The following is a 57,671-nucleotide window of genomic DNA, read 5'->3' as shown; positions in this document are numbered from 1 at the left end:
ATCAGGTCCCAGCGTGAATTACCGTTCTGCCACTCACGCCCGTAAGGGTCAATGAAGTTGCGGTAAAACATCTGGCGGGTGACTTCATCATCAAAACGAATCGAGTTGTAACCCACCACACAGGTGCGCGGCTGACTCATCAGGGCATGGATTTCCCCGGCAAACTCTGCCTCCGGCATGCCTTCACGGCGGGCATGCTGCGGGGTGATGCCTGTGATCAGCAGTGCCATCGGGTGCGGCAGGTAATCGTCCGCCGGCTGGCAGTAAAACATCTGCGGTTCACCGATCTCGTTGAAATCGGCATCGGTGCGAATGGCGGCAAACTGGCAGGGGCGATCCCGCCGGGTATCCGCACCAAAGGTTTCGTAGTCGTGCCAGAGAAAGGTCAGCTCATCAGTCTTGCGATTCATTCCAGTGCCATGTGTCAGTGCCCGCCACCTTGCACACCACCGGACAGGGCGGTGTTCGGAAAGGTCACGTTGATTTCGAGAACCGACATCATATCATGGCGATCCAGTTGTACCCGGACCTGATCTGACTGAATGCTGACATAACGCTTCACCACCTCCAGCAGATCCTGCTGCAGCCGTGGCAGAAACTCCGGCTGACTGCGCAGGCTGCGCTCATGCGCCAGAATAATCTTCAAACGCTCGCGGGCTTCTCCCGCTGAGGCGCGCTGTTCACGTTGGAACAAATCCAGCAGTTTCATCACCGACCTCCCTTGAATACCCGGCTGAACAGGCCCTGCTTGCGATACTCGGTGAAACGCAGCGGGCGTTCTTCACCCAGCAGACGCGCCACCGCATCACGATAGGCCTGACTGGCATCACAGGTTTCATCATGAATCACCGGAATGCCCTTGTTGGATGCGGTCAGCACCGCTTCTGACTCGGGAATCACACCCATCAGCGGCACCGCCAGAATTTCCTGCACGTCTTCCAGCGACAGCATTTCACCCTGATGCACCCGCTCCGGGCTGTAACGGGTGATCAACAGGTGCTCGGTGATCTTGCGACCTTCTTTGGCTGCCAGGGTTTTGGCATGCAACAGACCAATGATGCGATCCGTGTCCCGCACCGAAGAAACCTCCGGGTTGGTCACCAGCACCGCTTCATCAGCAAAATACATCGCCAGTTGTGCGCCCCGCTCAATACCGGCCGGGGAATCACACAGGATGTAATCAAAATCCCGGCTCAGCTCTGCAATCACCTGCTGCACGCCTTCCAGCGTCAGGGCATCCTTGTCGCGGGTCTGTGAAGCCGGCAGCATGTAAAGTTCATCCGCGCGCTTGTCACGGATCAGCGCCTGCTGCAGGCTGGCTTCGCCCTGGATCACATTGACCAGGTCGTACACCACCCGCCGTTCACAACCCAGAATCAAATCCAGATTACGCAGACCCACATCAAAATCGATCATCACCGTGCGATGGCCACGCAGCGCCAGCCCGCTTCCCAGAGAGGCACAACTGGTGGTTTTTCCCACACCACCCTTGCCTGAAGTGACCACAATCACTTTTGCCAAGTGTTACTCCTTTATATATCCGATCAGAAACTGCTGAACACCAACTGTTCTTGTTCCAGCGCGATGCACCCGGCTACCCCCCGGTGCAGCCAGTCAGCAGCCTGACTGGTCTGATAATGCCCGGCAATGGCCACCAGCTCGGCATCCAGTTGCTGAGTGAAAATCCGTGCCTGGCGATCACCGTGAATACCCGCCAGCACCCGACCACGCAACGCACCGTAAACATGCACATGACCACTGGCCAGCACTTCGGCACCGGGATTCACTGATCCCATTATGACCAGATCACCGGTTTCACAAAGCAGCTGCTGGCCACCGCGCACCGTGCCCTGATGTATCTTCGTGCGCGGCACTTCTTCCTGATTCGCGGCCGGGGCTGAACGCTCACTGCCATTAAGTGCCACCAGCCCCAGTTCACGGGCCTGCTGCTGCAGTTCGGGTACATCGGTACGCACGGCCACCAGCTGCACCTGCAACTCACGACAGGCTTCCACCCAGGGTTGCAGCGAATCACTCACCGTGACCTGCGCCAGATCCAGCACCACCGGTGCCGTCTGCAGCAGTGCTCCACCCTGACTGATGCGCTCCGCCAGTCCGGCACGAAAACGGGCAGGCTGTGTCACCGCCGGTTGCAACAAGGTGGCCGGCAAAAAGGTGCCCTTGATGCGCAGTGGCACCGAGACCAGATTCAGCCTGTCATTTGCCGGTGGGTGCATACCCCCCTCCTGCTTAAAAATGTTTCACACAAAGATAGCGGAAAATTACAAAGCCGGATACAGGCAAAACCCACATCAGCGTGCCAGTGGCAGCAGTTCCGTCAGGTGTCGCTGGCCTTTTAATGCCGCCAGTTCATCTGCCTCCATCCAGTCTGCCGCATCACGCCCGGCCAGCTGTGCCAGTTGCTGCAGCAGGTGCGCCCAGCTGCAACGGTTGGCCAGCAACAGACCATGCACATCCAGCGTGCCGCCCCGGTTGATGTAACCCAGCGCGGCTGTTTTATCCACACCCAGATCCAGCGAACGCAGATGCCCCAGCAACACTTCCGGGCGGGTATGAGTCAGGAACACTCGCGCCTGAATGCCTGCCGGGAACAGGGCTTCACGCTCTGCTGCAGTGGCCACCCAGTCCGCTTCATGGCCATCACGCGGAATACGGAAACGTCCCGGCTCCTGCAGGTACACCAATGAGGCTTTTTCACCACGCTCATCCAGACGCTGCCAGGCGCGCATCGCCTGCTGCAACTGATAAGCACCCACCGCCACCAGTTGCAAGGGTGCGGCAGGGTCACCGGCCACACACAGCGCACCCTGTTCAGCCAGTTGTGTGCTCTGCTCCGGGCTCAGCACACTCGGCAGTGCCCGCTTGGGAATGATCAGGTTGGCAATCTGCCCCGTATGGCGATACACCTCCAGCAGGGCTGCCGCTGCCGAGTTGGCATCCGCCGGGAAGATCACCCGCGACACATCACTCATTTCACCCAGCAGCGCTTCTGCCAGGGTGGAATCCTGATGCGACTGTTCGTTCTTGCCGTTTTCCCAGAGGTGAGAACTGGAAATCACCGGCACCGAACGCCAGCCCGGTTGTTCACCGGCTTCGATCTGGTGGCGGGAAAAGATGATTTCCTGACGCAGGGCACCCAGCATCTTCACTGAAAAGGCCTCGTAGGACACCGCCAGATTCAGCCCGCCCTTGTTGGCCAGCACCGCACTGATCACTGCTTCTTCATTCAGCGCCGTGATCACCGCACCGTCCAGGGCTTCGTCCTGGGAAAACTCCGGCTGCGCCACCCGGTGCTTGAGCTTGGCCAGGGTCAGGCTCATGTTGTTGCTGGACATTTCATCAGGGTTGCCGACCCGCACACGCAAATCAGGATTGGCCTTGATCAGTGCACAGAAGGCCACATCCACCGCCGACATCGGCGAGTGCAGGCGCTGATCTGCTGCAATCCAGGGGGCTTGCGGCATCACCGGGTCCGCCACACGGCGCGAAGCCAGTGCATGATCCCGCTCCAGCGGCCGCTGCTGGGTTTCATGCTGGCGGAACAGGCTCGCCGCCTGACGCAGGGTTTCCGGTGCTTGCCACAGGCGCGCAGCACCTTCATTAAACAGACGCAGGGATTCAGCATCCTTTGCCGGATTACCCGGCAGCGGTGTGCCGTGTGCGCGGTTGGTGCCGGCACCGGGGAAACCATAACCCTTCGGTGCTTCGGCAATCAGGTAAGGCAGGCGGGCCGGATAATGGCGCTGACCGGAGCGGATTTCTTCCACCTCATCCTGCAGCCACTGCTCACCCATCAGAATGCCCCAGGCAAAAGCCGCCGGATCACGGCCATCAATCACACTGGGTTCAAAACCATGGTGCTTCAGGTGGGCCGCAAACCAGTCTGCCCCGCCTTCCATCATCAGGGTGGAGCGCTGATCGATGCGCCGCCCGTTAGCTATCATCACCGGCACCACCCAGCCGGTGTCTTCGGCACGCCACCAGAGGGGTGCCCAGTCACTGCCGCGCTGCTCTTCAAACGCACCATCCGACAAAAACGCCACCAGTCGCTCACCGGCTTCACTGGCGTGTACATACTGCAACGCGGTGAAGCCCAGATAACCACCCTCGCTCACCGCACCGGCGGTATTCACGTTGGCATGACTGCCCAGCGGTGAGGCCGGACGACCATCCTGCCCCAGCGCATAAGAATAAAAATCCTGCACAAAACGGCTCAACACCTCTGAAGACCACTCCGGGTAAGCCTCGGCATGGCGCTGTTTCTGGTTACCCAGCAGCAGGTTGACGCTATCTATGGCCGCCACGCAATGCCCCTGCTCCATCAGCCAGCTGCGGGTATTGCCACTGAGCAGGTTGGCCAGCAGGTAACCCACATAAGCGGGCACCATGTTCAGCGAACCTCCGGTATGCCCCTGGGGATCGGCTTTAAAATCCGCCGCATCCAGCGGGCGACCATCCACATCCACACGCTTGGCGTAGGTGGCATGCACCACCAGCCACATGGCAGCATTGGCCAGGTGATCCGCAGCGGTCAGCATCTGAAGCAGCGCCTTGCGTGACTGGCCTTGCGCTTCCAGTTCATCCAGCAGGCGGGCCATGCGAACCTGGGTGAGATCCTGATGCAGGATCACCCCTTGTCCCTGCGCCCAGGCAGCAAAATCCGCATCCTGCTCACGCAGTCTGCGGGCCTGTTGTTCAAGATGGGGCAGCTCACTGGCTGCTACAGGGAAATGGGCAGTCATAAAAACTCCTTGGCATACTGCAGGTTATTACTGCGCGAGACCGGGGTTCATCTGTTAGAATGAACGGCTGACCCGGTGTCAGGACAGTTTTTTTATCTTCATGAAGTCTAAGCGTCCTGACGCAGCTTTGCACCCGTCGATAGCGATTGTTTTATTTCATTTTTTTGCAGCAAGGGCCGTCTTACGTCATGAATGCGCTGTTCATCCGAATTGCACCGTTTCTCTTCAAGCCATCACTGGAACACGAAAACCGCAGCATCCGGTTGCTGGCAGTTGAACGGCTGGATTTTGATGATCCCCAACAGCAGGATTACTTCATCAACTGGCTGCAGCAGGAAGACGATGCCCGCCTGATGCTGGAGGCCCTGCCGCGCTTTCCGGATCGATCACGCCTGATTCAGCTACTCAACAGCCTGCAGGATGACAGCCACCTGTCGCGCACCCTGAGCCAGTTTCTGGCCGGCCAGCTCAGTGCACCTGATGCTGCCGATCAGCCACTGCTGAGCAGCATCCGCCACCCTTCACTGCTGCTGGAGCTGATCCGCAGCGCTGAAACCCTGGAACTGCGCCTGCAACTGCTGGAGCAACTGGACGCCGAAGAACACCACTGGCTGGAGATTGCCCTCAGCAACAGTCTGGCCCGTGTGCGTCAGCAGGCTGCCGAACGCATCACCAGTGAAAGCGCACTGGAAAAACTGATGCGTGAAGCCCAGGGCGACAAACGGGTTCAGCGCCTGGCACGTGAACGTCTGGCTGCCCTGCGTGCCGCACAACAGGCTGCTGCCGAAGCGGAAACCCAGCGCAACCAGCTACTGGAACAACTGGCGCGCCTGACCGAAGGCCGCGATGACCAGTTGTTTGCCGCCCGCCTGGAACACCTGCAACAACAATGGCAAAACCTGCAGCAGGATGCCAGCGTGCAGCAACAGCAACACTTTGCCCGATTGAACCAGCAGGCTGAAACCCGCGCTGAACAACTGCGTCAGGAAGAACAGCAACGCCTGCAACAGCTTCAGGCCCAGCAGGCCGCCCGCAACAGCCAACTGCAACTGCTGGAACAACTGCAGCAACTGGAACAACAACTGCTCAACAAACCGCAAGGTGAACAGCAACCACTGAGCAGCAACGAACTGCAACAGCAACTGCATCACCTGCAGCAAAGCTGGCAAGCCGCCTACGCAGTGATCAAGGCCGAAGCCCAGACACAAAAACACTTTCAGCAACTGCATCAGCAGCTGAGTGAATGCTGCAATGCCCTGACCCAGTGGCAAAACCTGCAACCGGCATTACAACAACTGCTGGATGCCGAACAACCCGACATCAAAAGCCTGCAACAACTGCTGGCTTCACTGCGCTGGCCTGCCACGCTGGACACGCCGGAACTGCTACAACAGGCACGCCGCTGCCTGAAACAAACCCAGACCACCAGCAGCCCGCAAACCACGCCCCGCACTCAGCCGGACACCCGCCAGTTGCAGCAGGAACTGGAACGCCTGGAACAACTGCTGGATGAAGGCAACAGCCGTCAGGCCGTGAAACTGCACCAGCAACTGCAGGCCCTGGCTGACAGCCTGCCGACTCACCACGCACTGGTGAACCGCTTCAAATCCCTGACGGCACGTGTGGCAGAACTGCGCGACTGGCAGGGTTTTGTGGCTGCACCCAAACGTGAAACCCTGTGTGAACAGATGGAAGCCCTGGCCGCTGATCAGGACATGGCCCCCCAGGCCAAGGCGGATCGCATTCAGGCACTGCAACAGGAATGGCGTGAACTGGGTTCAGCCGCAGCCAGCAAGGCCCTGTGGGGGCGCTTCAAGCAGGCTGCTGATCTGGCTTATGAACCCTGCCGCACCTGGTTTGCCGAACAATCCCAGGTGCGTGAACACAACCAGCAGCAGCGCGGCATCATCTGTGATGAACTGGAACAACTGGCCAGCAGCAACAGCCACCTGAATCTGGATGAAACCGCACTGGACCAGTTACTCACCGGCATTCATGACGAGTGGCACCGCTTTTCACCGGTCAACCGGGTGGAAGGCAAACGCCTGGCAGATCGTTTCCAGCAGGCACTGACACCCCTGCGCGATCAACTGCACCAGTTGCGTCAGCAGCACGCCGAACACAAACGTGAACTGATCCGCCAGGCCGAAGCCCTGCTGACCACGGAAGACCTGCAGGCCGCCATCGAACAGAGCAAACAACTGCAACAACAGTGGCGTGAAATCGGCAGTGCACCGGGCAGTCTGGAACACCAGCTGTGGAAAAGCTTCCGCAGCCACTGTGATGCGCTGTTCCAGCTGCGTGATGAACAACGCCGCAACCAGCAACAGCAGCGTAACCAGCGCTTCACCACGGCACTGGAACAACTGGCGGCCGCCCGTGAAGCCATGCAACAGGGTCAGCTGCAGGAAGCCCGCCGCCTGTTCCGTCAGGCTGCCGGATTACGCCAGGTGCCCAAACGTGAGCAGAACAGCTGGGAAGCCGAACTGACCGCCTTTGCGATGGAACTGGACCAACTGCAACTGGCCGAACAGCGCCAGGCCTCCAGCGCAGAACTGCAGGCACTGCTGGCACAACTGCCGGAACAGGGCGAACCTGAAGATCAACAGGCTGCACAACGCCTGCTGCTGCAACTGGACTTGCTCACCGGCTACCCGATTGCCGCTGAAGAACAGGCTGCCAAGCTGCAACTGCAGGTTGAACTGATGAATGCCGGGCTGGGTCAGCAACAGGATCACAACCCCCACCAGCAGATTTGCCAACTGATCCAGCACTGGCAACAGCTGGGTGGCAGCCGCAGCGGTGCCGGTGGAACACGCCTGCAACAATCCGTGGCCCACTACTGCAGCCACTGACAGCCATAAAAAAAACCGGCGCAACCTTTCGGGCTGCGCCGGTTTTTTCATGCTTCAACCATCAGGCGTGGATAAACTGACCACCATTGGCAGAAATGTTGGCACCGGTGATGAAGCTGGATGCCTCATCCGCCAGGAACACCACAATCCGCGCAATGTCTTCCGGCTCACCAAAACGCCCCACCGGGATCTGTGCACGAATCGAATCACGAATCTTCTCTTCAATCTTCATGATCATGTCCGTGGCAATGTAACCCGGTGAAATGGTATTCACGGTGATGCCCTTGCGTGCCGTTTCCTGCGCCAGTGCCATGGTGAAACCATGCATACCGGCCTTGGCCGCTGAATAGTTGGTCTGGCCCATCTGCCCCTTCTCACCATTAATGGAAGAGATATTAACAATGCGACCATACTGCTGTTCCAGCATGCCATCCAGACAGGCGCGTGAAGTGTTGAACACGCTGTCCAGATTGGTGCTGACCACCGCATGCCACTGCTCGGGCGTCATCTTCTTCAGCATGCCGTCACGAGTGATACCGGCATTATTCACCAGCACCGACACCGGGCCGAACTGCTGCTGAATCTCCTGGTAACTCTTGGTGACCGATTCAAAATCGGTGACATCCGCATAACTGATGCCAATCTCATAACCGGCGGCCTTCTGCTCCTGCTGCCAGGCGCTGGCCTTCTCCGGATTCGAATAACCAGCCACCACCTGATACCCGGCATCAGCCAGTGAACGGCAAATGGCTGTACCAATGCCACCGGTGCCCCCGGTGACCCAGGCTACACGTTTCTGCATAGCAAACTCCCTCTGTTGATTTTTCCCTTCATACCCGGAACAGGAAATGAAAGGAACCTGAAACCCGAACCGCATTTATTGTTTTATTACGGCCCTGCAAAACATTCTGAATGTCGATGTTTTTGTTTTTATGACACCCTCTCCTTACAAACTACACCCTTACCCACTTTTTGCATAGTGGCATTAGTATCATGTTGACAAAGGCAAAAAAGGCCCTATAATGGTGGCCTTCTGATGCGGGGTGGAGCAGCCTGGTAGCTCGTCGGGCTCATAACCCGAAGGTCGTCGGTTCAAATCCGGCCCCCGCTACCAAGATAAATAGAGGCAGATCAATGACTTAGTTGATCTGCCTTTTTTATTGCCTGAGTGAAAGTCAGAGCCTGCAGTGAAAACAGAAGAAAAACATAAAGCACTATAGAGGGCCGGCCGGCCGCTAACACGGGGCAAGCTCTTTAATCGTCTGAAGCTCTTTGCTAGAAATCATCTGGAAGCTCTTTTCCTGAGCTAATTGAATCTAAAATATTTTCCGTCAAATACGCCATCCCCATTGAATAGAGTACAAACTGGCTCAAATCTTCTTCATAATCCCATTCTCTATAAGATTCCATTAAATCCAAATCACAGTACTCTAATAAAACATCCAATTTAGCCAACACCATTTCGTATTTTTCATGTAGTGCTGGATTGGCTGAAAGAGGAAGAATGCTATATTCAATTCTATTCTTTTCTTGTCTCAACGAAGACAGCGTTTGCTCTAAAAATGGGCGAACTTTTGAAAATTCAGCCCGATAACGATCAAGCCAGCCACCAGTTAACCAAGCTTCACTCCATATTTCACGCCAATCATCGCTAGTGACACGCTTTGCCAGCTGATAGATCACCCACCTGAAAGCATCAGATTCACTAATTATTTTATTTGCCGGAGGGGAACCAAATGTACATTCGAAGTCACTGTACGTACCGTCTGCCTTCTTGAGCAAGGCATCATATTCATCCTCACTCAGGTAGCCCATCCCATCCCTAACGATAGAAAACATCGAATGGTGTACTTGCCTGGTCCATTTGCCCTGTAAAACACTATGACTTGCCAGCATCCTGCTTCCGTTTACCAGGACATGTCGCAAGGGCCTGGGATTTTTGCCACCTTTAGAACGGTCGTCTTTTGACTCGATTTCTCTCGGCCAGTCCGCCCTCAAGTCGTAAGAGATCTTCGATAAATCTCTGGTGGACTTTGAAATATCATCAATTGAACTTGAAAGCACTACTGCAGCAGCATGATGGTGGGTAGCCAATATGTTTTTCTCAGCCAATGCATTGGCTTTTCGGCTGACAGTCAAGGCAACAATTGCAGCAACCGCCGCTGCAATTGCAGCTATTGCAGACATCACCGAAGGGATAAAATCCAGAAATTCAACTTGACTCACTAATCACCATTAAAAATTTTGTTGCAGTACACTGAACCTGAAGCTAACGGGGCATGTAAAGCAACCCACTTTTTAAACCGGATAGATACTGGCCAATCGATGAATATCTAGTGCCCCAGACCGACCTGCAAGGAGCAACCTGGTCTGGCAGTGGTGAACCACCACATTAAGAGAGCCTCAATAGGTGTTCGGTATTTCTATCCACCTACCCAAGATATTTACAGCGAGCATACTGGGCAGTTCGATTGACAAAGCTGTGGAGCTGAGACTCTATTTCTTCGATCTTATCAAACTCAATGAATGCTGTTGCAGCAAGAATTTTATCGATTTCACCTATCAACTCATGATCTAGGTAAGGAGCCGATGTAATTCGAACTCTTACCATATTCGATCTTTCCTCCCCAATCGTTTTTAGTTGCTGCTGTGTCCCTGATTTTGTCGGATCTAATTCAGCTCCGTATTTTTTCAAAAAACCAAGACCACCTACCGCACCTATCATCTTAGATACTACCAACAACAACTCATCTACAGCCTCTAAGCCATGCAGACGCACAAGCTCAGCACGCTTTGCTGTCTCTTCAGCAGAGAGGACAAGAGCACGCGAAATGCGTGTGGTTGCGAGATTCCAGATCAACGTGGCCACAGAAATTGTGGCTGCTATTACGGCCACATAGACCTCAGCCATGACCGCTTCCTCCTTGTATTCCGAACGTTTGACTTAAGTGGCTGGCCGTAGGTCAGTCCATTTGGAGCAAGTGCTAGATATTACTTGCTATGAGAACATGCTGGTGAGTTTTTGGTTCTCGTGGAAGTAGATGTTAAAGCCGTAGGTCGAATGAGCACCAGGAACCAGTTTCACCAGAGCAGACGCCGCTGCGTGCGCCATATTTCTTGGAGATAACTTCCCTTTCCTCTTGCTCTTGTTGGCGATGTAAAGCTCGGCCAATTTTGAGAAGAAGATCATGTCGATTGCGCACCCGTCAATCAGTCAACGGAGTCTCGATAACCCGCAAACCATTCGAGCCCGGTGTTTGTGTTCTCAAGAAAGAACTTCGCAGCTCCTGCATTCCCAGTTAGGCATGTCCCAAGAACCCCCCCTGATCTGAGAGAACCTGTTCGCTGATGCCAAAATATTTCTGAACTCTGCCCGACTGATTGCATTTGCAGCATTTGGGCCAATCTTATTTGCGTCACCGTGCGTTGCCAGATAGAGGACTTCTGTTTGTCCATCATTTCCGCGCATGTTCAAAATGGTAGAAAGCGAAGAACGATCTGCAAACATATCGTAGTAAAGCAATTCGGATTGTTGTATTGAATCGAGGCGACAGCTTCAAAGAGCGGTCGAACACTGTGATTTCCTTTTGACCACCAACGCGACTCAACGACAGAAAATGGACATGTAGACAAGTGATTTCTCCTGAGTATTGACTTCTAGCCGACGCGGACAGCGGTGGACTTGCAGTGCAACAGAAAGGACATTCGCCGCCGCAAGCGTCGAATTGCCGAACTTTGTTATTGACACCACCACCCAATATAACAACTGCCGCCCCCACTGGCTGAGCCAATGACCGATAAAGGCATAAAACTGGACAGCGACTCCTGATTTTTGACTGTGTTACCCGCAGCAGCTCAACCGCTTGATGCTGGCAAGCATCTAAAACAAAGCCTGATACTGCGGCAGCAATCTGAATACTTTACCAAATCACTGGCCTGAACCGATGCAACCAAACCTCGTAATAACCTTTATCTGTATTTCAGCAACAGATTCTAATTACGTTATCCGCCATATCGGAAAACTTTGAATCAAGTAACTGAATCTGTTCAATTTGATTGTGTGCCCACTTACGACGATCTTGCAGGCTGACGACTTGATCATAGTGCTCGAGTCGGCCAAGTGGAACGTTTAGCCAAAGACTATTTTGTGCGAGTACGTTTGCATCCTCAATATCACCTATCCTCATGTGTGGGCTATCTATATTTGCCACCGGATCATAATTTTTAATTTTTCTCTTAAGTTGATCGCATAGATCCCGAGCTACTGCGTTAGTAATTTTGTCATGCATGGTCTCATCAGCTTGGATCATTTCTTTTTCTCCTTGGGGCGTGCCTGCATCTATCTCCTGACGCGTCCGCCTTTTCCTAGCAGTATCAAACCCATTGAATATCCAGCCCGCAAAAACAGGTTTCCCTAATCCATCAAACTCACTGAAGTGCGGATTCGAATCCCTGAAGCGATCCAATCCGCTTTCCCAATCTTTGACAAAATTTGGAACCATTTGCCCGATTAGGCCTAAGCAGTAAACACTAAAATTGTCGGAAGTACATGGAACAAGATAATAATCGCTAGAATAAAATGCAGCCCTTACTAATGACCCGAATGAAGGCGGTAGATCAATTAAAATATAATCATATTCTTGACCATTCTGCTCCTCTGCCATTTGTATTATTTTTCGTATCGCAATATATCTACTCAAGCCGGTACCAGAAAGCAGATCGGAGCCGACATTTAGAGAATCAGCATAAACGTTTAGCCAAAAATCGCCAGCCACAATGTCAACGTTTTTCGATGTATTATGCCCCTTATGTAAAAATATTTCTTCCCCCCCTGTATTCTGAAGAAATCTCTGAAGAAATGATCTCACTGTTGTTCCATATGGTACATTTTGAGTCGGCAACTGCTTTACAAACTTATTCTCGCCAAGGATTGCAATGGAAAGGTTGCATTGCGGATCGAAGTCCAAGAGTAGGATTTTCTTACCTTTTCGCCCTAAAGAATCGGCTAGATTCCAAGTAATAGTCGACTTCCCAACTCCACCTTTGTTATTAAAAATCGAGATCACTTTTTTCATTTTTGCACGCCCTATAAATTAGACATCTAATCAAAGATTTATATAGCGAACTTGTAGAAAAACCTCTGTTCAGCCAGATTTCTCTATCAACAGATCGCTCTGTATTACACATTTTTGATTGCCGGTATTTGTCGGCAACCCTTGACTGGTTCTGTATTTATGGCCTTTTCAAGCTTTGGCATCTGCAAGCCAGAGTTTATACTACTGACAAAGTGAGCAATGGTGGTTAAGTGCACAACCGAGTAACATGACATTGCTTTGAAGATGATGTTGGCATCGCAGCACCCTGGATTCGCGGTTGGAGGTGATGCCTTTGGGGTAGGCAGATGCGATGATCTTTAAAGGATGGCGGATCATATGCTGGGCGACTCTCAGCATCGTTTTTGTAGGGCTGGTGAAAAGCAGAGAGCTTGCGCTTTTCAGAGGTCAGGTAATCTAGGGCAAATTCGTATGTACCAGACGGATCTGATCCAAGTAGTTAATCACCTCCATCAACATCTGATTGTAGTCGTAGTGCTTGAACTGGGCAATTCCAAGGCCTCCTTTGCCTGAAAAAAATCGATCAAAATATATAGTCTCGGTGATTTCTCTGCAGCTGAACACTAAAATCAAATGCGCGTGACCGTCACTAGATTTTACTTGCCAGATTACTTTATTGAGTCAAACCAAGAATCCAAGTTTCTTTTTATTATCCTAAGACTATCGATAATCAGCATTACAGAAAGCAAAGCACTCCAAGAGCATATTATTGCAGTAAACCAGTGACCATACAAACCCAATGTCATTTGCAAAATAGCAGTAAAGAAACTTGCAATTATTGCATAATAAAGCAAGTCACTTAGCTCTTTCAAAGGGCCATACAACTCTAATGTGTCATCGTGTTTTTTCTGACCCCTCCAATTCTCTCTGTATTGCTCGTTGTCGTAAACATTTTCCTTCATATTAACTATAATAAATGTTTTTAACGATAGAAGAAAGCCTCCCAGCGCTAAAAAACCAGCAAATAGATGCCCTCTAATGTTTTTAGAATAAAACTCTCCAAATTCTGCAACACCATAACAAAATATTTTTTTGTTATGCATCTGATCACAAATAAAAAAAATAGCGAGCGCATAAAAAGCTGCCGCAATCATAATCGAAGAAATCACGATAACTACAATTCTTTTAATCATTTTATTTCAGATTTAAATATGTGCTCATAATCTTCCGACTCACATATATCAATCAGCTCATTAATGTATTCAGCATCTTGAAACTCATTTACATCAAGTGAATTTAACTTATTTGCAACATCATCATAATCTTCTTGACCAAAGCAGTCGGGCATATTAAATATCTGGATTGCCGAATCGATACCCTCAGCATCTTCAACAAAAACTTTACCACGCTTAGGAGAAAACCGGTTTAATGCGCTAGAGATTGCCGTAGCTAAAGTCGCTGAAGAGTAACCCCTTGAAAAAATGACCTTTTCTTTTTTCTTTGTCACGTAAGATGAAAGGGGAGTAGCAGCAATTATCTCAGGGGTCAAATAAGCATACTCATATTCAAATGCTTTAACTTTTTTAAACTCTTTAAGTATTACCTCAATGTCTTCTTTTCGATACAAGGCATGAAAATCCAATTTTGACTTATACTTCTTTCTTACCCTCTTTTCTTCAGAATAATCAACTACCCCTTGATTTAAGATTTTTATTTTCTCGATTTCTTTTGAAATCCTACCATCCCTGATCATTCTATAACTATGTTTAAGGTACTCACCAAAGACCATAAGTGAACACGACTGAAAGTAATGTTGATAAAGCCCAATATTATTCTCCTTGTTAACAACAAAGAAATTGAAGTCCATCAACTTATTCTCACCTTTAAGGTTTTCAACCTTTATCTTAAACCCATCCTCCGATGAAATCAGCTTGCAGAATTTTTTCTGGTCTTTAATAGTTATAATCAAACCCTTATAATACTTATCATCATCATCATTCAAATAAATCTTTCTTTCAATAGGCTTAAGATTGCTGCTCTCCCCGCTACTTTTACAAATCTCAGCCATAAGATCCTTCACTGTTATTACGCTGCTTGAAGCTTCTAGTGAAAAACCTAAATATTTTACGTCCATTCATCCTTCCATAATAGAAAATTTTATCTTTAATGAGTATCAGTGTAGCAGAGTACATGACAAGCAAACCTAATACTCTCAGCACACGCGGATTCGTAGAGAAGCTGTCCACCAAAATGGAGCAAGCATACATTATTAATATTCTGCTTTATTATTACTGCTATAGCAGATTGGAAAGATATATTCTTTAGAGTCTTCGCCTTAATTTACAACATCACCACCAACATCTGCGTCCCGTCACAATCTTTAGTTTCGCATTTTTCAGCCTCCCCTCTCTTTTATTCCAAAAAAAATTCAACCACCCAGTATACTCATGTAATTTTTTTCAGTAGCGCCACTTTAATTTCTTTGATATACACATACTAACTCCCTCTTTAATGATTGCGCATGCAGTTTTTGTCCGTATGCTTGATACTATTTTAGCCCTATTCGAACAGCCTACTGTTTTTTCTTTATTTATTCGCTACAGCGATGTATATATAAAAAGATTTATGGGTTTAACAGGCTCATACTTGGTGATTTTTGCCACGCTACCGCCCCAGGAAATGGAAATGTTTTTTCGCATCCTGCAGGTGGGTGTGTCCTTGCCTTGGTGTTTTTTAACAAAGATGCCTGCTGTGTACAACTCCGGCAGGTCATCCTTTTGTCTTGTGTGGGTTTAGTCAGGCATTTTGATTCTGTGCCAGCACCGCACGGTTTCGACCATTCTGTTTGGCTTGATACAGGGCGCGATCAGCGGCTTTCAGGAGTCCTTCAGGGGTCAGTGCCTTACCGGGCCAGCTGGCCACACCAATGGAGATGGTCACTTGTCCGATGCTTGCGCCCTGGTAAACCATGTTGCGCCCAGCCAGTTTTCTGACCAGTTCTTCAGCCCGCTTGAGGGCGGTGGTTTCTGTTGCACCGGGCATGATGATCACGAACTCTTCACCGCCGTAGCGGCAGGGCAAGTCAGTCTCCCGAAAGTGTTCCAGCAGGGCTGTAGCGAGGCTGCGCAGTACAAAGTCACCGGTATCATGCCCATACTGGTCGTTAAAGCGCTTGAAGTGGTCGATATCACACACCAGCACACTCAGGGGTGTTTTCTGGCGCTTGGCCAGGGTGATTTCCCGGCTCAGCGCATCATCCATGAAACGGCGGTTTTTCAAGCCGGTTAAACCATCTTCATAAGACAGGCGCTTCAGATCCTGACGCAGCTTGATGGTGCTCAGGCTCATCGACAGGCGTTCGCTGGTGTTCATGAAAAAAGCTGCAAGCGCTTCCAGTTGCTGCTCATCCTGTAAGGGTGCATCCGGCTCCAGGTGCAGGTAAGCCGGTGTTTGTTGCCCCTGATGCAGGTCTTCAACCTGCAGTGGCCAGCACCAGGTTTCGGGTTTGTTTGCAGCGCTGCGTCGGGTTCTGCATTCCAGGCGCACCTGATGAGGACGAAACATCTGGGGCAGCTTGTACTCAATAAAGTCCAGCGCCTGTTCCAGGCTATTGCAGGCATTCATTTGTTTCAGCAGCTCTTCTGCCTGCTGGTGGAACTGGTTGAGCTGGTTCAGCTGGAGTGAACGCTGTCGTTCCAGTTGTGCATAAACCTGCAGGGATTGGGTGCGCTCCTGAATGCGTTCTTCCAGGCTGGCATTCAGCTGCTGATACTGCAGGCTCAGCTGTTCAGCCTGTTCTCTGGATTCCTGAATGCGCAGCTCGGCCTGTTTCAGGTCTTTGATGTTACGTGCAACCCCGGCCAGAAAGTGCACCGAGCCATCGTCTTCCACCAGCGGAACAAGCAAGGTGTGCCAATAATCATCACCAAAGCCGGGCTCTTCGTAGTTCAGCGGCTCGCGGGTGGTGATGCACTGGGTATAACGCCGGTGGATATCCCGATACAGATTATCGGGCAAAAGCTCATCCAGGGGTTTGCTTAAATCAAACCCAGGGGGAAAGGCACGCTCCTGCTCAGGGTTGTAGTCTGCCAGGTAAAAACGCTCATCCCGCACCTGAATGATGAACATCGAATCAGGCGAGTGCTGCCAGAGTAATCGCAGGCTTTCAAGGGGTGCTTTACGATCCATCATGCTGACCTCATCATCAGTCCGGGCGTTTGATTTTGAATACTTCACCCAGCGTGGCGTACTCTGCGCCACCCAGTCGGGCCAGTGGGTTGATGGCGCTGGCATCAACGAGATAACGCCCGCGCTGTGTGTCTTCGGTGATCACTGCATCATCCAGCCAGGCTTGCAGCAGTTCGGCGTAGATCACCGCCTGTTCCTTGTTGCCCAGGTAGTGCACCTGATGCAAGCGGGCATGAAAGGCAATCGGCACCCCTTCCAGTCTGGGCAGCGGGCAACCGGGAAAGTCGACCGTGCGCAGCTTGCACAGCGGCAGTTCCGATTCCCCGTAAGCCAGGGTGGCGGCGCTGGCGGTCACGGCTTCGGCCTGAGCCACGGATGGCAGGTGGATCACAAATTCCCGGCCACTGATCAGGTTGCGGCGGGTGTCTTTGGGTGCACCATCCGGCTTGCTGCCAACAGACAACATCACCAGCGGCGGGTCTGAGCAGACTGCATTAAAAAAAGAAAAAGGGGCCAGGTTCAGGCCGGCGTCTTCATTCTGTGACAACACCCAGGCCACCGGGCGCGGCATGATGGTCTGGGTCATCAGGTGGTAGCAGGTGTCTGCCTTGATGTGTTGCATGTCCAGTTGCATGACGTTTTCCTCAAACGGGCAAGGTGGCTGTGTGTTCCGGGTATCCCTGTTATCCTACCACCCATGCCCATAACAGGAAGCTTTCTGCATCATGACTGCAACGCCGATCCGTTTACCCGTCATGTCCCGCGCTCGTGCACCGCTGACCCTGACCACTCAGGTGATGAACGAGCAGGGCGAATGGCAGGACATTGCGCTGGCCTGTGAGCGCCCGTTAACCCTGTACCTGAACAAGCGTGAGATCGTCACGCTGATGACGCTGGGTGAAGACCCGGAAGCGCTGGCACTGGGTTATCTGCGCAATCAGGGGCTGGTTGAGAATCTGGCCGACATTGAAGCCATTCAGGTGGACTGGGAGGTGGAGGCTGCGGCGATTCGCACTTCCCGCCAGGTTGAAGACCTTGAAGAACTGTTGAGCAAGCGCACGGTGACCACCGGTTGTGGCCAGGGCACGGTGTTTGGCAATCAGATGGCGCGGCTGGAGCAGTTGCAGCTGCCGGACTGGACGTTAAAGCAGTCACAGGTTTATGCGCTGCTGGATCGCCTGAAAGAACACAACGCCACTTACCGCAATGCCGGTGCCGTTCATGGGTGTGCCATCTGCACGGCAGCCGGTGAGGTGCTGGCCTTCTGTGAGGATATCGGCCGCCACAATGCAGTGGATACTCTGGCCGGGCACATGTGGTTAAAAGGGCTGGAGCCAGAGCAGGCGATTTTTTACACCACTGGTCGCCTGACTTCAGAGATGGTGATGAAAACCGCCCAGATGGGCATCAGTGTGGTGTTGTCGCGTTCCGGTGCCACCCAGATGGGACTGGAGATTGCCAACCGTCTGAATCTCTTGTTGCTGGCCCGCGCCAAGGGGCGGCATTTCCAGGCCTTCACCGCGCAACAGCGGCTGGAGCTGGATGCCCGCCCGGCATTAAGGCCGGGGGATCTGAAATGAGTGACAACCATCCTTACATGACGGTGCGGGAAGTGGCTGATTACCTGCACCTGAACGAAAAGAAGGTGTATCAGCTGGCCAGTGATGGCCACCTGCCAGCCACCAAGGTGACCGGGAAGTGGCTGTTTCCGCGCAAGCTGGTGGATCAGTGGCTGCTGGAGTCCAGCCATCACGGGGTGTTGAGTGACCGACTGCTGATTTCCGGCAGTGATGACCCACTGCTGCAGGCGGCTTTGCTGCGCATCATGCAGGAACAGAAACACCAGGCGCTGTACAGCTACATGCCCACCGGCACCCAGGCCGGGCTGACGCTCCTGTCTCAAGGACTGGTGGATTGCTGCACACTGCACTGGGGCAAGGCCGATGAAAGCAGCCTGCGTCATCCGGCACTGGTGCGTCAGTACACCGGTGCACGTCACTGGGTGCTGGTGCACCTGTTCCGGCGTCAGCAGGGATTGATGGTGAAGCCGGGACTGGAACGCGCCAGTGCCGCTGAGCTGTTGCAGCAGCACTGGGTGTTGCGTCAGGAAGGTGCGGGATCTCAGCGGTTTCTGAAAGACTGGCTGGGGCAACAGGGCAGTTCGGTGGAGCGTCTGACCTCCAACCAGGCGGCTTTAACCGAGCGCGAAACGGCATCGGCCATTGCCCGTGGGCTGGCCAGTGTCGGGCCGGGCACTCAGGCCGCAGCCATGGAATCGGGGCTGGGTTTTATTCCGGTGTATGAAGAGGCGTTTGAACTGGTGGTGCCACGGCCGGTGTTTTTCCGCACCCTGTTGCAGCAGTTGTTTGACTGGTTGCAAGGGCCGGAAGGCATCAAAAAAGCAGAGGAGCTGACCGGTTACCAGTTGCACCAATGCGGCAAACTGGTCTGGAACGGCGAGCAGCGATCCAGCTGAAAAGCCGGATCACTGATTATCTAGCTGGGCGTTCAGTGCCTGCAGGCGGGTCGGTACTTCATAAGTCAGGTAGGTGGTGGTATCCGGCCAGCCACGATGCACCAGGATGCGCAGTTCACCGCGACGCCATTCAAACTCCACCGGACCTTCGGCACGACGACCTAGCACGCGCTGCCAGGGGCCCAGCTCGCGGCTGACCTGATCGGCAATACGGCGCACCTGTTCGGTGTCATTGAATGAACGGAAGGTGATTTCGGCCACAGCAAACTGCTGTTGACCCGGGGTGTAACCCACGGCCATTTCAGTGGCACCGGCCATCCAGCCGGAGGGGTCATAAAGGTCATAGGGATAACCATCCACTTCCCGCACCACCGCCACATTGGCGGCCTGAATGGCAGCACGCAGACTGGCACGATCAGTACTCAACAGGGGCTGCCCGAAGAGTTCAACCGCCTGGGTCAGGGTCACCTGATGCATCCAGGCTTCCTGGCCATCCGGCAAGCGAACCCGCAACCAGACACCGCTGCGCTCCAGTTCAACCACCTGAGTACCTGCAGGCAGCTGGATCACCAGTGCAGCATCACCCTGAGGTGCGGCACGCACGTTGCCCACCGGTACACTCACTCGCCAAGTTTCAGTCTCAGAGGCTTGTACGCTAACGGAGCAAAACCCGATGACCAGCACCAGCACCAGCACCGATAAAAGATTGCTCCAGCTCGACAGTTCAAGTCGTGTTTTCAAGCGCAAAGTGTTGTTCGATGTTCCTTTCATCTTGTCCTGTCCACCTGCCATACCCTTTGCCCTGGACCGGCTTCAACCACGCCAGGGTTCTTTTCTGTTATGAGGTTGCCGCGCTCCTTACGGCTCAGCTGTCAAGGATAACCACAGCAGGCCCCTGTTCGCAAATCCCTGCTGCACTTTCTTATAGAAGTATTGTAATGACTTTTTCCCAGCCGCCAGATAATGAAAAACCCGGCACCAGGCCGGGTTCTCTGCGGTTGCTCAACTGAGGGTCAATCCCAGCTGAGTGCACCACCCACCTGGTATTCAGTCACCCGTGTTTCAAAAAAGTTCTTTTCTTTGCGCAGATCAATGATTTCCGACATCCACGGGAAGGGGTTGGTGGCACCGGGGAACTGTTCTTTCAGGCCAATCTGGGCCAGGCGGCGGTTGCAGATGAAGTGCAAATACTCTTCCATGATGGCAGCATTCATACCCAGCACACCACGCGGCATGGTATCGCGAGCATAGGCGATTTCCAGCTGGGTGCCTTCCAGAATCATCTGGGTGATCTCTTCCTGGAACTCCGGTGTCCACAGCTGCGGGTTTTCGATCTTGATCTGGTTGATCATGTCGATGCCGAAATTCAGGTGCATGGATTCATCCCGCAGGATGTACTGGAACTGTTCGGCCACACCGGTCATCTTGTTGCGACGACCCATGGACAGGATCTGGCTGAAACCACAATAGAAGAACACACCTTCCGTCACCACGTAGAAGGCGATCATGTTGCGCAGCAGTTCCTGATCGGTCTCAGTGGTGCCAGTCTGGAAGTCCGGGCGGGCAATGGCCTGCGTGTGCTTCAGACTCCAGGCAGACTTGGCGGCCACCGAAGGCACTTCGCGGTACATGTTGAAGACTTCGCCTTCATCCATGCCCAGCGACTCCACACAGTACTGGTAAGCATGGGTGTGGATGGCTTCTTCAAAGGCCTGGCGCAGCAGGTACTGGCGGCACTCGGGGTTGGTGATCAGGCGGTAGATGGCCAGCACCAGGTTGTTGGCCACCAGCGAGTCGGCAGTGGAGAAATAACCCAGTGAGCGCATCACAATCAGGCGCTCGTCTTCGGTCAGGCCGGTCTGGCTTTTCCACAGCGCGATGTCCGCATTCATGTTCACTTCCTGCGGCATCCAGTGGTTGGCCGTACCATCCAGATACTTCTGCCAGGCCCATTCATACTTGAAGGGCACTAGCTGATTCAGGTCGGCACGGCAGTTGATCATGCGCTTGTCATCAACGGCAATACGCTGCGCACCCATTTCCAGCTCTTCCAGACCGGCGGCCACATCCAGGTTTTTCACTGCTTCAGCGGCACGGCGATGCAGTTCACCTTCCGTTTTCGGGCGGTACTGGCTGACCGGAGCCGCTTCGGCCACCTGCTGCGGCTGGGCAGCAGGGGCTGGTTTGGCGGCAGCCTGAGGTTGGGTTGCGGTGGGTGCTTCTTCGTATTCGTCCCAGTTCAACATGCTTTTGTCCTCACTCGATTCCTTCAGAACTTTTATCAGTGACTTTTCGGGGCTCGTCACCTGCCATTACTGGCAGGCTTCACAACCCAGGTCATCAATGTCACCGGCGCTGGGCGCACGTGGACCACTGCGACCTTCCAGGAAGTCTTCAACGCCGCGGGCCTGTACCGGTGCTGCGGCCGGAGCACCACTGGACACGGCATTCAGGGTGCCGCGATCCACGGTGGACTTCTCAACACTGGTGGCACCCAGAGCACGCAGGTAATAGGTGGTTTTCAAACCACGATACCAGGCCATGCGGTAGGTCACGTCCAGCTTTTTACCGGATACACCCTTGATGTAGAGGTTCAGGGACTGTGCCTGATCAATCCACTTCTGGCGGCGTGAAGCAGCATCCACCAGCCACTTGGGTTCCACTTCAAAGGCAGTGGCATAACGCTGACGGATTGCTTCCGGCACCCGCTCAATCGGCTGCAGTGAACCATCGTAGTATTTCAGGTCGTTAACCATCACCTCATCCCACAACCCTGCTTCTTTGAGGTCTTTCACCATGTAAGGGTTCACTACGGTGAACTCACCGGACAGGTTGGACTTCACATAAAGGTTCTGGTAGGTCGGTTCAATCGACTGAGACACACCACAGATGTTGGAAATGGTGGCCGTCGGGGCAATCGCCATGACGTTGGAGTTACGCATGCCCTGCTGCTTCACCCTGGCGCGCAGTTGTTCCCAGTCCTGGGTGCTGGAGGTATCCACTTCCAGGTACTGGGCACCCCGTTCCTGACGCAGTTTTTCAATCGAATCCAGCGGCAGGATGCCCTGGCTCCACAAGGAGCCTTCATAAGTTTCGTAACGACCACGCTCTGCTGCCAGGTCGGATGACGCTTCAATGGCAAAGTAGCTGACCAGTTCCATGGAACGGTCGGCAAACTCGATGCCGGCATCAGAGGCATAAGCAATGCCTTGTTTGTAGAGCGCATCCTGGAAGCCCATGATGCCCAGACCCACCGGGCGGTGCTTCAGGTTGGAGTTGCGCGCCTGAGGCACGGCGTAGTAGTTGATGTCGATGACGTTATCGAGCATCCGCACAGCCACCTTCACGCTGCGCTTGAGTTTTTCCACATCCAGTTTGCCGTCGGCAGTGATGTGCTGCACCAGGTTGATGGAGCCCAGGTTACACACGGCAATTTCATCGGCACTGGTGTTCAGGGTGATTTCAGTGCACAGGTTGGACGAGTGCACCACACCCACGTGCTGCTGTGGTGAGCGCAGGTTGCACGGATCCTTGAAGGTGATCCAGGGATGGCCGGTTTCAAACAGCATGGACAGCATCTTGCGCCACAGATCAGCCGCTTTCACCCGCTTGAAGAGTTTCAGCTCGCCGTTGCGGGTTTTTTCTTCGTAGGCTTCATAGGCATTTTTAAAGGCCAGGCCAAACAGGTCGTGCAGATCCGGCACATCGTTGGGAGAGAACAGGGTCCACTCCTTGTCTTCAAACACCCGCTGCATGAACAGGTCCGGCACCCAGTTGGCGGTATTCATGTCGTGGGTACGACGACGGTCATCACCGGTGTTCTTGCGCAGTTCCAGAAACTCTTCGATGTCCAGGTGCCAGGTTTCCAGGTAAGCACACACCGCACCCTTGCGCTTGCCACCCTGGTTAACGGCCACGGCTGTGTCGTTGACCACCTTCAGGAAAGGCACCACACCCTGGCTCTTGCCGTTGGTGCCCTTGATGCGAGAGCCCATGGCACGAATCGGTGTCCAGTCATTGCCCAGGCCACCGGCCCACTTGGACAGCATGGCGTTGTCGTGAATGGCACGGTAGATAGCGTCCAGATCATCCGGCACGGTGGTCAGGTAACAGCTGGACAGCTGGCTGCGCAAGGTGCCGGAGTTGAACAGGGTTGGGGTGGATGCCATGTAGTCAAAAGACGACAGTACCTGATAGAACTCGATGGCCCGGGCTTCACGGTCTTTTTCATTCAACGCCAGACCCATGGCCACACGCATGAACATCACCTGCGGCAGTTCATAACGCACGTCTTCATGATGCAGGAAATAACGGTCATACAGGGTTTGCAGGCCCAGGTAGGTGAACTGGTTGTCGGCATCCGGGTTCAGTGCTGCACCCAGGCGATCCAGGTCAAATTCACCCAGGCGCGGGTCCAGCTGTTCAAATTCAATGCCCTTGGCAACATAGGCTTTAAAGGCTTTAGGGTAGAGATCAGCCATGTCGTGCTGGGTGGCATCTTCTGCTATACCCAGGAAAGACAGGGCTTCACGACGCAGGTTGTCCTGCAGCAGACGGGCGGTGACGTAGGTGTAATCCGGCTCTTTTTCAACCAGCGTACGCGCTGTCATCATCAGTGCAGTGGACACGCCATCCACCGGCACACCGTCATAAAGGTTCTTGATGGAGTCTTCAACAATCTTGCGGGCATCAACCCGGTCCAGCCCTTCACAGGCTTCCTGCACCAGGGTTTCAATACGACCCAGATCCAGCGGACGACGCTGACCGTCCAGATGGGTGACGGTGATGGTCGGGTGCGGCTTGCTGATACCCTGCTGCTGAGCGGCACGCAGACGGGCATGCTCCTCGCGGTAGAGTACATAGGCACGTGCCACTTTCTGTTCACCGGAGCGCATCAGCGCCAGCTCAACCTGATCCTGGATGTCTTCAATGTGCAGGGTGCCACCTTCCGGCATACGGCGCAGGAAGGTTTCAACGATCTGCAGGGTCAGTTTTTCAACCAGTTCACGCATGCGGCTGGAGGAGTCGGCCTGCTCACCTTCCACCGCAATGTAAGCCTTGCGCATCGCCACAGAGATTTTGTCGGCATCAAAACCAGCCAGCTCACCATTACGCTTGATCACCCGCAGCTTTCCGGGTGCTGTGGTCTGCACACCGTCTGAAAGCGCTGCATTCCGGTTGCTGCTGTCTGCCTTGTATTCACTTGTTGATGTGGTCATTTCCGTGTCTCTTTCGAGTTTTTTCAGTCAGTTTGATGCGCCGTAAAAACCCCATATATAGGGGCGCAAGATTTTCGAAGCACAAGATAGTGTTGTTTTGCGCCTCTAGCAAGTGGGATATCCTGTGGACAAACTGTGTACTTGGTGGGTACATTCCCGCAGGCACTGCAAGCACTGGGATTGGTTGCGTTTTCTTGCGCGATGGAAATTTTATATGGCGTTTTGTAAAACTGATTGTCCAAAACTTTCAAAATCCCCGCTATCCATGCCGCTTTTGATACTGCCCCCTTTCAACCACAACGGATTGAGGTATGATGCAGAACATGACTGCCCTGTCAGCCGATCGTCAGCAGGACATAACATCAACCGGGAACAAGTAAAGTGAGAGACTAAAACAGTGGACGCAAACCAGTCACCCCGCATACTGATAGTTGAAGATGATTCCCGCCTGGCTACCCTTACTCGCGAGTATCTGGAAGGTAATGGCTTCCAGATTTCCATTGAAGGTGACGGGGCAAAGGCCGTGGAACGCATTGAACGCGAAAACCCCGACCTGATCATTCTGGATGTGATGCTACCCGGCGAAGACGGTCTGAGCATCTGTCGCAAAGTGAAGATGGAAAAAGACATTCCGATCCTGATGCTGACTGCCCGCACCGATGATATGGATCAGGTGGTTGGCCTGGAAATGGGCGCTGATGATTATGTGGCCAAACCGGTGCGCCCACGCGTACTGCTGGCTCGTGTACGCGCCCTGCTGCGTCGTGCGGAAGCACAACCAGCCGCCACCGATCTGAACGAACCTCAGACCTCCCGCCTGGAATTCGGTGATCTGGTGATCGACAGCGCCATGCGTGAAGCCTGGCTGAAAAACGAAAGCATCGACCTGACCAGCGCCGAATTTGATCTGCTGTGGCTACTGGCCTCCAATGCCGGCCGGGTACTGACGCGTGAAGAAATTTTCACTGCCCTGCGTGGCATTGAATACGATGGTCAGGACCGCTCCATTGACGTACGTGTGTCACGCATTCGTCCGAAAGTGGGTGATGATCCGATGCACCCACGCCGCATCAAGACTGTGCGCAGCAAGGGTTATCTGTTTGTGAAGGAAGTCTGACCGCCAGGCCGGGCATCCCTTCATGAGTCTTGCACTGCTGCAAAAACGTCTTGGCAATTTTTTCCTGAGGGTTTATCTGGGCACCTTTGGTGCCCTGGTTGGCACCCTGCTGCTCAGTGTGCTGCTGGTGAATCTGGCCAACCAGGTGCGGCAGGAAGCCTTCCACGAAGCCCAGCTTTCCGGCCTGTTCAACACCCTGACCGAAGAATTCTCCCGCCTGACACCAGGGCATGAAGCGGAATGGCTGAATGACATCAACCAGACCCTTGGCATCCAGGTCAACCAGCTGCACCTCAGCAACGAAAACTTTAACCGCCGCGAAAGCAATCGCTTGAAGGAACGACGTCTGTTATTGCGCCCGGGAGCGGATGGCAGCCTGGAAGTTTTTTTTCCCACCGACACCGAAACACTGCTCAGTACCCAGCTGTGGCGAGTCACTGAACAGCAGGCCAGCGCCTCCATTTACCTGTTGCTGCGTGAGTTGCAACGCACCCCGACAGAGCTGCGTGATGCCCGTTTACGCCAGTTGAATGAACATTTTGCCTACCCGCTGGAGCTGCTGACCCAGTTGCCGGTTGAAACGGATCAGCTGCAACAGCGGCGCTTGGAGCGTGGTGAGCAAGTGGTGCTTTTTTCTGATGCACCCCGCCATCTGCTGAGTTATATCCAGCTGGGTGACAACAGCTGGTTAAGGGTGGGGCCGGTTGATCTGTTCAATCCCTATCCACTGCCCTTGCTGATGGCCATTCTGCTGCTGTCTTTACTGATGCTGGCGGTTAGCATCTGGTGGTTTCTACGTGGCCTGGAAAGCCGTTTACGCAGCCTTGAGCGTGCATCCAGTCAACTGGCAGCCGGTAACCTGCAGGCGCGTGTACCCCTGTCCGGCAAAGATTTTGTCAGCAAACTGGCGATCACCTTCAACCGCATGGCTGAACAGGTACAACGCCTGCTGCGCACCCAGCAGGAAATGATTCACGCGGTATCTCACGAACTGCGCACCCCGGTGGCACGCATTCGTTTTGGTCTGCAGATGATTGAAGATCTGAGTGAAGATGGCAGCCCGCATGAAGCCATTGTGTACCAGGTACAGGGCATCGACCGGGACATCGATGAGCTGGACACCCTGATTGATGAAATTCTTACCTATGCCCGTCTGGGTCAGGAAAAGCTGCAGCTGCAATTCATGACTCAGGATGTCAGCGGCCTGCTGGAAGAAGTGCTCAGCGGCTTTCAACGCACCCACCCGAGCCTGAAACTCTCCTTGCAGATCGAAAATCCCGCCAACTTCAGTCCGGAAGCCGATCTGGAAGGGCGTTATTTTCAACGTGCCATCCAGAACCTGGTGGGCAATGCCGTGCGTTATGCGCACCAGCAGATCCGTATCACCTGTTATCTGGAAAGTGATACCTTCCGGGTCGATGTTGAAGATGACGGCCCCGGCATTCCGGAAGAAGACTGGCAAAGAGTATTCATGCCCTTTTCCCGCCTGGATGACAGTCGTACCCGCAGTTCCGGTGGTTACGGACTGGGGTTATCCATCGTCCAACGCATCATCTACTGGCATCGCGGCAGCGCCCTGGTGGACCGCAGCCCGGACTTGCAAGGTGCTCGCTTCAGCCTGATTTTCCCGCGCCAGCAATCATCGGATCTGCCACCACTGGAAATCCCTCCCCAATAATTGCATTCAGCGCTTAGGCTTAGGCACCCGCATTCTGAAATCAGCCTCGGGCAATCGCACCAGACGAGTGCCATTATTTTCATAGCGCACTATATTTGTGCATACACCAGTGCAAAACAACCTGCTACGCACCGTGATGAAGCCTTTTGTCTGCCGCTGATGTAGGTTAATGGTGCAAAACGCACAGGTTGGTGCGGCTTTTGCATCTACTACCCATCAGATATCCGGAACACCGGAAAATACCGATCCAGACCATTTTTCAGAGAAGCACATGAGCCCGGCCCAGGAACTGCCCCGTCATCTGCTGGAAAACCTTACAACTGCTGTTCTGCTGTTAGAGCAGAACCTGCAGCTGGTGTATATGAATCCAGCTGCTGAAATGCTGCTGGCTGCCAGCTTGACGCGTTTTCGTGGCCACCCGATTCATCAGTTGTTTCAGGAACCTGGAGCAGGTCCTGATGCGCTGCGTCAGGCCGCTGAAACCGGCCATCTGTTCACCAAGCGTGAAGCGCAACTGCAGTTGCACAATGGTGAAACCCTGACCGTAGACTATACCGTGTCGCCCATTGCCGAGTTCAAACGCACACAACTGATCGTGGAAATTTTCCCGCGTGATCGCCAACTGCGCATTTCCCGTGAAGAGGAACTGGTGAACAAGCAGGAAACCGTGCGCGCACTGGTTCGGGGCATGGCGCACGAAATCAAGAACCCCCTGGGGGGCATTCGTGGTGCAGCCCAGCTACTGGAACGGGCATTACCGGATGAAGATCTGAAGGATTACACCCAGGTCATCATTGATGAAGCAGATCGACTGCGTAATCTGGTTGACCGCATGCTGGGGCCGCGCCATTTACCGGAAATGAAACCGCTCAACATCCATGAAGTGCTGGAGCGGGTTTATACCCTGGCTCAGGCTGAATTTGGTGACCAGATACGCCTGATCCGGGATTACGACCCCAGCTTGCCAGAGTTTATGGGGGATAAGGAACAGTTGATCCAGGCGGTGCTGAACATCGTGCGCAACGCCATGCAGGCGCTGACCGAATCTGGCCAGTCCAACGGACGTATCATTTTGCAGAGCCGTGCCAAGCGCCAGTTCACGCTGGGATCAGAACGCCACCGGCTGGTGTGTCAGGTCAAGATCATCGACAACGGCCCTGGCATCCCGGAAAACATGCTGGAAAACATTTTTTATCCAATGGTCAGTGGCCGGGCTGAAGGCACCGGCCTGGGGCTGACCATCGCACAGGCTGCGCTGCAGCAACACCAGGGTTTGATTGAATGTTTCAGTCATCCCGGCCACACCGAATTCCGGCTGCTGATCCCTTTTGATCATGCCGTCACAGAACAACAGACTACAGGAGCAGCACAATGACCACACCCAAAGGCCATGTCTGGGTCATCGATGATGACCGTTCCATTCGTTGGGTTCTGGAAAAAGCACTGGATCAGGCCAATATTCAGGTCACAGCCTTTGAACGCGCAGACACGGCGCTGCGCCAGATGGTGCGTCAGCGCCCGGATGCCCTGATTACTGATATCCGCATGCCGGGCATGGATGGTCTGGACCTGCTGAAACAGGTCAGCGAACTCTATCCTGGCCTGCCAGTGATCATCATGACCGCCCACTCAGACCTGGAAAGTGCGGTGGCCTCTTATCAGGGCGGTGCTTTTGAATACCTGCCCAAACCCTTTGATGTGGATGAGGCCGTAGCACTGGTGAATCGTGCTTTGGCCCATGCCGAAGAACAAAAAGCCCAGCAGCGCAGTGCCACACCTGCTGAGCAAGCCGCAGCCAACCGCACACCTGAAATCATTGGTGAAGCACCAGCCATGCAGGAGGTCTTCCGGGCCATCGGCCGTTTATCCCACTCCACCATTACCGTGCTGATCAATGGTGAGTCCGGCACCGGTAAAGAGCTGGTTGCCCATGCCCTGCATCAACACAGCCCACGCTCCCATCAACCGTTTATTGCCCTGAATATGGCGGCCATTCCGCGCGATCTGATTGAATCCGAGCTGTTTGGCCATGAAAAAGGGGCTTTTACTGGTGCGGCATCCCAGCGCCAGGGGCGTTTTGAACAGGCCAATGGTGGCACCCTGTTTCTGGATGAAATTGGTGACATGCCTGCTGAAACCCAGACTCGCCTGTTGCGGGTACTGGCGGATGGTGAGTTCTACCGGGTTGGTGGTCATACCGCGGTAAAAGTGGATGTACGCATCATTGCCGCCACCCACCAGGACCTGGAAAAACTGGTGGAAGCCGGACGCTTCCGTGAAGACCTGTTCCACCGCCTCAACGTGATTCGTGTCCATCTGCCATCACTGAAAGATCGCCGCGAAGACATCCCGCGCCTGGCTGAGCACTTTTTAGCCCAGGCCGCACGTGAGCTGAACAGTGAAACCAAGGTGCTGCGCCCGGAAACCATTGAATACATCTGCCGCCTGGACTGGCCCGGCAACGTGCGCCAGTTGCAGAACACCTGCCGCTGGTTAACCGTGATGGCCTCCGGCCGGGAAGTACTGATTGAAGACCTGCCACCGGAACTGCTGGCCAAAACCCCCAGCCGCATCGCCAGCGACTGGGAGGCATCACTCCGTTACTGGGCTGAACAGGCATTAATGCGGGGTGAAACCCAGTTGCTGGACAAGGCGGTGCCCGCCTTTGAAAGCATCATGATCGATGCAGCCCTGAAACACACCGGTGGCCGCAAGCGGGATGCCGCAGAACTGCTGGGCTGGGGTCGCAATACCCTGACCCGCAAACTGAAAGAGCTGGGCATCAGTGGCGGTGACGACGAAGACGAATAAGTCTGCTCGCTGGTATAATCGGGTCTTCTACAGGAGACCCCATGCCGGACATCGCCCTTTACCAACCTGAAATTCCGCCCAACACCGGCAACATCATTCGCCTGTGTGCCAATACCGGCTTTCGCCTGCACCTGGTGGAACCGCTGGGTTTTCTGCTGGATGACAAACGCCTGCGGCGGGCCGGACTGGATTACCACGAGTGGGCGGCTGTCACCGTGCATACCGGCATGAATGACCTGTTGAACAGTGTGAATCCCGGTCGGATACTGGCACTGACCACCAAAGGCAGTCAGCCTTATCATCAGGTGGAATACCGGGATGATGACCTGCTGCTGTTTGGCCCGGAAACCCGGGGTTTACCCGCGGAAATACTCAATCAGCTGCCCGCGGAACAGCGCATCCGCATTCCGATGTTACCCGACAGTCGCAGCATGAACCTGTCCAACGCCTGCACCCTGATCGTTTATGAAGCCTGGAAACAACTGGGTTTTGTCGGAGCCCAGTTGACGGCTCAAGCTGAAACCTGAAGCCATGCAAAAAATTCTTGCCCGACTCAATGACCGACAGCTTGAAGCTGTGCAACAGGTGGATAGCCCACTGCTGGTGCTGGCTGGTGCCGGCTCGGGTAAAACCAGTGTGATCACCAGCAAAATTGCCTACCTGATTCGCAGCCGTGGCATGGCGGCCCGTAATATCTGTGCGGTGACCTTCACCAACAAGGCCGCGCGGGAAATGCGAGAGCGGGTTGGCAAGATGCTCAGCCGCGAAGAAGCCAAAGGCCTCACCGTTTCCACCTTTCACTCGCTGGGACTGGACATCATTCGCCGCGAAGTGAAACACCTGGGCTATAAAAGCGGTTTCTCACTGTTCGACACTGAAGATTCACGCGCACTGCTGCGTGATCTGATGCACAAGGATGCGCAGGTGGATGCCGATGTGGTCAATCAGGTGCAGCACCTGATTTCCAACTGGAAAAATGACCTGGTGGAACCGGACACCGCCGCAGCGGTGGCCGAAAACCCGTCCGAGCGCCTGGCGGCACAGGTTTATGAACACTACAACCGCCACCTGCAGGCTTACAATGCAGTAGATTTTGATGACCTGATCCGCTTGCCGGTACTGCTGTTCCAGCAACAGCCCGAGGTGCTGGAAAAGTGGCAGCACCGCATGCATTACCTGCTGATTGATGAATACCAGGACACCAACATCAGCCAGTACCGGCTGGTGAAATTGCTGACCAACCTGCGCCGCACCTTCACGGTGGTGGGTGATGATGACCAGTCGATTTATGCCTGGCGCGGTGCCCGCCCGGAAAACCTGATCCAGTTGGGTGAAGACTTCCCCAACCTGAAAATCATCAAGCTGGAACAGAACTACCGCTCCACCGGACGCATCCTGAAAGTGGCCAACCACCTGATTGCCCACAACCCGCACCTGCATGAAAAAAGCCTGTGGAGCCAACTGGGATACGGTGATCCGATCCGGGTGATTGAATGCGCCAGCGAAGAAGCCGAAGCGGAACGCATTGCCGCCGAAATCATGACCCGCAAGATCAAGGAGCAGGCCAGCTGGAAGGACTTTGCAGTGCTTTATCGTGGCAACTTCCAGTCCCGTATTGTTGAAATCAAACTGCAGGCCTTCCAGATTCCCTACAAGATCAGCGGCGGCACCAGCTTTTTTGCCCGCAATGAGATCAAGGACATCATGGGTTACCTGCGACTGCTGATCAATCCAGCCGACGACAACGCCTTTCTGCGCATCATCAACATCCCGCGCCGTGAAATCGGTCCGGCGATTCTGGAAAAACTGGCCACCTACGCCCGCGACCGGGGTGTCAGCCTGTTTGCGGCCTGCCATGAAATGGGACTGGAACAGTACCTGAAAGAACATCAGGTGGAAAAACTGCGTCGTTTCACCCACTGGATGGACAGCATCATTCGCCGCTGTGAAAGTGATGACCCGATTGCTGCCATCGGTGAAATGATCCGTGACATGGATTACGAGGCTTGGCTGTATCAGAACGCCAGTACACCGACTGTAGCCGAACGGCGTTATGCCAATATCTGGACACTGATCGACTCCCTGTCTGACACCCTCAAGCGCATGCAGGAAGATGATGATCAGGTCGGCATCCGTGAAGCCATTGCCCGACTGGTATTGCGTGACCTGCTGGAGCAGCAGGAAGAAGAGGATGATTCCGACAAGGTGCAGCTGCTGACCCTGCACGCCTCCAAGGGACTGGAGTTTCCCCAGGTGTTCCTGATGGGCATGGAAGAAGAGTTATTGCCTCACCGTAATGCCATTGAAAGTGACACCATTGAAGAAGAGCGCCGACTGGCTTATGTGGGCATCACCCGCGCCCAGCAGCAGCTGACCTTGACACTGGCCAAACAACGCAAGACCTATGGTGAGATGCTCAACTGCACCCCCAGCCGTTTTCTGGATGAATTGCCGCAGGATGATCTGAAATGGGAAGGGCGGGTGACGGACACCCAATCACCGGAGGAGCGTAAACAACGCAAACAGGATCGCATTAATGCCTTGCGGGCGATGCTGAACAACTGATCTGCAACCTGCCAGCAAAAAATTGATGGCAACAAAAAAGCAGCCCTCAGGCTGCTTTTTTGATTCTGAAGGGCTTAGCGGCTGGCTTCAACCAGGTAATCCACTGCAGCTTTTACTTCAGCATCAGACAGGTTCGGGTTGCCGCCGCGAGCAGGCATACCACGGATACCCTTGATGGAGTTGGCATACATGCTGTCCATGCCCTGCGCCAGGCGAGAGGCCCAGGCAGCTACGTCACCCTTCTTGGGAGCACCAGCAGCACCAGTGTTGTGACAAGCCATGCACACGCTGTTGTACACCTGGTCACCGGATTTTGGACCAGCAGCCACAGGAGCAGCAGCCACACCACCACAATCCATACCCTGCAGGCAGAGTTCACCGGAAGGCTTCAGACGCTCGGCGATCTGCTCAGGAGTACCGGTACGTGCCTGCACTTGCAGGGCGACCAGCAGACCAAAGCCCAGTACAGCAGCCATTGCCAGAATACGGCTTACCTGGTTTTTCTGTTTCACTCTCACCACCTCTAGTCTGGTTTTCAGGCCAACCCGGATAAGCCAAGAGGCCTTAAACCGGAGGTGCCTGTCGTGTATTAACATCAAGCGGAAAAATTGGGTCGGCAGATTATACCCAAGAAAAGCGGGGTAAGTAACCATCTGTGTAATGGCCTTTGGTCGTGATTAAGTCACGCGGAAAAAACGCTGAAATGCCTGCTCCTGCTGCTCAGCGATTTCCGGCTGCACCGGGGCAAAACGCACCCGCTGACCCGGACGAACCTGTGCCAGGCGATCCAGACTGCGCGGCACCACCGCACCAGGCTTGGGATAACCACCCAACGTCTGACGTTCTGCCAGCAATACCACCGGACGGCCGTTGGGTAACAGCTGAATGCTACCAGCCACCAGCCCTTCTGAAACCAGCGACATGGCAGGGGTTTGCAACAGGCTTTCAGCACCTGGCGCCGGTTCAAACAGTGCCGCCATGCGACCACTGGCCGCATTCAACTGCCAATCCATGGCATAAAGCGCCCTGATGCGCTCCGCGCCAAGACTGATGGCCTGATAGCCTTCCACCACCTGCAGGATGACCGGTTCATCACAGTAATCCGGCTGCCATTGCAAGGGAACGGAACAAAGCGGCAGGGCATCATGGCTCACTTGAAGATTCGATAAGGTCAACCAGTCTCCAGCTTGTAAGGCTTGTCCCTGCCCATCCGGGCCACCCAGTTTTTCACGCATCACGGTGGACCGGCTATGCCCCAGTCCTACAGGGGTTTTTAAACCTCCGGCAATAGCCAGATAACTGCGCATGCCTTGGCGGGCATGGCCCAGCTGCAACCTGTCACCATCAGAAAAACGAAAGGAGCACCAGTTACGCAAGGGTGCATCATTCAAGCGGGCTTGCAGTTCGGCACCGGTCAGCGCCGCCACACCCTGGCCGTAAAAGCACAACTGCAAACCACCCACAGTGATTTCCAGCCCTGCCGCACCCCAGGCATTGCCTACCAGACGATTGCCCCAGGCCCAGGCGTGGCGATCCATCACCCCACCCTGAGTTAATCCCAGATGAGACACCCCCTGACGCCCGGCATCCTGCACCAGACTCAATACACCGGGCTGCAGGATTTTCATACCCGACTTAACCTGCATCCAGTACCCCGCCCAACTGCACAAAGGTGTGTTGATCCACCGGTACAAAACGCACCTGTTGCCCCGGCTGCAACACACTGGGTGGTGAACGCTTGGCATCAAACATTCGCAAGGGGGTGCGTCCAATCAGATTCCAGCCGCCCGGTGATTCCTGCGGGTAAACCGCCGTTTGTTGATCAGCCAGCGCCACACTACCTGCCGGAACCCGGCTTCTCGGGGTGGTCAGGCGTGGTGTACGCAAGGCCAGTGGCACACTGGCCAGATAAGCAAAACCGGGTGCAAAACCCAACGCACAGACTTCATAAGCGGTTGCTGCATGCAGCGTGATCACCGCATCCACTGCCAGACCTGCCTGTTCTGCCACACGTGGCAAATCCGGTCCGGTGGTTAAATCATAAAACACCGGAATCTCAATCACCGCCGCCTGGGTGGTGTCCAACACCGGGGCTTGCCAGCCCTGCAACAAGGGGTGCAGTCGTTCCAGAAAGGCCGCATGACTGATCTGCAGCAGGTCATATTCCAGCAGCAGGCTGGTGTAGGAAGGGGTGATCTGCAGCCCTAGATCGGGCAACGCTGCAAGCAGGTACTCACGCAAGGCACGCAGTTGCAGCGGTAAACCAGGGGTGATGACCTCGGCCAGTTGCAGCAACACACCACTGAGTCCAGCCCGTTGCAACTCATAATGCATGGTGCTTCACGGCCTGAAACAGTGCCTCGGCAAAAGCCAGCGCCTGAGGATGATCACCATGCAGGCACAGGCTGTCAGCCTGCACCGGATCACCCCGCAACAAACGATTGGCCTGCTGCTGTACTTCGGCTTCGGTCTGCAACAGTGCACCGGGCTGACCCCGTGGGATCAACCAACCATCAGCCTGATAACCCCGGTCGGCAAAGGCCTCAAAATACAGCGGCAAATCCCGCGCCTCCGCCAGTTGCTGCACCTGGGTGTTATCCATTTGGGCCAGCAGCATCAGGCGCAACGGCTGTGAGCGCGACCGGTTCAATCCGGCCACCGCCTCCATCACTGCCAGCAGCAGTTGTTCATTCTGCATCATGTCGTTATACAGCGCGCCGTGAGGTTTCACATAACCCAACTGCCCGCCTTCTGCCTCGGCAATCGCCTGCAAGGCACCCACCTGATAACGAATCAGTGCGGTCACTTCTTCCGGTTTCATCGCCATGGAGCGCCGCCCAAACCCCTGCAAATCCGGGTAGGACGGATGGGCACCCATTTCCACGCGATGCTCCAGCGCCAGCTGCACCGTTTTAACCATCACTGCTGGATCACCAGCATGGAAACCACAGGCAATACTGGCCTGATCCAACCAGGGCATCAGCAGCGCATCCTGCCCCATCTGCCAGCAGCCAAAACTTTCACCTACATCTGCATTAATCAACATGGCTTTACCTGCTCTGTTGCTTTTTCTGAAGCATAACACGCCATCACAAAATCACCGGGTTGCCATCATTTCTTCATTTGCATGAATCAGCATGAAGTTATGCCAATTGGGTATTTTTAAGCTTGTGCTGATACACCCACTTGCCAAGTTTCAAAAACAGGTTTAAACATGGCAACATCTTTCACGCTGCAAGGAGGTCGGTGTGTCACAACTCCTGATCCGTTATTCCCGCATCCTTGAAATTGTCGGTGACATCGTCAAGGTTCACGTTCCATCTGCCGAAGCGGGAGCCTCCCAGATCAGCTTTGGTGATCTGGCCCTGATCGAAAGCAAGGATGAGTTACAGGACGTGTTACCACGCCTGGCCCAGATCATTCTGCTGGACGGTGAAGAAGTCTCCCTGCAGGTCTTTTCCGGCACCAAAGGACTGTCTACCCACTCGGTGGTGCGCTTCCTGGGTCGCCCGATGGAAGTCACCTTCTCACCCAACATTCTTGGGCGTGCCTTTTCCGGTACTGGTCACCCGATTGATGGTGGCCCGGCACTCACCGAAGAGCCAAAAATCGAAATTGACGGCCCCACCGTTAACCCATCTCGCCGCATTCTGGCATCCCGCATGATCCGCACTGATGTGCCGATGATTGATGTGTTCAACTGCCTGGTGGAAAGCCAGAAGATTCCGATCTTCTCGGTGGCCGGTGAACCCTACAACCAGCTGCTGGCCCGCATCGGTGCCCAGGCCGATGCTGACATCGTGGTGTTTGGTGGCATCGGGCTGATTTTTGACGATTACCACTTCTTCCGCCGCACCTTTGAAGAAGCGGGCGTGGCCGCCCGTACCGTGATGTTTGTGCATCAGGGCTCTGATCCGACCGTGGAAGCCCTGCTGGTACCGGACATGGCGCTGGCGGTGGCAGAACGTTATGCCGTCAGTGAAGGCAAGCGAGTGCTGGTGCTGCTGACCGACATGACCGCTTATGCCGATGCCCTGAAAGAAGTCGGCATTTCCATGGAACACGTGCCTTCCAACCGGGGTTATATCGGTGACCTCTACTCCCAGCTGGCACGGCGTTATGAAAAAGCCTGTGACTACAAGGGAGCCGGTTCAGTCACCATCCTGTCGGTGACCACCATGCCCGGTGACGACGTGACCCACCCGGTGCCGGACAACACAGGTTACATCACCGAAGGCCAGTTTTACCTGCACAACGGGGTGATTGACCCTTTCGGTTCCCTGTCACGCCTGAAACAACACGTGATTGGCAAGGTCACCCGCGAAGACCACAGCCAGATCATGAACACCCTGATCCGTTTTTATGCCGCCTCCCAGGATGCCGAGCAGAAACAGGCGATGTCTTTTGAACTGAGTGAATACGATGAGCGGGTACTCAAGTTTGGTCGCCTGTTCCATCAACGCTTCATGGACATCCATGTCAGCCTGCCATTGGAAGCAGCGCTGGATCTGGGCTGGCAAACCCTGGCGGAATGCTTCCGTGAAGAAGAGCTGCTGATGAAACAGAGCCTGATCGACAAGTATTTTCCTCGTCAGACTGCCACTGAAAACGCCTGACAGGAGTCTTGATCGTGAGCAAGCTGGCACTGAACAAAAGCACGCTGAACAAGGAAGGGCGCAAGGTTAAGGCCTTCAAAAAGTTTGTTCCGGCACTGGATTTAAAGCGCAAACAGCTGCTGGCTGCACGGGCCACCACCCGGCGTCTGCTGCAATCCGGCGAACAACAGCAGCAGGCCTTGCAACAACAGATCCGTGAACACCTGCCGATGCTGTCGAACTTCTCCGGCCAGGCCGGGCAGTTGGTGGAAATCCAGACCCTGGACATCGGTCAGACCAATCTGGTGGGCATTCGGCTGCCGGAAATCCGCACCCTGAAAATCACGGCCAGATCCTATTCACTGCTGGCCAGCGATCACTGGATGGATCACCTCAGCCGACTGCTGATTCAGGCCACCGAGCTGGAACTGCAGCAACAGGTGCTGAATAAACGCCTGGAACTGCTGGAAACCGGTCTGCAGAAAACCACCCAGCGCCTGAACCTGTTTGACAAGGTGCTGATCCCACGCGCCGAACGCAACATTCGCAAAATCCGCATTGCCCTGTCCGACAGTGAACGTGCCGGTGTGGTCACTTCCAAGATTGCCAAAAACAAACGGCTCAAGGCAGGCATGGCATGAGTATCCTGCAACTGCAAAAAGCCTCACTGATCGGGCTGACCCAGAACAAACTCATCACCCTGGATGCCCTGCAACAGCTGGGACTGCTGCACATCATTCCGCTGACCGACAGCGACAAGCGACCAGCCGCCGAAGCTGACAGCGAAATCAGCCCGGAGCTGTTAAAACGCTCACTGCACTACCTGCTCAGCTGCCCGGTCAAACGCCGCCAGGTGACCCGCGAACACCAGTTGAACCTGAAACAGGTGCTGCAGGAAGTGGATCACAACCGCAGTGAACGCATCCGCCTGAGTGAACAACGCGACTTTCTGCAACAGCGCATCCGCGACCTCGAACCCTGGGGAGAGTTCAAGCTGCCCGATCCGGACAGCCTGAACCACCAGAAACTGTGGTTTTATCTGGTGCCCAACTTCCGCATGAAAGAAGTGCACCGCGCTGACTTGCCGTGGATGGCTGTGCATCAGGACAACCGCCACACCTATGTGCTGGTGGTGTCTGCCGAAGAACCGGATGCCAACCGCATGCCGGTGCCACGCACCCACACCGGCGACATCCCCTTAAGCCAGCTGCGTGAACAACTGGAAGAAACTGAAATTGCCCTGGAAGCCACCGAGGCCGGGCGTGAAGCCCTGACCCGCTGGATTTATCTGTTACAGCGCAACATTGCCAATACCGAAGATGCCGCCCTGCTGGCCGAAGTGGCTGACCAGACCCAGGATTATGATGAACTCTTTGCGCTGCAGGGCTGGATTGCCGAACGCGACCTGAAGGCTCTGCAAACCTTTGCCGAGCAGCAGGGGCTGGTACTGCTGCTGGAGTCACCCGGCAAGGAAGAACTGCCCCCAACCCTGCTGGACAACCCGGAAAAAGTCGGTGGCGGGCAGGAAGTGGTGAGTTTTTTCCAGACCCCCGGTTATCGCAGCTGGGACCCCTCGCGGGTGGTGTTTTTCTCCTTTGTCAGCTTTTTTGCCATCATCATGTCGGATGCCGGCTATTCACTGCTGCTGGGTGCGGTACTGGCCTGGTACTGGAACAGCATGGCGCAGAGTGAAACCGGACGCCGCCTGCGCGCCATGGGTGCCGCCCTGACTGGTGCTGGTGTGGTGTGGGGAGTGCTGGTCGGCAGTTATTTTGGTGCCTCGGCACCCCTGCCCTGGCTGGGATCGTTAAAAATCCTCGATCTCAACGACTTTGACTCGATGATGACCCTCTCCATCAGCATCGGCGCGGCACACCTGATTTTAGGCAACCTGATGATGGCCTGGGTCAGACGCCAGTCCAGCCAGAGTCTGTCTTCCGTTGGCTGGGCACTGGCGGTGCTGGCTGCCCTGCTGGGCTGGATCTTTGATTTCACCACCCTGCACTGGCTGGCGTTTGCGCTTGGGCTGGTGTTGGTGCTGCTGTTCTCGGCCCCCCGCAGCAGCTTCAGCCTGGGCACACTGGTATCCGGCCTGTTGGCACTCACCAACGTCACCAAAATTTTTGGCGATATCCTCAGCTACCTGCGTCTGTTTGCACTGGGCCTGGCCAGCGCTTCGCTGGCCATCACCTTCAACCAGCTGGCAGCCGATGTTGCAGCGGCACTGCCCGGCATCGGCCTGCTGTTGCAAGTGCTGATCCTGCTGGTCGGGCACCTGCTGAATTTTGTTTTAACCGTGGTCAGCGGGGTGATTCATGGCCTGCGTCTGAACCTGATCGAGTTTTATAACTGGAGTCTGGCTGATGAAGGTTACCCCTTCCAGCCCTTTGCAAAACGGGAGGTAACACCTTGGATAACCTGATCCTGGCTCTTGGCTGGGCCGGCCTTTATGGCCCCATGGCACTGGGTGCCATTGGCAGCATGATTGGCTGTTCGCTGGCCGGACAAGCCGCCGCAGGCGCGCTGCTGGAAACCGAAACCGGCCATGGCCGCTACATCGGTATTTCCGCCATGCCTTCGTCCCAGTCCATCTACGGTATTGTGGTGATGTTTGCCCTGAACCGGGAACTGAACATCGACAACGCAGCCGGTCTGGCTGCCATCGGTCTGCTGTGTGGTCTGGCGCTGATGTTCAGTGCCATCTACCAGGGCCGCAGCTGTGCCTCGGCCATCAACGTGTCAAAAATCCGTCCGGAAATCTTCGGTATGTCCCTGGCTCCGGCTGCCATCGTGGAAGGTTTTGCGGTGTTTGCCTTCATTTTTGCCCTGGTGATCAGTGCCGGTGTACCGGCCTGATCGATCTGAGGTTCCCGGGAGCTGAACATGACTGAACTGGAAAAAACCCATGCCGCCTCCGGCATCGAAGCACTGATTGAACAGTTGCGAGAGCAGGGTGTGCAGAAGGGTCGGAGTGAAGCCGACCGCATCATCCTGGATGCCGAAAAGGAAGCAGAACTGCTGCTGAAACAGGCACAGGAAGAAGCAGACGCCCTGCGTGCCCAGGCACGGCGCGAAGTGACCCAACAGCGTCAGGCTGGGGAAGATGCCCTGAAAATGGCCGCTCGTGACCTGCTGCTGGATGTAAAAGAAAGCCTGGCGCGCAGTTTCACCGATCAGGTGGACCGCCTGATCCAGCAGCAGATGAACAACCCGGAATTCATGCAGCGCATGATTCTGGAGCTGGTGGGGCGAGTACGTGACCAGTCCGGCCTGAAGGATGCCACTGCCGTGGAAGTGCTGCTGCCGGACAACTTCATCGGTCTGGATGAACTGCGCCGTAATGCCAGTGAATACAAGGAAGGCCGCCTCAGCCAGTTTGTGCAGTCGCTGTCGGCGGAACTGCTGCGTGAAGGGGTCAGCTTTAACAGCCACGGCGGTGAAGGCATCCGTGTGCGGCTGGTGGGTCAGGAAGTGGAAGTGGACCTGACCGACAAGGCCATTGCCAAGCTGCTACTGCGTCACCTGCAACCCCGTTTCCGGGCACTGCTGGAAGGAGTGATCCGCTAGTGACCTATTACACCCTGGTGACGGCCCTGCCGCACCTGCCACCGCTGCCCCAATGCAAGGAGCTCCCGATCTCGCGGATTGCACTGGATCGTCGCTTGTCGATGCTCAGTGATGCCGACCGGCAGCAATTGCAGCAGGCCGAGCGGTTGTATCACCAGGGTGATGTGAGCCTGCAATCCCTGCCAGACCAGACACTGGTGCGGGACTGGCAACAACAATTGCAACAGCTTGAATCCCCGCTGATCCGTGAACGCATCCAACTGAAACTGGAATGGCAAACCCTGCTGGCGGCCCTGCGTTACCGGCAACAGGGGCGCATCGGCCCGGAGCATTTTTCCGGTTTCGGACGCTGGACCGGGCAGATTCGCCGCCACTGGCACGAACCCCTGTTCGGACTGGACACCGCACTGCCGTTTCTGGCCGAACTGCAGCCACTGCTGCTGAAGGGTCACTCCGGTGAACTGGAGCAACAACTGAATGCCTGGCTGTGGAAAGACCTGCTGTTTATCGAGCGCAGCGTGCAGTTCACCCTGGACACGGTGATCTGTTTTGTACTGCGCTGGGGTCTGACCGAAAAACACCTGAAAAGTGATGCGGTGCAGGCACTGGAAGCCTTCCAGCACCTGACCAGCCAACTGCTGAACACACCGGCCATCACGCAACACATTGAATCAGCCTTTGAGGACCTTTCCTGATGAAGGACGCACCGATCACCGCCCGGGTTGCCGGGGTCAGGGACGATATCGTCACACTGCAACTGGAAACCGATGCAGATGGGCAATTTCACCCGCTGATCAAAAACGAAGTGGTGTACATCTGTCCGACCCGCACCCCGGCTGACGGACGCCAGGAATACCTGCAGGCGGAAGTGCTGCGGGTGCGCCACGGTGAAGCCGATGTGCAGGTGTTTGAAAACACCCGTGGTGTGGCCATCGGTGATCCGGTGCGCCAGTCCGGTCAGATGTTGTCGGTGACCCTTGGCCCCGGCCTGCTGGGTCAGGTCTATGACGGCCTGCAGAACCCGCTGGAAATCATTGCTTCCCAGCACGGCTTTTTCCTGCCGCGTGGTTTGCAGGTGGAAGGCATCGATACCCAGAAACAATGGACCTTCCAGCCCGGTGTCAAGGTTGGTGCGCGCCTGAAAGCCGGTGATCCGGTCGGGCATGTGCAGGAAGGCCGCTTTAAACACAAGATCATGGTGCCCTTCAACCAGGCGGGTGAAGTGGAAATCACCTGGATTCAGGAAGGCACCTTCACGGTGGACACCCCGGTGGCCCGCCTGCGCGACCATCGCGGCAAGGAACACGATCTGACCATGCAGCAGAAATGGCCAGTGCGTATTCCGGTCAGTCAGCCACTGCTGGCCCAGCGCCTGTCTGAGCGCTGCTACCCGGAACAACCGATGCTGACCTCCATCCGCCTGATCGACACCTTTTTCCCGGTTGCCAAGGGCGGTACGGCCTGTATTCCCGGCCCTTTTGGTGCGGGTAAAACGGTACTGCAGAGCCTGATCTCGCGTTTTTCCGACGTGGATATTGTGGTGATTGTGGCCTGTGGTGAACGCGCCGGTGAGGTGGTGGAAACCATCACCGAATTCCCGGCACTGCCAGATCCCAAGGGCGGCACGCTGATGGATCGAACCATCATCATCTGCAACACCTCTTCCATGCCGGTGGCAGCACGAGAAGCCTCCATCTACACCGGCATCACCCTCAGCGAGTATTACCGCCAGATGGGTTACAACGTGCTGCTGATTGCCGACTCCACTTCCCGCTGGGCCCAGGCGATGCGCGAAACCTCCGGACGCCTGGAAGAAATTCCCGGTGAAGAAGCCTTCCCGGCCTACCTGGATTCCTCGGTACGCACCCTCTACGAACGCGCCGGATTGATTCGCAACAATCAGGGTGAACACGGCAGCCTGACCCTGATCGGCACTGTATCACCGGCCGGGGGCAACTTTGAGGAACCAGTGACCCAATCTACCCTGCGCACCGTGAAGACCTTCCTGGGGCTGAGTGCCGACCGCGCTTACAAACGTGCCTATCCGGCAGTGGATCCCCTGATCTCCTGGTCGCGTTATCTGGATCAGTTATCCGGCTGGTACAGCGAACACCTGGGCGGCCAGTGGGTGAAAGACGTGAAACAGATGCAAAAACTGCTGGTGCAGGGTGAAGATGTACAGCAGATGATGCAGGTGACCGGTGAGGAAGGGGTCACTCTGGATGACTTCCTGACTTACAACCGCGCCCAGTGCCTGGATCAGGTGTACCTGCAGCAGGATGCCTTTGATGATGTGGATGCCTCCACTCCGATGCAACGCCAGCAGACCTTTTTTAAACTGCTGAAACGCTGCCTGTTTGAACATCCCCCGCTGGAAGACAAGGACAGTGTCAGGGAACACTTTACCCGTCTGGCCGGTCTGTTCCGCAACCTCAACTACAGCCGCGAAGGCAGCCCCGACTTCAAGCGCTACTGGAATGAGATTCACCAGCTCAACCAGTTTGCCCAGCCGGAGCTGCAAGAGGCCAGTGGAAACTAAGTGAAGCCCAACCTGACCCGTCTGGCCGGTGATCTGGCAGGCGGGCTCACTGCCGGTATCATCGCCCTGCCATTGGCGCTGGCCTTTGGTGTGGCTTCCGGAGCCGGTGCATTAGCGGGTGTTTATGGCGCCATAACCCTGGGTTTGGTGGCGGCATTACTGGGTGGCACCCGTGTACAGATTTCCGGTCCAACCGGGCCAATGACCATTGTGTTTGCCTCGGCCCTGACCCTGCTGGGCAACAACCTGTCACTGGTGATGCTGGTGGTGCTGGTGGCCGGGTTGTTTCAATTACTGCTGGCCGCCCTGCGTGCCGGAGCGTTGGTGCGTTTTATTCCTTATCCGGTGATATCCGGCTTTATGACCGGCATCGGCGGCATCATTCTGGTACTGCAACTGGCACCCCTGTTGGGGCATAGCGCTGCATCCGCGCCTCTGCAGGCACTGCTGCTGTTGCCACAACAACTACAGACCATCAATCTGCAGGCCTTGCTGCTGGGTGGTATCACCCTGCTACTGGTGTTTCTTACCCCCGCCAGCATCAGTCGCTGGTTGCCCTCCCCGCTGATCGCGCTGGTCATCTGCACCCTGCTCAGTCTGCACTTTGCCATGGATGTACCCGTGATCGGCAGCCTGTCGACCGCACTACCGGAATTTCAACTGCCCAGTTTTGCCCTCGACCAGTGGACTTTGATTTTCACCCTGGGATTAACCCTGGCGGTACTCGGCAGCATCGACAGCCTGCTGACCTCGCTGGTGGCAGACTCCATCACCCACACCCACCATCAACCCAATCGGGAATTGATGGGCCAGGGGCTGGGCAACCTGCTTTGTGCATTTATTGGCGGTCTGCCCGGTGCAGGTGCCACCCTACGTACCGTGGTGAACGTCAAAGCCGGAGGCAACAGCCGCCTCAGTGGTGTGATTCATGCCCTGGTGTTGTTGGGGCTGCTATTAGGACTGGCACCCCTGGCTGAAAACATCCCATTGGCGGTGCTGGCCGGAATCTTGTTAAAAGTGGGTGTGGATATTCTGGACGGGCGTATTTTTCGTATGGCCAAAGTCTTGCCACGCAGCGAATTTGCCATTCTGTTGACGGTATTGCTGCTGACATTTTTCACTGATCTGGTGATTGCGGTAACCGCTGGCGTGATCCTGGCCATGGGTATTGTCACCTGGCGTCTGGCACAACAGGCGCAGGTGCATTTTGATGCCAACCACGAACTGCCGTCACTGAATCGCCAGACCGAAGGGGTGCGTATCCTGCACATCAAGGGGCCACTGTTTTTTGGCTCAACCAGCCACCTGCTGGATCGCATCGAAGCCGTGGATGAACTGCTGGATACCCGCCAGATCATTCTTGATTGCCGCAAAATCCAGCTACTGGATGCCAGCGCCCTGCTGATGCTGGATGAAGCCGTGGCCCACTATCAACAACGCGGCCTGAACGTGGAACTGGTGGTGCGTCCGCACCTGCGCAACCAGTTACTCGAAGCGCGCCTGCCGCATATTCATGCAGACCTGGTCTTCACCCATCTGGACCAGGCCGTACAGAATCAACCAACGTGATTCAGTGCAGGTAAGGCCGTATAAAATTTGCTGCCTGTTGGTAAGTGGCTTCAACTTCCGGATAAACCACATACACCTGGTTAATAACCTCACTCATGCTGGCCGAGTCATCCTCATACTCATGCGTCAGAAGATTTCTGAGATTACGCAGTTTTAGCCATGCCTCCTTGCTGCTGATGGCACCTAACTGCTCCAACCGATTCAACTTATCCAGAAAGGGCAGACTACGCGCAGGCTCTTCCAGTAAATCCAGCATTTGCCTGAACAACCGCTCGCCCATGGCATCCTGCATTTTGATGTAACGGAAAATATACTGATCCAGAGACTCAATCTGCGCTTCTGTCAGCGCAAGATAACCCGACTCATCCATCGGCATCAGCGCTGCCAGCTTGCCACGGGCATAGTTCATTCGCTTCAGATGGGTTTCACATTCCCTGAGCGCCTTTTCAACCTTGGCCTTGCTTAAAGCATCATTCATAGTTCAATCCCTTTTGACCGGGCCTCTTGTTCAACCAGCCGAGAAGCATCACGTGCCAGCACCAGATCAACTTTCTGTTCACCCAGTGACAGCATCAGAGTGGATAACACCTGCAGCTTTTTATCCAGCAGCCCTGCACAACCCTCAGGCGCTTCCACCAGCAGATCGATATCACCACCTTTTTTGCTGTCATCCACACGACTGCCAAACAACCAGACTCTGGCCTGGCGACCAAAAGCCTGTTGTACAGCTGCTTTGATTGCAGTCACTTCTTCAGGAGTCAGGCGCATTAGCTTTACTCATCAGGCCACACCAGCATTCACCGGTTGAAGACCAGCAATCAGCGTTTCCGGTGCAATATCCTGTTCATGCGGCCAGGTCACTGCTCCCAGCACCACATCGACCTGAGCGAAGTAAGACTTGTCCTTCAGTTCCTTAAAAGCACCAAGATCAAGATAAGGCTTCAGATCAAAAACCCCTTTGCGTCCATCAACCAACTCCACAAAAATCTGGTAGTCATCCAACGGACGTACTTTTTTCACGTCCCAATACATACAGACCTCACAAAGGATCCAGGTCATAACAACTGGCTTCTCTCATAACCTGTCCACCTCTGGCTGGGTTAAACCAAACAGCTGGTTGACTGCGTGGTTAAGCTGATCTTCAGCAACCTGGAGTTGCTGATCCAACTGGCTGATTTTCTGCTGTTCAGCGGTGAAGTAGTCTTGCCAACTATTACGTTCTGCTACCGGGATCAAGGTAACTCCAAGCATTGACTCTGTAGGATCATACCACTGATGAAGCTGTGAATGACCGCTGCAACCCAAGGTTGGGCTACAGGTCAAAAGCAGGAGAAAAGATTCAGTGCAAACGCCGGATCTTTCCGGGTGTTTCGCCATAATAACGGCGGAAGGCGTGGGTGAGGGCGCTCTGGCTGGAAAAGCCCACCTGACCGGCAATCAGTTCCAGTGGCAGGCGGGTGCGCTGTATCAGTTCGCGGGCGCGTTCCAGTCGGGCTTGCAGCAGGTACTGACCGGGTGTCATGCCGGTGGCATCACGGAACAGCTGGTGAAAGTGCCCGGGACTGACGCAGGCCACCTGGGCTAGCCGCACCACCGGCAGCTTTTCTGCCAGATGCTGCTGGATATAAACCTCCAGCTTCACCATATCCAACCGTCCTGCCGGGGATGGCAAGGCAGGACCGGCATCAAACAAACGCTGGTGCAACGAACCCAGAAACACACTGGCCATGCCCGCAGCAGCTTCACCCGAGTGTTGCCACAGGCTGGCTTCACGATCCATGAAACTCAGCAAAAGTCTCAAGCTGGTATCAGCAGTGAAATAACGCGGCACATCAAATAATCGTTCAAAGCCATGGCCCTGGGGCAACTGCGGCAGGTCCATCACCACATGACGGTTATCCCCCAGCCCTTCATAAAAGTGCACCTCGCCGGAAGGCACCAGACATCCGTGCAGGGCATCCACCCGGCCACCATAACCGGCAATTTCAAACTCGGCACTGCCCGATAACGCAATCACCAACTGGTGATGGTCATGGCTGTGGTGTAAACAGCGGGTTGGCAACGGGAAACTGCGGATTCGGGCCAGCATGGTCAAGGCTCTATTCAGATGAAAAGCTGATCAAAAGGATCAGGTTCTGAGTCTGGAACAAAATGTCCTGAGTTTCAAACAAGAAAAACAGTCGATCAGCGACCAGAATCCGGAAACAGGTCAAAAAACACCCTGCGCCTTACTCTTTTCTGGAGACCTTCATGACTGACCGGGACACAAGAATAACCCATCTGGATGCTGAAGGATTGCTGCATCCCCGCTTGCAGGAGACTTCATTACTCCAACTGATGCAACGGATATCTGGCCATTATCTGGCCGATGAAAACAGCTTCATGGCCGAGCTGGTGAAGGTGGTGAACCACCCACCCGAAACCCAGCAGCAGCTGGCTGGAAATACAGCCGCACTGGTGCAGGACGTGCGCCATCAGGATGACGCCATCGACGGTATCGACAAGTTGCTGCAGCAATACAGCCTGGACACTCAGGAGGGGGTATTGCTGATGTGTCTGGCCGAAGCACTGCTGCGCATTCCTGATGCAGAAACCGCTGATGCCCTGATTCGTGACAAACTCTCGGTGGCTGACTGGAAACGCCACCTTGGCCAGAGTGATTCCTTGCTGGTGAATGCCTCCACCTGGGGGCTGTTGATGACCGGCAAGGTGATCGGCATGGACCCGCGCAACAACCAGCCGGTGCCGGTGCTGAACAAGCTGGTAAACCGTCTGGGCGAACCGGTGATCCGCAAGGCCATGGCGCAAGCCATGAAAATCATGGGCCACCAGTTTGTACTGGGACGCACCCTTGATGAGGCGTTAAAAAACGGCAAGCCCCTGTTCCGCAAAGGTTACACCTACTCCTTTGACATGCTGGGTGAAGCCGCCCGCACAGCAGTTGATGCACAGCGTTATTTCAAGGACTACCTGCAGGCCATCGAAACCGTTGGCAATAAAGGTCGACAACTGGCCGGTGATGCACCGGCTCCTTCTGTTTCCATCAAACTGTCTGCACTGCATCCACGTTATGAGCGTGGCAAGCAGGACCGTGTGCTGAAAGAGCTGGTGACCAGTCTGGGACAACTGACCCAACGCGCCCGTGAGCTGGATGTGGCGCTGACGCTGGACGCTGAAGAGGCGGATCGGCTGGAACTGTCACTGCAGGTGTTTGAAGCCGTTTACCGTACTCAGGCGCTGGGTTGGGGCAAGTTCGGACTGGTGGTGCAGGCCTATTCCAAGCGCGCCTTGCCAGTACTGCACTGGCTGACCCGCCTGGCCACCGAACAGGGTGATGAAATCCCGCTGCGTCTGGTAAAAGGCGCTTATTGGGACACCGAAATCAAACATGCCCAGATCCTTGGACTGGACGGTTACCCGGTTTACACCCGCAAGGCCAACACCGATCTGGCTTATCTGGCCTGTGCACGTTTTCTGCTGTCTGATGCCACCCAGGGTCGCATCTTCCCGCAATTTGCCACCCACAATGCCCACACCCTGACCTGCCTGCTGGACATGGCCGGTGAGCGCCCGGTGGAATTCCAGCGCCTGCACGGCATGGGTGAAGCCTTGTATGACCAGGCACTGCAGCGTGCTCCGCAAGGCAGTTATTGCCGCATCTATGCACCGGTTGGTGCCCACAAGGATCTGCTGCCCTATCTGGTGCGCCGTCTGCTGGAAAACGGTGCCAACTCCTCCTTTGTGCACCAGCTGGTGGATGAACGGGTGCCGGTTGAGCGCCTGTGTGTACACCCACTGCAACAACTGGAAGGCAAAAAAACCTTTGCCAACCCTGCCATCCCTCTGCCACTGGCTATTTACGGACCACAACGCATCAATTCACGAGGTGTCAACTTGAACATCAACGCCCAGCTTGAGCCCCTGCTTGAACAGATCAACAACTTTGACACCACCCAATGGCAGGGTGCACCGATGCTGGCCGAAGGCATCCAGGCTGCAGCCGGCGCCACCCAGCCGGTGCTCAGTCCGTTTGATCACAAACAACAGGTGGGCAGCATTCAGTGGACATCTGCCGAACAGGTCAAGGCCGCACTGGATGCTGCCGAGCAGGCTTTCCCGCGCTGGAACAGCGTGCCGGTGCAACAGCGTGCCGCCTGCCTGCACAAGGCTGCCGACCTGCTGGAAGCCAACATGCCGGAACTGATGGCACTTTGTGCCCGTGAAGCCGGTAAACAGCTGGCCGATGGTGTGGCTGAAATTCGCGAAGCCGTGGACTTCTGCCGCTATTACGCACTGCAGGCAGAAAAACTCTTTGGAGAAACCACCCTGCTGCCGGGGCCAACCGGTGAATCCAATGAGCTCTACATGACCGGCCGTGGCATTTTTGTGGCCATCAGTCCGTGGAACTTCCCGGTGGCCATTTTCCTCGGTCAGGTATTGGCGGCGGCAGTATCTGGCAACACCGTGCTGGCCAAACCGGCGGAACAGACTTCACTGGTGGCTTGCCGTTGCATGGAGCTGATTCATCAGGCCGGTATTCCACGGGAAGTGATCCAGTTACTGCCTGGTATTGGTGCAGAAATTGGTCCGCTGCTCACTGCTGATCCACGCGTCACCGGTGTGGCCTTCACCGGCTCGACACAAACGGCTCAGGGCATCAACCGCGCCCTGGCCGCACGTGACAACGCCCCGTTGGCGGCACTGGTGGCTGAAACCGGTGGCCAGAATGCGATGATTGTTGATTCCACCGCACTGCCGGAGCAGGTGGTGGCCGATATAGTGGAATCCTCTTTCACCAGTGCAGGACAAAGGTGTTCCGCCCTTCGGGTACTATTCTTGCAGGATGAAATTGCTGATCGCGTCATTGAAGTGCTGACCGGCGCCATGGCCGAGCTGCAACTGGGTGATCCACGTGATCCTGCCACCGACGTTGGCCCGGTGATCGATCAGCGTGCCGCTGACAAGCTGCGTGCCCACATCGCGCTTTACCGTCAGCAGGGCAAAATTCTGGCTGAAACCCAGGTTCCCGCAGAACTGGATCAGCAGGGTTACTTTGTCGCCCCCACTGCCATTAAAATTGACCAACTGGATGAACTGAAGGAAGAACAATTCGGCCCGATCCTGCACATCCTGCGTTACAAGGCTTCCGAGCTGGACGCAGTGATCGACAGCATCAACCGCACAGGTTACGGCCTGACCTTCGGCATCCAGAGTCGCAATGAACAGTTTGCCGCTTACATCGACAGCAAAATGCGAGTCGGCAACGTGTACATCAACCGCAACATGATCGGTGCGGTTGTTGGCGTACAGCCCTTTGGTGGTATGGGGCTGTCCGGGACCGGTCCGAAAGCGGGCGGTCCGCATTACCTGTTGCGCTTCTCCACCGAGCGCACACGCACCATCAATACCGCTGCCATCGGGGGCAATGCCAGTCTGCTTGCCCAGTCTGACGAAGAAGATGCAGCTTGAATAACAACACAAGAAGGTATCAAAGATGATTGCAAACAACGCTGCCGTAGGCTGGACGTTCATCGCCTACATCGGGGTGATGCTGGCCATCGGCTGGATTGCCTACCAACGCACGCAGGATCTTTCTGACTATATTCTGGGTGGCCGCCGTCTCGGCCCCTGGAGTTCTGCACTTTCCGCCGGTGCTTCAGACATGTCCGGCTGGTTGCTGCTGGGTCTGCCGGGTGCAGCCTATGCTGCAGGTCTCAGCGCCGGCTGGATTGCCATCGGCCTATTGATCGGCACCTGGCTGAACTGGCTGTTCATGGCACCGCGACTGCGGGTGTACAGCTTCAAGGCCAACAACGCCCTGACACTGCCGGAGTTTCTGGAACAACGCTTCCGTGACAGCACCAACATGCTGCGTGTGGTTTCAGCCCTGTTCATCCTGCTGTTTTTCCTCTTCTACACCTCTTCCGGCCTGGTTGCAGGTGGCAAACTGTTCGAAACCGTATTCGGACTGGACTACAGGATTGCGGTACTGGTCGGCACCCTGGCGGTTGTTTCTTACACCATGTTCGGTGGCTTTCTGGCCGTCTCCTGGACCGACCTGCTGCAAGGTCTGATGATGGCTGCAGCTCTGGCCATTGTGCCGCTGTGGGCGATGGGTGAGCTGGGTGGCGCAGGTGCCACCTTCAACAGCATCAGCGAACTCAACCCCCATCTGCTGACCTGGTTCAGTGACAACACCGGACAGGCACTCAGCTTTATGGGCATTGTCAGTGCCATGGCCTGGGGCCTGGGTTATTTTGGTCAGCCGCACATTCTGGCCCGTTTTGCCGCCATCAGTTCTCACAAGCAGATTCCGGCTGCCCGCCGCATTGCCGTGAGCTGGACGGCACTCACTCTGTTCTGCGCCATTCTGATCGGTCTGGTCGGTACCGTGTACATCAGTGACGGCCTGGGTGATGGCGAAACCGTGTTCATGGTGATGGTCAACGCCCTGTTCCACCCGGTGATTGCCGGTATCCTGCTGGCCGCCATCCTGGCTGCAGTGATGTCCACTGCTGATTCACAGCTGCTGGTTTCCTCTTCTGCCCTGACGGAAGACTTCTACAAGTCCATCTTCCGCAAGGATGCCAGCCAGCAGGAGCTGGTGCGGATTGGGCGCGTAGCGGTTATTGGTATCGCTCTGGCGGCCATGCTGCTGGCACTGAATGAAAACTCCACCGTGCTGGATCTGGTGTCTTACGCCTGGGCCGGTTTTGGTGCCACCTTCGGACCGGTGCTGCTGTTGTCACTGTTCTGGAAACGCTCCACCGCACTGGGTGCCATTGCCGGTATTGTAGTGGGCGGTGTCACCGTGGTGGTCTGGGCCAACATGAGCGGCGGTATTTTTGAGCTCTACGAAATTGTGCCCGGCTTTATTCTGGCCGGTATTGCCATGATCGTGATGAGCCTGATCAGCCCCGAACCCAGTGCTGAAATTCAGCAGGAGTTTGATGAAGTGCAGCAGGAAGCTCGCAGCTGAATGGATCAGCAAGAAGGTTAATTAAAAATTGGTTAATGGCCAAAGGAATGGCCATTCAAACTTTTAACCTTAATTAACAGCCCACCTGAAAAACATAAAAAACACATACAGCACCCAGCCTGATGGCTCAACCTTCCATCACCAGCAAAGCCTTGCCATCTCTAAGCTCTATATTTTCCACATAAATTCCTGCCAGTCATATTTTGAAACAAAAAACACCCGGCCATGGCAGGCTTTTACATTGCTTGTCCATTCAGCCAGGTGCTAACATTTGACCAGTTCGTTAACAAAAACTTAAATGTTATTACGCCGCCATAACCCGGCAGTAGCGGAACGTCACCAGCAGCATGACTTTTGATCAATCCGGTGATGCTCAAGCGACTCAACACCAACAAAACGACAAACTCATGCAATCGACAGCAAATCAAAGCGTGTCAGATCAGTTCGGTATGTTGATACCGAAACTGTTGCTCGTCTTTTTGCTGTTCATCAGTCCTGCCTTGCTGGCCAGTGACCCACTTCCCGATGCCTTGCAACCCGGTGGTGCAAGGCCGGAAGCAGCACCCCGCATTCCTCCGCCCGCACCCGGCTCGATACTGGAAATACCGCCACTGGTGGAGCGCCCCCTGTCTGCAGATGAGGGCGATCGTATTCAGGTGAGGCGCTTCCGATTGGTGGATGCACGCGATCTACCGCAATACAACATTTCACTGGCTGCGCTGGAACGCCTGCTGGAAACAGCCCGCCTGGAGCAGCCTGATGGTTTTACCATCGGGCAACTTGAAGCTGTCACCAACCGGGTCACCAACCACTACCGATCCAGAGGGCTGATCCTGGCCAGAGCCGTGTTGCCGGTACAAACCGTCACGGATGGCATCGTTGACATTCAAGTGATTGAAGGGCATCTGGGCCGGGTACTGGCTGAGGGCAACCAAGTCTATTCACGCAACACCCTCGCACGCCCCTTTAATGATTTAAAAGGCAAACCGGTCAGCCAGCAGGAAGCTGAGTCCGCACTGCTGATCCTGACGGATTTTCCAGGACTGGCAGCCTTTGGCATGTTTCAGCCAGGGCAGCGGGTGGGTGAGGCTGACCTAATGATTCGAGTACCCAACGAAGAACGCTTCAACTTCAACTTCCGCCTGGACAACCACGGCTCCGATACCACCGGTGAATACCGTGGTCGCGCCACCGTACACTGGAACAATGTCACTGGTAATGCTGACCGACTGACCCTGACCGCACAAAAAAGCTTTGAACCCGACAACAGCCTTTATGGTGCTGCTGATTACCACATCATCCTCAATCGTCACTGGCAAGCCGGTGGTTACCTGCGCAACAACCGCTTTGATGTCGGGGGTGAATTTGAAGCGCTAGAAATCAGTGGTGAATCCAATCAATACGGTGTTTATGGCCAATACCAGTGGCTACGCAGCCGGGAGCGCAACCTGTCAACCCGGCTGGAACTGGCATCCAAACAGTCCATCACTGAAAGTAATGGTGGTGTAAACAATCAAGATCGACTAACCGTAATGACCCTGGCGCTTAATTATGACTCGGTCGACCTGCGCTTTAATGGTCTCAATTACGCTGGTGTAGAGTTAAGCAAAGGGTTTAATGACCTGTTTGGAGCCATGGGTGACAGCGATTCCGCCGCCGCTTTACCGGTGGATCAACAACCAAGTCGCAGGGGCTTTTCAGGGGAGTTTGCCGAAGGCGACTTTCTGAAACTGCTGGCCTTTTATTCCCGTCTGCAAAACCTGTTTCCCGGCACGTCCCTGCTGCTGCGCAGTGAACTGCAATACTCTAAAGACCTGCTGGTGCCGATGGAACAATATGCTGCCGGTGGACCAGACCATGTCAGAGGCTTTCCTGGCTCCTATACTCTTTATGACACTGGTGCACTGGTATCTATCGAATACATCTGGCAGCCCATTTTTCTGGGCCAGTATGAAGCATTTGGCAGTTGGCGCTGGAATGACCTGATCCAGTTTGCTGCCTTTTATGACCATAGTCTGGGTGAAAAGAATGACCCACGCCCCAACGAGCCACAGGGCATGTATCAATTATCCAGTATTGGCGCCGGTATCCGATTCAACATACCCAACAGGCTGGCATCAAGATTGCAGTATGCCATACCGCTGACGGACGAAAGTGGAAATGACGATGAAGAAAAAGCACAACCCCAGTTGTGGTTCGACATCGCAGTGTACTTCTGAGCTATTCAGGCTCGTACCCACAGCCCTGGCCGCAGCCCTGCTGGCCCTGGGGGCAGCCCCTGTTCGCGCCGGTGTCACTGGCGGCGAAGTCATCAGCGGTTCCGGCAGCATTGAGCAACCCAACGGCAACACCACCAACGTCTACCAGCACAGCCACCGTCTGGCGGTGAAGTGGGACACCTTCAACGTCGGCACCAACGATACCGTCAACTTTTACCAACCATCATCCAGCAGCTTTGTCCTGAACCAGATCATGGATGCCAATGCCAGCGTGATTCGTGGGCAAATCAATGCCAACGGTAACGTCATTCTGGTGAATGCCAATGGCATCTATTTCAGTGCATCTTCTCAGCTTAATGTCGGTTCACTGATTGCCTCCGGCCACAGCCTGTCCGTGGATGACTTCATGGCAGGTTACCTCAACTTTCAGCGTGAAGCAGGCAGCAATGGCAGCGTCATCAACCGGGGCACCATCAATGCTGCCACCGGTGGCTCGGTGACGCTGCTGGGCAGCAGCGTGGAAAACTCAGGGCTGATCCACGCTCAGGCTGGTCGGGTCAACCTGGCTGTTGGTGAACGCATCACGGTGGACTTTGACGGTGATGGCCTGATGCGTTTTGTGGTGGACGAAGCGCTGCAGGAAAATCTCAGCGGGCTGGACACAGCCATCCTCAACACCGGCAGCATCCAGGCCAATGGCGGCTCGGTACTGATTGAAGGCCGAGTGGCTCAGGATATCTTCTCCCGCGTGGTTAATAACGAGGGCATCATCCAGGCGGGCCGCATTGAAAATACCGGTGGCGAGATACGTCTGGTCGGCAGCGGCGGCAGTGACAGCTCTGTGGTCAACACCGGTCAGATCAGTGCATCAGCACTGGACGGCCAGAGCAACGGCGGCCAGATCACCCTGCATGCAGAAGATGGCACCCTGCTGGTCAGTGGCGAAAGCAGGATCGAAGCAACATCCGAACACCAGCAAGGTGGACAGATTCACCTGCTCGGTCAGCAGATTGGTCTTTCCGGCACCACGCAGGTGGATGCCAGCGGTGCTACCGGTGGTGGTGAAATCCTGATTGGTGGTGATTATCAGGGTAAAAATACAGATATTCCCAATGCTGACAAAGTTATCGTCACCAGTGATGTCAGTCTCAACGCAGATGCCACCGATAACGGTGATGGCGGTCGCATCATCGTCTGGGCCGATGACTGGACCCGTTTTGCAGGCAACCTATCGGCACGGGGTGGTGACAACGGCGGTGATGGTGGTTTTGCCGAGGTTTCCGGCAAGAACAACCTGGCATATTCGGGCATGGCAGACCTGAGAGCACCCATGGGTGAAACCGGGACGCTGTTGCTGGATCCGGAAAACATCACCATTGTTGATGGTCTAGCTGATTCAGCAGGACAAGATGATCTGCTGGACCCCACACCAGTCATCAGCTTTGATCAGATCGTTGATAACGACCCCGATCCGGATATCACAAACTTCACCATCTCCAACGGCACCATCAACGCCCAGTTGGCCAACGTGATTTTGCAAGCCACCAATGACATCATCCAGAATGCTGATGCAGCCATCAACATTGCTGAAACAGGTGTCGGCATCACGCTTCAGGCCGGACGTCACATCACCCTGAATGGCGGCATCACCACCAGCGGCGGCCATATTCATCTGGAAGCCGATTCGCCGCACCATGCCGGTGGCTCAGCAGGCTCCAATGGCACCGGCACCCTAACTCTTGGTGGTAGCGGATTGGCCAGTAACGGTGGTCACATCACCCTGATCGGCAATGACTTTGCCATTAACCAGGATGTGAATGCCGGAGCGGGCAACATCAATCTGGCCAGAACCCAGAACGCTGCGCTGGGCATAGGTACCGGTGGCAGCAGCCAATTGAGCATTGCAGAATTCAACAGGCTGGAGAGCAACGGCACGATTACGCTGGGTCAGGCTCGCACAGCCGCCACTGACGGACTGGGTGAAAGTGGTCTGAATAATGGCATAGAGTTACTGAGCAGCAGCATCACATTAAACGCAGCCCTCACAACCACTGCCAGCAGCGACACGATCCTTCTGATCAGTAACGGCAACATTACTTTCGGAAACAATGCCGTTGTTGCCAGCAGCTCAGGCGGCCTCACGCTCCATTCCCTGACAGGAAACATCTCCACCGGCAGAGCCATTACAGCAGGCGACCTGGTGCTGAATGCCGGAGGTGACATCACCACCAACAGCAGCCATGCACTGGCTGGCAGCAGCATCCTGCTTGAAGCAGGCGGCGACATTGGCACTTCGGGCGCTCGCGTTACCACCAGCACCAATAACCTCACAGCCATCGCTGGCGGTTCTGCCTGGATCACCAACACCGGAACCGATGCAACAACCCTTGCAGGTTCTGCGGTCGGTACCTTTGATGTGGCACACAGCGGCACTGGCAGCAGCCTAGCAATAGGTAGCGGCACCAATGCTGCAGGTTCTACTATCAATGGCATCAATGCTGGTTCAGTCAAAATAGCAGTGACCGGTGCCAACAACCATCTGACCGTCAATCAAGCCATACAAAGCAATGCTGCCGGTGGTCATATCGAACTGACCTCAGCAGGCAATATAACAACTGCAGCCAACCTGGCAGCAACTGATGGCAATATCCTGCTCACCGCCACTAATACCACCATCAATTTGAACAGTGGCACCCTTACTGCCAATGCTGCAAACCGTTTTATCCACCTGACAGCAGCCAGCATCGAACAGCACGCGGCACATGGTGGACTGGTCACACAAGGACTGCGGCTGAACTCTGCAAATGCAGGTCATCTGAATCTGCACAGCAACACCAACCAGATCCAGACGTTGGCAGCCAGCATCATAGGAGCAGGCAGCAATCTCAGCCTGAACAACAATCAAGCACTAACGATTGGCACAGTGGACGGATTGACTGGCATCACAACCGCCAGCGGTAATCTGACCCTGGATGTAAATGGGGTGTTAACTGCCAACGCCAATATCACCAACAGCAATTCAGGCAGCAACATCCACCTGAAAGCATCTTCTTTTGAACTTCTTGCCGGTGAAATCTCCACCAACAATGGTGGACTGCGCATGGAAGCCATGAGTAACAGCGATGGCGGTAATGCAATCAACCAGAACTCCGGCCACCGTATCAATACCAGCGCCCTGCTGCTACTGCTAAGCGGCAGCGGGAATAACCGCAATATCCATCTGGGCGGCACCACCAACACCATTGGTCGAGTAGCCGGACGTCATACCGAAACAGATAAAAGCATCGGGGGCATCACCCTCGTTAACAGTAACAACATTGAAATTGGCACTATTACGGACCCACTCACACCCGGCGGTCTGGGTGATATCACCGGTATTCAAAGCCAATCACTTAACATCACCGCCAGCAACATCACGCTGGCCGCAGACGTCACTACCACCGGAACCCAGACCTACACTGGTGCCGTCACACTGGC

The 57,671-nt window shown here is 54.9% G+C and carries 46 protein-coding genes and 1 tRNA gene (1 of these 47 running past the window's edge); 22 read left to right on the top strand and 25 right to left on the bottom strand.

Annotated elements, in window-relative coordinates; translation table 11 throughout:
- From sbcB to BT114_RS14200, 5 genes are all read right to left on the bottom strand, one after another.
- Positions 1-410 carry the start of an exodeoxyribonuclease I gene (gene sbcB, locus BT114_RS14220; RefSeq protein WP_072327166.1) on the bottom strand. 1,060 nt of this gene lie to the left of the window's left edge, so the window shows 410 of its 1,470 coding nt (coding positions 1-410); the start codon lies at positions 408-410; its stop codon lies off the left edge, out of view.
- A 14-nt stretch (positions 411-424) separates the two neighbouring features.
- Positions 425-709, bottom strand: coding sequence for a cell division topological specificity factor MinE (gene minE / locus BT114_RS14215; RefSeq protein ID WP_072327165.1), 285 nt, complete (start codon positions 707-709; stop codon positions 425-427).
- Entirely contained in the window at positions 709-1,521 is an 813-nt protein-coding gene (gene minD / locus BT114_RS14210; RefSeq protein WP_072327164.1) for a septum site-determining protein MinD, read from the bottom strand. The genes minE and minD overlap by 1 nt, the downstream gene beginning before the upstream one ends.
- Positions 1,522-1,544: 23 nt before the next feature.
- Positions 1,545-2,237 carry a septum site-determining protein MinC gene (minC, locus tag BT114_RS14205; RefSeq protein WP_072327163.1) on the bottom strand — a complete coding sequence of 231 codons (693 nt, stop codon included), beginning with the start codon at positions 2,235-2,237 and terminating at the stop codon, positions 1,545-1,547.
- A gap of 75 nt (positions 2,238-2,312) precedes the next feature.
- The gene (locus BT114_RS14200) at positions 2,313-4,763 is read right to left on the bottom strand and encodes a phosphoketolase family protein (protein ID WP_072327162.1); all 2,451 of its coding nucleotides are present in this window, start codon (positions 4,761-4,763) and stop codon (positions 2,313-2,315) included.
- A 188-nt stretch (positions 4,764-4,951) separates the two neighbouring features.
- Here BT114_RS14200 and BT114_RS14195 point away from each other — a divergent pair, with 188 nt between their 5' ends.
- On the top strand, positions 4,952-7,618 hold the full coding sequence (locus BT114_RS14195; RefSeq protein ID WP_072327161.1) for a DUF349 domain-containing protein: 2,667 nt from the start codon (positions 4,952-4,954) through the stop codon (positions 7,616-7,618).
- Between the two features lie 61 nt (positions 7,619-7,679).
- Here BT114_RS14195 and phbB read toward each other — a convergent pair whose 3' ends face one another.
- A complete protein-coding gene (gene phbB / locus BT114_RS14190; protein WP_072327160.1) occupies positions 7,680-8,420 on the bottom strand; it encodes an acetoacetyl-CoA reductase in 741 nt (246 codons plus the stop codon).
- Between the two features lie 235 nt (positions 8,421-8,655).
- Here phbB and BT114_RS14185 point away from each other — a divergent pair.
- A tRNA-Met gene (locus BT114_RS14185) sits at positions 8,656-8,732 on the top strand.
- A 161-nt stretch (positions 8,733-8,893) separates the two neighbouring features.
- Here BT114_RS14185 and BT114_RS14180 read toward each other — a convergent pair.
- The 7 genes from BT114_RS14180 to BT114_RS14135 all read right to left on the bottom strand — a co-directional run bounded on the left by BT114_RS14180 (position 8,894) and on the right by BT114_RS14135 (position 17,494).
- Positions 8,894-9,844, bottom strand: coding sequence for a hypothetical protein (locus tag BT114_RS14180; RefSeq protein WP_143142853.1), 951 nt, complete (start codon positions 9,842-9,844; stop codon positions 8,894-8,896).
- A gap of 205 nt (positions 9,845-10,049) precedes the next feature.
- Positions 10,050-10,529 carry a hypothetical protein gene (locus BT114_RS14175; protein WP_072327158.1) on the bottom strand — a complete coding sequence of 160 codons (480 nt, stop codon included), beginning with the start codon at positions 10,527-10,529 and terminating at the stop codon, positions 10,050-10,052.
- Positions 10,530-11,598: 1,069 nt separating this feature from the next.
- The gene (locus BT114_RS14165; protein ID WP_072327156.1) at positions 11,599-12,693 is read right to left on the bottom strand and encodes a ParA family protein; all 1,095 of its coding nucleotides are present in this window, start codon (positions 12,691-12,693) and stop codon (positions 11,599-11,601) included.
- Between the two features lie 647 nt (positions 12,694-13,340).
- Positions 13,341-13,865: a hypothetical protein gene (locus tag BT114_RS14155; RefSeq protein WP_084662296.1), complete on the bottom strand. Its 525-nt coding sequence runs from the start codon at positions 13,863-13,865 to the stop codon at positions 13,341-13,343.
- Positions 13,862-14,806, bottom strand: coding sequence for a hypothetical protein (locus BT114_RS14150; RefSeq protein ID WP_072327154.1), 945 nt, complete (start codon positions 14,804-14,806; stop codon positions 13,862-13,864). Before BT114_RS14150 ends, BT114_RS14155 begins: the two co-directional genes overlap by 4 nt.
- A gap of 662 nt (positions 14,807-15,468) precedes the next feature.
- On the bottom strand, positions 15,469-16,863 hold the full coding sequence (locus BT114_RS14140; protein WP_177247103.1) for a sensor domain-containing diguanylate cyclase: 1,395 nt from the start codon (positions 16,861-16,863) through the stop codon (positions 15,469-15,471).
- Between the two features lie 13 nt (positions 16,864-16,876).
- On the bottom strand, positions 16,877-17,494 hold the full coding sequence (locus BT114_RS14135; protein WP_072327151.1) for a flavin reductase family protein: 618 nt from the start codon (positions 17,492-17,494) through the stop codon (positions 16,877-16,879).
- A gap of 91 nt (positions 17,495-17,585) precedes the next feature.
- Here BT114_RS14135 and fdhD point away from each other — a divergent pair, with 91 nt between their 5' ends.
- Positions 17,586-18,440, top strand: a complete 855-nt coding sequence (gene fdhD, locus BT114_RS14130) for a formate dehydrogenase accessory sulfurtransferase FdhD (RefSeq protein ID WP_072327150.1) — start codon at positions 17,586-17,588, stop codon at positions 18,438-18,440.
- Positions 18,437-19,336 carry a helix-turn-helix transcriptional regulator gene (locus BT114_RS14125; RefSeq protein ID WP_072327149.1) on the top strand — a complete coding sequence of 300 codons (900 nt, stop codon included), beginning with the start codon at positions 18,437-18,439 and terminating at the stop codon, positions 19,334-19,336. The genes fdhD and BT114_RS14125 overlap by 4 nt, the downstream gene beginning before the upstream one ends.
- A 9-nt stretch (positions 19,337-19,345) precedes the next feature.
- On the opposite strand, the gene BT114_RS14120 is transcribed toward BT114_RS14125, so the two are convergent.
- The 3 genes from BT114_RS14120 to BT114_RS14110 form a co-directional block, all read right to left on the bottom strand.
- Positions 19,346-20,107 (bottom strand): SH3 domain-containing protein, encoded by a 762-nt coding sequence (locus BT114_RS14120; RefSeq protein ID WP_177247102.1) that lies wholly within the window; start codon positions 20,105-20,107, stop codon positions 19,346-19,348.
- A 242-nt stretch (positions 20,108-20,349) separates the two neighbouring features.
- On the bottom strand, positions 20,350-21,582 hold the full coding sequence (locus BT114_RS14115) for a ribonucleotide-diphosphate reductase subunit beta (RefSeq protein WP_072327147.1): 1,233 nt from the start codon (positions 21,580-21,582) through the stop codon (positions 20,350-20,352).
- A gap of 66 nt (positions 21,583-21,648) precedes the next feature.
- Positions 21,649-24,555, bottom strand: coding sequence for a ribonucleoside-diphosphate reductase subunit alpha (locus BT114_RS14110; protein WP_072327146.1), 2,907 nt, complete (start codon positions 24,553-24,555; stop codon positions 21,649-21,651).
- Between the two features lie 397 nt (positions 24,556-24,952).
- Here BT114_RS14110 and BT114_RS14105 point away from each other — a divergent pair, with 397 nt between their 5' ends.
- The 6 genes from BT114_RS14105 (at position 24,953) to rep (ending at position 32,726) form a co-directional block, all read left to right on the top strand.
- Positions 24,953-25,672, top strand: a complete 720-nt coding sequence (locus BT114_RS14105; RefSeq protein ID WP_072327145.1) for a response regulator — start codon at positions 24,953-24,955, stop codon at positions 25,670-25,672.
- A gap of 22 nt (positions 25,673-25,694) precedes the next feature.
- The gene (locus tag BT114_RS14100) at positions 25,695-27,350 is read left to right on the top strand and encodes an ATP-binding protein (protein ID WP_072327144.1); all 1,656 of its coding nucleotides are present in this window, start codon (positions 25,695-25,697) and stop codon (positions 27,348-27,350) included.
- Between the two features lie 271 nt (positions 27,351-27,621).
- Positions 27,622-28,725 carry a nitrogen regulation protein NR(II) gene (gene glnL / locus BT114_RS14095; RefSeq protein WP_072327174.1) on the top strand — a complete coding sequence of 368 codons (1,104 nt, stop codon included), beginning with the start codon at positions 27,622-27,624 and terminating at the stop codon, positions 28,723-28,725.
- Positions 28,722-30,161, top strand: coding sequence for a nitrogen regulation protein NR(I) (gene ntrC, locus BT114_RS14090; RefSeq protein WP_072327143.1), 1,440 nt, complete (start codon positions 28,722-28,724; stop codon positions 30,159-30,161). Before glnL ends, ntrC begins: the two co-directional genes overlap by 4 nt.
- Before the next feature lie 41 nt (positions 30,162-30,202).
- The gene (gene trmL, locus BT114_RS14085; protein ID WP_072327142.1) at positions 30,203-30,688 is read left to right on the top strand and encodes a tRNA (uridine(34)/cytosine(34)/5-carboxymethylaminomethyluridine(34)-2'-O)-methyltransferase TrmL; all 486 of its coding nucleotides are present in this window, start codon (positions 30,203-30,205) and stop codon (positions 30,686-30,688) included.
- Positions 30,689-30,692: 4 nt separating this feature from the next.
- Positions 30,693-32,726 carry a DNA helicase Rep gene (rep, locus tag BT114_RS14080; protein WP_072327141.1) on the top strand — a complete coding sequence of 678 codons (2,034 nt, stop codon included), beginning with the start codon at positions 30,693-30,695 and terminating at the stop codon, positions 32,724-32,726.
- Positions 32,727-32,800: 74 nt separating this feature from the next.
- Here rep and BT114_RS14075 read toward each other — a convergent pair whose 3' ends face one another.
- From BT114_RS14075 to BT114_RS14060, 4 genes are all read right to left on the bottom strand, one after another.
- Complete coding sequence (locus BT114_RS14075; protein ID WP_245770455.1) at positions 32,801-33,238, bottom strand: c-type cytochrome; 438 nt, start codon at positions 33,236-33,238, stop codon at positions 32,801-32,803.
- Between the two features lie 165 nt (positions 33,239-33,403).
- The gene (locus tag BT114_RS14070) at positions 33,404-34,354 is read right to left on the bottom strand and encodes a 5-oxoprolinase subunit C family protein (RefSeq protein WP_072327140.1); all 951 of its coding nucleotides are present in this window, start codon (positions 34,352-34,354) and stop codon (positions 33,404-33,406) included.
- A 7-nt stretch (positions 34,355-34,361) separates the two neighbouring features.
- Positions 34,362-35,060 (bottom strand): 5-oxoprolinase subunit PxpB, encoded by a 699-nt coding sequence (gene pxpB, locus BT114_RS14065; RefSeq protein ID WP_072327139.1) that lies wholly within the window; start codon positions 35,058-35,060, stop codon positions 34,362-34,364.
- Positions 35,050-35,772, bottom strand: a complete 723-nt coding sequence (locus BT114_RS14060) for a 5-oxoprolinase subunit PxpA (RefSeq protein WP_072327138.1) — start codon at positions 35,770-35,772, stop codon at positions 35,050-35,052. Before BT114_RS14060 ends, pxpB begins: the two co-directional genes overlap by 11 nt.
- A 202-nt stretch (positions 35,773-35,974) precedes the next feature.
- Between BT114_RS14060 and BT114_RS14055 the strand changes: the two genes are divergently transcribed.
- From BT114_RS14055 to BT114_RS14020, 8 genes are read left to right on the top strand one after another with little or no spacing between them, the layout of a single operon-like run.
- Positions 35,975-37,342 carry a V-type ATP synthase subunit B gene (locus tag BT114_RS14055; protein ID WP_072327137.1) on the top strand — a complete coding sequence of 456 codons (1,368 nt, stop codon included), beginning with the start codon at positions 35,975-35,977 and terminating at the stop codon, positions 37,340-37,342.
- Positions 37,343-37,356: 14 nt separating this feature from the next.
- Positions 37,357-37,962, top strand: coding sequence for a V-type ATP synthase subunit D (locus BT114_RS14050; RefSeq protein ID WP_072327136.1), 606 nt, complete (start codon positions 37,357-37,359; stop codon positions 37,960-37,962).
- The gene (locus BT114_RS14045; protein ID WP_072327135.1) at positions 37,959-39,743 is read left to right on the top strand and encodes a V-type ATP synthase subunit I; all 1,785 of its coding nucleotides are present in this window, start codon (positions 37,959-37,961) and stop codon (positions 39,741-39,743) included. The genes BT114_RS14050 and BT114_RS14045 overlap by 4 nt, the downstream gene beginning before the upstream one ends.
- Complete coding sequence (locus tag BT114_RS14040) at positions 39,731-40,177, top strand: ATP synthase subunit C (RefSeq protein WP_072327134.1); 447 nt, start codon at positions 39,731-39,733, stop codon at positions 40,175-40,177. Before BT114_RS14045 ends, BT114_RS14040 begins: the two co-directional genes overlap by 13 nt.
- 27 nt (positions 40,178-40,204) lie before the next feature.
- On the top strand, positions 40,205-40,888 hold the full coding sequence (locus tag BT114_RS14035; protein WP_072327133.1) for an ATPase: 684 nt from the start codon (positions 40,205-40,207) through the stop codon (positions 40,886-40,888).
- Positions 40,888-41,583, top strand: coding sequence for a hypothetical protein (locus tag BT114_RS14030; RefSeq protein WP_072327132.1), 696 nt, complete (start codon positions 40,888-40,890; stop codon positions 41,581-41,583). Before BT114_RS14035 ends, BT114_RS14030 begins: the two co-directional genes overlap by 1 nt.
- The gene (locus BT114_RS14025; protein ID WP_072327131.1) at positions 41,583-43,427 is read left to right on the top strand and encodes a V-type ATP synthase subunit A; all 1,845 of its coding nucleotides are present in this window, start codon (positions 41,583-41,585) and stop codon (positions 43,425-43,427) included. The genes BT114_RS14030 and BT114_RS14025 overlap by 1 nt, the downstream gene beginning before the upstream one ends.
- On the top strand, positions 43,428-44,996 hold the full coding sequence (locus BT114_RS14020) for a SulP family inorganic anion transporter (protein WP_084662288.1): 1,569 nt from the start codon (positions 43,428-43,430) through the stop codon (positions 44,994-44,996).
- 1 nt (position 44,997) lies between these two features.
- Here BT114_RS14020 and BT114_RS14015 read toward each other — a convergent pair whose 3' ends face one another.
- The 5 genes from BT114_RS14015 to BT114_RS14000 form a co-directional block, all read right to left on the bottom strand.
- Positions 44,998-45,474 (bottom strand): hypothetical protein, encoded by a 477-nt coding sequence (locus tag BT114_RS14015; protein ID WP_084662286.1) that lies wholly within the window; start codon positions 45,472-45,474, stop codon positions 44,998-45,000.
- A complete protein-coding gene (locus BT114_RS14010) occupies positions 45,471-45,764 on the bottom strand; it encodes a nucleotidyltransferase family protein (protein ID WP_072327130.1) in 294 nt (97 codons plus the stop codon). Before BT114_RS14010 ends, BT114_RS14015 begins: the two co-directional genes overlap by 4 nt.
- Positions 45,765-45,776: 12 nt before the next feature.
- Positions 45,777-46,055, bottom strand: a complete 279-nt coding sequence (locus tag BT114_RS14005; protein ID WP_218163525.1) for a DUF2442 domain-containing protein — start codon at positions 46,053-46,055, stop codon at positions 45,777-45,779.
- A gap of 15 nt (positions 46,056-46,070) precedes the next feature.
- Positions 46,071-46,232 carry a hypothetical protein gene (locus BT114_RS14995; protein WP_177247101.1) on the bottom strand — a complete coding sequence of 54 codons (162 nt, stop codon included), beginning with the start codon at positions 46,230-46,232 and terminating at the stop codon, positions 46,071-46,073.
- A 103-nt stretch (positions 46,233-46,335) separates the two neighbouring features.
- Positions 46,336-47,085, bottom strand: coding sequence for a helix-turn-helix domain-containing protein (locus BT114_RS14000; RefSeq protein ID WP_218163524.1), 750 nt, complete (start codon positions 47,083-47,085; stop codon positions 46,336-46,338).
- Positions 47,086-47,246: 161 nt separating this feature from the next.
- On the opposite strand from BT114_RS14000, the gene putA reads away from it, so the two are divergent.
- From putA to BT114_RS13980, 4 genes are all read left to right on the top strand, one after another.
- Complete coding sequence (gene putA / locus BT114_RS13995) at positions 47,247-50,465, top strand: bifunctional proline dehydrogenase/L-glutamate gamma-semialdehyde dehydrogenase PutA (protein ID WP_072327128.1); 3,219 nt, start codon at positions 47,247-47,249, stop codon at positions 50,463-50,465.
- A gap of 25 nt (positions 50,466-50,490) precedes the next feature.
- Entirely contained in the window at positions 50,491-51,975 is a 1,485-nt protein-coding gene (gene putP, locus BT114_RS13990) for a sodium/proline symporter PutP (RefSeq protein ID WP_072327127.1), read from the top strand.
- A gap of 449 nt (positions 51,976-52,424) precedes the next feature.
- A complete protein-coding gene (locus BT114_RS13985; RefSeq protein WP_177247100.1) occupies positions 52,425-54,194 on the top strand; it encodes a ShlB/FhaC/HecB family hemolysin secretion/activation protein in 1,770 nt (589 codons plus the stop codon).
- Positions 54,142-57,671 (top strand): beta strand repeat-containing protein (locus tag BT114_RS13980; protein WP_177247099.1); only part of this gene is annotated, 3,530 nt, incomplete at its 3' end. The genes BT114_RS13985 and BT114_RS13980, both read left to right, overlap by 53 nt.

The organism is Marinospirillum alkaliphilum DSM 21637, from assembly GCF_900119735.1.
Taxonomy (GTDB): Bacteria; Pseudomonadota; Gammaproteobacteria; order Pseudomonadales; family Halomonadaceae; genus Marinospirillum; species Marinospirillum alkaliphilum.
Note: the sequence above shows the minus strand (reverse complement) of the source record. Positions and strands in the feature narration are given on the sequence as shown.

Excerpts from the sequence above, each read along its gene's own strand:
- minE (WP_072327165.1), bottom strand. The coding sequence starts at position 709 with ATGAAACTGCTGGATTTGTTCCAACGTGAACAGCGCGCCTCAGCGGGA.
- minC (WP_072327163.1), bottom strand. The coding sequence starts at position 2,237 with ATGCACCCACCGGCAAATGACAGGCTGAATCTGGTCTCGGTGCCACTG.
- BT114_RS14200 (WP_072327162.1), bottom strand. The coding sequence starts at position 4,763 with ATGACTGCCCATTTCCCTGTAGCAGCCAGTGAGCTGCCCCATCTTGAA.
- BT114_RS14195 (WP_072327161.1), top strand. The coding sequence starts at position 4,952 with ATGAATGCGCTGTTCATCCGAATTGCACCGTTTCTCTTCAAGCCATCA.
- phbB (WP_072327160.1), bottom strand. The coding sequence starts at position 8,420 with ATGCAGAAACGTGTAGCCTGGGTCACCGGGGGCACCGGTGGCATTGGT.
- BT114_RS14175 (WP_072327158.1), bottom strand. The coding sequence starts at position 10,529 with ATGGCTGAGGTCTATGTGGCCGTAATAGCAGCCACAATTTCTGTGGCC.
- BT114_RS14165 (WP_072327156.1), bottom strand. The coding sequence starts at position 12,693 with ATGAAAAAAGTGATCTCGATTTTTAATAACAAAGGTGGAGTTGGGAAG.
- BT114_RS14155 (WP_084662296.1), bottom strand. The coding sequence starts at position 13,865 with ATGATTAAAAGAATTGTAGTTATCGTGATTTCTTCGATTATGATTGCG.
- BT114_RS14150 (WP_072327154.1), bottom strand. The coding sequence starts at position 14,806 with ATGGACGTAAAATATTTAGGTTTTTCACTAGAAGCTTCAAGCAGCGTA.
- BT114_RS14140 (WP_177247103.1), bottom strand. The coding sequence starts at position 16,863 with ATGATGGATCGTAAAGCACCCCTTGAAAGCCTGCGATTACTCTGGCAG.
- BT114_RS14135 (WP_072327151.1), bottom strand. The coding sequence starts at position 17,494 with ATGCAACTGGACATGCAACACATCAAGGCAGACACCTGCTACCACCTG.
- fdhD (WP_072327150.1), top strand. The coding sequence starts at position 17,586 with ATGACTGCAACGCCGATCCGTTTACCCGTCATGTCCCGCGCTCGTGCA.
- BT114_RS14125 (WP_072327149.1), top strand. The coding sequence starts at position 18,437 with ATGAGTGACAACCATCCTTACATGACGGTGCGGGAAGTGGCTGATTAC.
- BT114_RS14120 (WP_177247102.1), bottom strand. The coding sequence starts at position 20,107 with ATGAAAGGAACATCGAACAACACTTTGCGCTTGAAAACACGACTTGAA.
- BT114_RS14115 (WP_072327147.1), bottom strand. The coding sequence starts at position 21,582 with ATGTTGAACTGGGACGAATACGAAGAAGCACCCACCGCAACCCAACCT.
- BT114_RS14110 (WP_072327146.1), bottom strand. The coding sequence starts at position 24,555 with ATGACCACATCAACAAGTGAATACAAGGCAGACAGCAGCAACCGGAAT.
- BT114_RS14100 (WP_072327144.1), top strand. The coding sequence starts at position 25,695 with ATGAGTCTTGCACTGCTGCAAAAACGTCTTGGCAATTTTTTCCTGAGG.
- glnL (WP_072327174.1), top strand. The coding sequence starts at position 27,622 with ATGAGCCCGGCCCAGGAACTGCCCCGTCATCTGCTGGAAAACCTTACA.
- ntrC (WP_072327143.1), top strand. The coding sequence starts at position 28,722 with ATGACCACACCCAAAGGCCATGTCTGGGTCATCGATGATGACCGTTCC.
- trmL (WP_072327142.1), top strand. The coding sequence starts at position 30,203 with ATGCCGGACATCGCCCTTTACCAACCTGAAATTCCGCCCAACACCGGC.
- rep (WP_072327141.1), top strand. The coding sequence starts at position 30,693 with ATGCAAAAAATTCTTGCCCGACTCAATGACCGACAGCTTGAAGCTGTG.
- BT114_RS14070 (WP_072327140.1), bottom strand. The coding sequence starts at position 34,354 with ATGAAAATCCTGCAGCCCGGTGTATTGAGTCTGGTGCAGGATGCCGGG.
- pxpB (WP_072327139.1), bottom strand. The coding sequence starts at position 35,060 with ATGCATTATGAGTTGCAACGGGCTGGACTCAGTGGTGTGTTGCTGCAA.
- BT114_RS14060 (WP_072327138.1), bottom strand. The coding sequence starts at position 35,772 with ATGTTGATTAATGCAGATGTAGGTGAAAGTTTTGGCTGCTGGCAGATG.
- BT114_RS14045 (WP_072327135.1), top strand. The coding sequence starts at position 37,959 with ATGAGTATCCTGCAACTGCAAAAAGCCTCACTGATCGGGCTGACCCAG.
- BT114_RS14035 (WP_072327133.1), top strand. The coding sequence starts at position 40,205 with ATGACTGAACTGGAAAAAACCCATGCCGCCTCCGGCATCGAAGCACTG.
- BT114_RS14025 (WP_072327131.1), top strand. The coding sequence starts at position 41,583 with ATGAAGGACGCACCGATCACCGCCCGGGTTGCCGGGGTCAGGGACGAT.
- BT114_RS14015 (WP_084662286.1), bottom strand. The coding sequence starts at position 45,474 with ATGAATGATGCTTTAAGCAAGGCCAAGGTTGAAAAGGCGCTCAGGGAA.
- BT114_RS14010 (WP_072327130.1), bottom strand. The coding sequence starts at position 45,764 with ATGCGCCTGACTCCTGAAGAAGTGACTGCAATCAAAGCAGCTGTACAA.
- BT114_RS14005 (WP_218163525.1), bottom strand. The coding sequence starts at position 46,055 with ATGACCTGGATCCTTTGTGAGGTCTGTATGTATTGGGACGTGAAAAAA.
- BT114_RS14000 (WP_218163524.1), bottom strand. The coding sequence starts at position 47,085 with ATGCTGGCCCGAATCCGCAGTTTCCCGTTGCCAACCCGCTGTTTACAC.
- putA (WP_072327128.1), top strand. The coding sequence starts at position 47,247 with ATGACTGACCGGGACACAAGAATAACCCATCTGGATGCTGAAGGATTG.
- putP (WP_072327127.1), top strand. The coding sequence starts at position 50,491 with ATGATTGCAAACAACGCTGCCGTAGGCTGGACGTTCATCGCCTACATC.
- BT114_RS13985 (WP_177247100.1), top strand. The coding sequence starts at position 52,425 with ATGTTGATACCGAAACTGTTGCTCGTCTTTTTGCTGTTCATCAGTCCT.